We start from the raw sequence: 57,671 nt of genomic DNA on the forward strand, positions 1-57,671 counted from the left end.
TGCTGCCAGAGGGAAAGCGGACAGCGAAGGAAACTTCTCTGTTTCTATTCCAAAACAAGCAGCGGGAACAAAAATATATGTCATTTTAAAAAATGATGTGAATTATAGTCCCTATGCTTCAACTGTAGTAAAAGCAATAGCTGCACCTAAAAATCCGGCCGTAAATGAATTAAAAGAAACAGATACAGCCGTAAAAGGAACAACAGAAGCAAATGCACTTGTGTATGTGAAGTTTGGCTCTACTTCCGGACAGATTGAAGCCAGAGCAAAAGCGGATGCAAAAGGAAACTTTACTGTTGCAATCCCAGCTCAGGCAGCGGGAACAAAAGTATATGTTATTGCCAAAAATGCTGTGAAATACAGCAAGTATACGGGTGTTACTGTTAAAACCTATTCTGCACCAGCCGCACCTGTGATTGATCCAGTTACAGAGTATGATACCGTGTTAACCGGAAAAGCAGAAGCAAATACAGCGGTATATGTAAAATTAGATTCTAGTAAAAATAGCATTGCTTTTAGAGGAAAAACAAATGCAAAAGGAAGCTTTTCGATTTCTATTGCAAAGCAAAATGCAGGAAAGAAAATCTATGTTATTGTAAAAAATGCAGTGAAATACAGTCCGTATACTTCAACTATTGTTAAAGCTCAATCAGCGCCTAAAGCACCTAGTATCTCTGCTGTTACTACAACTTCTACAGCTATTTCCGGAACAGCCGTACCAGGGTCATTAGTTTATGTGAAAGCAGGATCTAGCTCAGCAGCTATTCTAGCTAGAGGCAACACAAATGCTTCAGGCGTATACAATGTGACTATTCCAACTCAGTCAGCAGGTACAAAAATATACGTGGTGATAAAAGCTGATGGATTCTATAGCCCATATGCATGGACTTTGGTGAAATAAGGGAAATTAAGTTTTTTGTTGTGAAAGAAGAAGCATATCTATATTAAAAGAAATAATTCAAAAAACCGTTCACGGGTAAATTGGTGAACGGTTTTTAAACGTTTTTTATTTTCTGGTTTTTAGAAGTTTTATCTAGTGTTCTTATATTTTTAAGAATAAATTCCCGCTACGTTCATTCTATAAAAGAGAGTTTAAACGTTTTTTACAAAAAGATAATCACTTTGTCTGCTACAGTAAGTAGAAATTAGTAAGCTACATACTCCAGTATAAACTTAACTTAAATAGGGGAATTTCGAATGTGTAGGTAAACTTATCATATTGTAAAAAAAGGAAGAGAAGGATAGTATAAGAAAAACGAATATTTTTATCTTTAAAAGAGGCGTAAAGGTAGGTAATAAGCTAAATTAGTTATTAATTATTCTAAGCATCTATTGAAGAGAAGTAATTCTATATAGCTATAATAAAAAGGGGAATGAACTAGTCCTCTTTTTGCTACGTAAGTCGTTGTGTTTCTTTGAAAAGAAAACTTATTTTTCAGATGGGGGGATGATAGAGTGGAATGTCTTTTTATTAAAAATTCTAGGAGATGCCTTTAATGTCAAAGAATAATTGGACTAATGTTTTATTTTTAGCTTCTATTCTATTTATTATTAGGTTAACCATGTTCACGGAAAGTTCGTTAGGAATCGGTGAAGGAAAAGGTGGTATCAATCTTGTGCCATTTTACACAATGAGGGATTTATTATTTCATCATTCATTTGGCGATTTTATCCTAAATAATATAGGAAACATTATTTTGTTTTTACCGTTTGGTTTTTTCTTATCTATGAGATTTAGGAAAATAGATAATTTGCCAAAAAGTTTCCTCGTGGGAATGTTCTTCTCTGTACTCATTGAAATAGTTCAACTATTTATGCCAAATCGGTGGACAGATATTGATGATGTTCTCTTGAACACTTTAGGGACGGGTATAGGATACAGTCTATTTAAGACGCTAAACTACATAAAAGAAGGCTAATAACGGCCTTCTTGTGGTTTGTAAAAGAGATAAAAGATTTAATCCGAAAATTGTAGTCTATCCACATGATTGTTTTTAAAAAAATATATAGTTCTGCGGAGAAAAATATAGGGTTAAGAAAAGAAGCAATCATAAATATATATGTAAAAAAGATCTCTAAATTCTAGAGATCTTTTTGTATCTATAAAGCAAAAATAAAAATAGCGCCCCACCAAATGAATCAATAGCCACATCGATAATTCGCCCGTCACGTCCAATAATAAAAGCTTGATGCAGTTCGTCTAAAAAAGCAAAACAAGCGAGTAAAAACCACGCTTTTATATATCTCCAAGAATTTTTTTTAAAATTCCAGTAAATTAATAGGGCTAATAAGCCGAAGAAAGAGATATGAGCAATTTTACGTAAGATAAACTCTAAATTAAAGCCGTATGTATAAGACGTATAAAATTCACTGCCAGGATGTAACACGGACCAAAGAGTAGCTTTATGATTCCAGACTGAAGCATTGCTCCAAGAGCTTGGATCCGTCACTTGAAGATGCGGCGTGTGGGAAAAATGAGAAATAGCGAGTATCATTGCAACAACACAAATTCTTTTTAGTATCATACAAAAAATTCCTTTTATTTTTAGATTTATCTCCATATCGTAAGAGAAAAGCAGGGGAAATGCAAGAAATATCCTTGAGCACCTTTCTTTACACATAATACATTAAGATATTTTCATATAGAAATATTATGATTTTCTCTACATATGACAGAAGTTCTAACAACTTACTAAATATAGAAAAATATAAGACTATCAACATTTAACGACATAAAAAGGTCCTTTGAAGCGAAAATATTATCTTTTCATTCAAAAACCTTGTTATATCGCAAATTTCGACAAAAAATGTTATCCCTCTTTTCCTGTTTTTGTGATAACATTAATTTTACGATTGTGTCATAAGTTATAGGTCTAATGACTGTTTGAAAAAAACTATAGAAATAATTGAGAATAGATAAGATAAATGAACTATAAAAATCCTCTTGAATCATTTGTGGAGCCCTTAGAAAAACTTGTTGAAATTAAAGACAAGTTTTTAATTTTTATCTAATAAAGGATGAATATTCAAAAATAGTAATATAAAGCACAATATGTATGGTGATGTCTCCTCAGCCACTATCAAAGGAGGCACTCGGCTGCACTGTGGGTAGAAAACTACCTTAGACACGTTTGTTGTCAGGAGTGTGGTGTGAGGCGGGGTTAAATGCCCCTATTAATTTATAAGCATTTACGAATGTGTTGCTGCTGCAGCTTGTTCGTAAGTGCTTACAAAAAGTATATATAAATAGGAAGAAACAAGGAGTGAATGACGATGAAAAAAATTAAAAAAGCTATTATTCCAGCTGCTGGACTCGGCACGCGGTTTTTACCCGCAACGAAAGCAATGCCAAAAGAAATGCTTCCAATCGTTGATAAACCGACTATTCAATATATCGTCGAAGAAGCAGTTCAATCGGGTATTGAAGATATCATCATTGTAACGGGAAAAGGAAAACGCGCGATTGAAGATCATTTTGATTATGCTTCAGAACTTGAAAATAATTTAGTCGAAAAAGAAAAATTCGATATTTTAGAAAAAGTGCGTCAATCTTCAAACGTAGATATTCACTATATTCGTCAAAAAGAACCAAAAGGGTTAGGGCACGCAGTATGGTGTGCTCGTAACTTTATCGGCGATGAACCATTTGCCGTATTGTTAGGCGATGATATTGTTCAAGCGGAAACACCTTGTCTTCGTCAGTTAATGAACGAATATGAACAAACGCTTTCGTCCGTAATAGGCGTGCAAACGGTCCCTGACAACCAAACGCATCGCTATGGCATCGTAGATCCGATTTCAAACGACGGCCGCCGTCACCAAGTGAATACATTTGTAGAAAAACCAGCCGCGGGTACAGCTCCTTCGAATCTAGCAATTATGGGGCGCTACGTCTTCACTCCTGAAATCTTTAAATTTTTAGAAGAACAAGAAGTCGGAGCAGGCGGTGAAATTCAATTAACCGATGCTATTCAAAAGCTAAATGAAATTCAGCGTGTGTTTGCGTATGACTTTGAAGGTAAGCGCTATGATGTAGGAGAGAAGCTAGGATTTATTCAGACAACCATTGAATTTGCTCTTCAGCATACGGATTTAAAAGATGATTTGTTAGAAATTATGAATTGTTTAGTAAAGCAAGAATTGAAAACTAAAATAGCTGTTGAATAATTGAAAAGGGGTGGATTAAGTTGCCAGTAATCGCTGAACCAAAAACTAAAACTGTGGTCCAAGCACCCCCAATTGAGAAAAAAGTTAATCCAAATAATAAACGAGGTTATCTTTTTACTAAAAGGTGTATTGATATTGTTGGATCTGTTGCAGGACTAGTTATATTATTAGTCGTTTTTCTAATCATTGGACTTTTAATAAAAATGGAAGATCCAAAGGGTTCAATTTTTTTCTCGCAAAAAAGGGTAGGTAAAAATGGTAAAGAGTTTAGTATGTATAAGTTTCGTTCCATGGTATCAGATGCAGAAGCAAGACTAGATCAGTTGCTACAAAAAAATGAAACAACAGGTGCAATGTTTAAAATGAGAGATGATCCAAGAGTTACAAAAATCGGGAAATTTATTCGTAAAACAAGCATCGATGAACTTCCACAATTAATTAATGTCCTAAAAGGTGATATGAGTCTAGTTGGACCAAGACCCCCTCTTCCGAGAGAAGTAAAAGAATATACAAATTACCAAATGCAACGCTTACTTGTTACTCCAGGTTGCACAGGTCTTTGGCAGATAAGTGGCAGAAGCGAAATTGGGTTTGAAGAAATGGTAGAGCTAGATATACTGTATATTAAAACACGAAATTGTAAAATGGATATTAAGATAATGTTAAAAACTATTAAAATAATTTTTATAACAGATCAAGGGGCATATTGATTTACATCTTGCATAGGAACAACCTCTTCTAAGGAGAGCGTAAATTATTTATTAGAATAGTCGTTAATGTTAAGAATTTGCTGGTTATTAAAATATTATTAAAATTACTAGAAAAGATGAAAATTATGACACATAAAAAGAGACTACTTGAAAATTTTTCGGCTTTAGCAATTATGCAACTTTTGAATTATGCCCTACCATTTATAACCTTTCCATACTTAGCTCGTGTGTTAGGGCCAACAGAATATGGAGTTTATATCTTTTCACAGGCGTTTATACAATACTTTATATTAATAGTGGATTTTGGATTTGATTTATCTGCCACTAGAGAAGTATCAATTTATCGTGATAGTAAAGAAAAACTTAGTAAAATAGTCAGTTCAATATTAGTAATTAAATTAATACTATTAATTATTTCATTGAGTATTTTAATTTTAGCAATCACTTTTATTCCTCAATTAAGAGAATATTGGTACATCCATATATTAACTTTTGGAATGATAATTGGGAATATGCTATTTTCCATCTTTTTTTACCAGGGTATTGAAAGAATGAAATTCATAACTATATTCAATTCAAGTGTTAAAATTATATTTACTGTATCCATATTTTTCCTAGTTAAAGATTCTGAGGATTTATTTATGGTGCCACTACTTAATTCTGTAGGATATATACTTGTAGGGGCTATATCTTTAGTTACTATGTTGAAGTTATTTCGTATTCAATTACAGAAACCATCTTATGAAGAGATAAAGAATCAATTTGTAAACAGTATCCAGTTCTTTTGGTCCAGAGTTGCTGTCTCTCTTTATACAACTAGTAATACTTTTATAATAGGTATTGTTTTAGGGCCAACAGCGGCAGGTATATTTGGCTCAGCTGATAAAATTTTCAGAGGATTTGTTAGTTTATATAACCCTTTAAATAACGTACTTTATCCGTATGTTGCGTATAGCAAAGATATTAAATTGTATAGAAAGATATTTAGGTTTGCTGTTGCTAGTAATATTATTATTTGCATAATTGGCTTTGTGGCATCGGATTTTATTATTTCTTTAATTTTTGGAATTGGATTTAATGAAAGTGCATATCTGCTGAAAATAATGTTTTTTGCAGCATTATTTATGATGCCTAGTGTTTTAATGGGCTATCCGCTATTAGGTGCCTTAGGTAAGGTTAACTATGTCAATAAAAGCGTTATATATCCATCAATAATCCATATTTTGTTGTTAATAGCCTCGCTTCCTATACTATCAGTAGAAAAAGTTGCTTATTATATTGTCGTTACAGAAATCTTAGTATTTCTTTACAGATGGTTCGGAGTGAAAAAATATAAATTTTTTGATGGAATATAGTCATTATAAAAAAAGGCGGTGGATTTATTTATGAAAAAAGTAATTACATATGGGACGTTCGATTTGTTACATTGGGGACACATCAATCTGTTGAAAAGAGCAAAAGAAATGGGCGATCATTTAACAGTAGCATTATCAACAGACGAATTTAACCAGTTAAAAAATAAAAAATCTTATTATCATTATCAACATAGAAAGACTATTTTAGAAGCGATTCGTTATGTGGATCTCGTAGTTCCTGAAACTCATTGGGAACAAAAAAAGCAGGATATTGAAAAGTACGATATTGATATTTTTGTAATGGGGGACGATTGGCAAGGGAAGTTTGACTTCTTATCGCCTTATTGTGAGGTCACCTACTTACACCGCACTAAAAATATATCAACTTCAATAATAAAAAAAGATTTGAAAAAAGTATAAAAACTTAATCCCATGATTAATTTTTTATACTATAAGCTATATGCTATATATTTGGTTTAATTTTTTATATAAGAGATTTTTAAGAAAATAAACATGAATATAATTTGTGACTTTTTTAGAAAGGGAATAATTACTATGAGTTATTTATATAAAGGTATAAAAAAAATCATTAAACTGTTTATTTATAATATTTCGAAAATAGTACCCAAAAATCAAGATCTATATTTATTTGGATCATGGTTTGGGAATAAATTTGCTGACAATACTAAATATCTATATTTAGAAGCAATGGAATTTAAAAATATAAATGCTATCTGGATTACTAAAAACCCTACTGTATATAAAGAAATGAAACAGGAAGGGTTAAATGTATTATTAAATAACTCATTCAAAGGAATTTGGGCTCAACTAAGATGCAAAGTTTTTTTTACTAGTACAGGTGAATATGATTTGGATGAATTCTTATTAGGTGGAGCTTTACATTTTAATTTATGGCACGGTATACCGATAAAGAAAATAATGTTTGATGATTTAATTAATTTTAATTCTGGGGAGAAACATAATAGAATAGTTGTTTTTCTTGTTAAATTTTTTTCAAGAAGAAAAAATAAACTAAATAGTGTTCTTGCCACTAGTAAAACGATTCAAGGTATTTATGAATCGGCATTTCGTATCCCGAAAGAAAATATACCAATTATGGCACAGCCGAGAAATAACATTTTCTATACAGATAAATATAATAAATATGTAGATATCCCGAATGAATTATTGGAAAGAAAGACTATTTTATATATGCCCACTCATCGGAAAGAAGGAAAAGAAAAACAAGATATAGATAAAATTCTAGATTTAAATGGAGTTAACGAATTTTGTGAAAAATATAATTTTAACTTCATTATCAAGCAACATTATTACCATCACAAAGAGAATGTCGATGTTTCAGAATATAGTAATATAAAAAACTATAACAACATCAATATTGATACTCAAGTATTGTTAAAATACGCCGATATCCTAATTACAGATTATTCTAGTTGTTTCATTGACTACTTATTGTTGAATAGACCTATTATTTTTTATGCTTATGATAAAAAAGATTATGAATTAAGCGATAGAGAATTTTATTTTAATTATAAAGATATTACTCCTGGATTTCATATAGAGAAGAGGAGTGATTTATTAAAGGCTTTATTTGAAATAAAAAAAGCAGATGCATTTGAAGAGGATCGACAAGCAGTAAGAAAGGTATTTTATGATGAGGAAAGTTTGAAGTTGGATAGTGGCCATTTATTTGAGCTTATAAAAAAAAACAAAGTTGTCTCATGATACATTAGGATGGCAATAAATCTATCTATTAGTAGATTAGAAGCTATGTATATACAGTTTAGTGAGGATTATTAATATTCTATAGAATTTAAATTATTAAATTCATTAACTGTCATTTGTTATATAAAAGTCTTAGAGGTAGAGTGATTTTCTTGGAAAATAATATTAATGAAAAAGTTGCAATAATAATCTTGAATTGGAATTCTTATACCGACACCTATGAATGCCTGAAATCTTTAGAAGATATTAAAAAGAAGAATTTTACCGTTTTTTTGGCTGATAATAACTCTCAGGACAATTCCTTTTCAATGCTGCAAAAAGATTACCAGAGGAAGGTATTTAGTATAGACATTGTATTTATTCAGACAGGTGCAAATTTAGGATTTGCAGGAGGAAATAATGTTGCAATCAAAAAAGCATATGAGCAAGGATATGAATATTTCTGGCTTTTAAATAACGATACTATCGTGGAGGCCAATGCACTTGATCCATTAATAAATTATTTGATTAATAACCCAGAAGTTGGAATCACGGGTTCGAAAATTTATTATTATGATACTTCAAAAATATGGTTTGCAGGTGGAAAAGTAGATTTAAGTATGGGAAGAGTTAAACACATTGGGTTAAGAGAAGAAGATAATGGACTGTACGATACTACAAAACAAGTAGATTTTATCAATGGGTGTAGTCTAGCTTTTAAACGCGAAGTTTTGGACAAAGTTGGATATATGAATGAGGATTACTTTTTATACTACGAAGAAACTGATTGGAACACTAGAGTTAGGAAAGCGGGTTTTAAAATTGTGTTTTGCCCCCAATCCGTTATATATCATAAAGTTTCGCTGTCTTCAGGCGGAGAAGATAATCTTTCATCGAAAGTATACTATTATAATTTTAGGAATGCATTTATTTTCGTATTTAGGAATAATCCACAATCTATATTTAAGGCTAGAATGTATTTGATTTATAGGATATTTAAAAAATTAGTAACTTTGACCTTTAAAAAAAACTATGGATGGAAGGATCTTATTATTGTATCCCAGTCTTATCCTGACGCCATAAATTACATGAAAAGGAATAAAATAAATCAAATAAATAAAAATTAGTGTAAGAAGTATGGTGTTAATCTATGAATTATAATAAAGCTTTCAATAGGTATCAAATAAATTGTTTGCTGATTCTTTATATTTCTTCCCTTTTAAGTGGAATGTTTATTTTAAAAAGTTCAGTAACTGTTCGTCCAGAGAATTTGATCAGTCCGATATTCATAATAGGAATGCTTTTTTATGTTATGGCTATTACAGATAGAATAAATGTAAGCAAATTAAGTCTTTTTTATGTTTGTTTTATATGTTTGAATTGGATGGTCTCTGTCTTTTTAAGTCCTGTTTTAATGGATTCTATTAAAGGGCTTCTAACATTAACCCTTTTGATTTTTACTTTTATAACAACTATTTCAACTATATCTTTAGATAATCAATCGTTAGTTAAACTTTCTACTATAGCTTTTCTAGTATTAGGTACAATAGAAGCAGTTTATGGAATAGTTTCCTATGTTGTGTACTTAACAAATGGTACTGATATAGGAGGTTTAATGCATGGACAGCAAGGATTAAGTATATCAGTAAAAGGTACTTTTGAAGAAGCTAACATTTTTGGAGCATTTAATAGTATTGTAATATTGTTGATATTATCCTTGTTAATAAATGGTTATTATAAAAAGAAAAATTGGATATTAATAATCCTTTTAATCATTAATTTTGGAGCAATAATATTAAGTTGGACAAGATCAGCATGGTTAGGAACGTTATTAGGCGTGTTATTTATACTATTAATTAATAAATCACAAATAATTAAGCTTAAGAATTTTCTGCTACTTATCTTTATAGCAGGTTCTATTGTGCTCATTATTAATTATATCAGCCCCATATTTGACAAGCTTAGTGGTAATAATGGTCTGTTCTACACCAAGATTAGCGAAATTTTTGACCCTCAAAGTGATACAGCAGTTTATCGTATGAATGAATTTCAGGTGGCAATCAATCAGTGGTCTCATAGCCCCTTTTTCGGTAACGGTTATTTAAGTATAAAAGCATTTGGGGAAACAAAATGGATATCTAATATCTTTTTGCTACTTTTGGACGATAGTGGAATAATAGGGGCTCTACTATTTTTCTGCCCTTTAGCATGGGTTTTATTCAAAAGTATTAAAGTATCACATTTGGCTAGTAAATTATCTAGTCCACAATATAGTGCATATATCACTGGTTTAACAGCAGGTTTAATTTCCTTGTTGTTTGTGTTTAATTTTACTCCTACACATACATTGCTATTCTTTTGGTGGTATTTAAGTTTGCTTATCTTATTTATTACTAACTATAAAAAAATGATGTTTATACAGGTGGATAACGATGCAAAAAGTTCTAAATAAATTTGTGAAAAAAATAAAAAAGCAAGATTATGAATTAGATAAGGAAATCAAGTTAAAAGATATATTTATTTTGTCTATTAATAAAACAATTTTACTAATTAGAGGAACTATAAGGAAACAAGGATTTAAAATAAGGGGTAAAAATACATTTATAGGAAAAAAAGTCAAGTTGAAATATAAGCACTATATTTCAACTGGGAATGCTGTAACAATCGAAGATTATGTTGAGTTGAATGCATTATCTAAAAATGGAATAAAGTTAGGTGATAATGTGAAAATTGGTTCTCACACCATCATCTCTTGTACTGGAAGTTTGGAAAATATAGGTGTGGGTGTGGATATTGGCGCCAATAGTGGCGTCGGAGATTACTGTTTTTTTGGAGCTGCTGGTGGTATTAAGATAGGCAACCATGTAATTATGGGGCAAAATGTAAGGTTTCACTCTGAAAATCATAAATTTGATCGTATCGACATTCCGATAAAGCAACAAGGAGTTACTAATAAAGGGATAAAGATTGATAATGATTGTTGGATTGGCTCAGGAGTAGTTTTTCTAGATGGTGTCACTATTGGAAGAGGTTGTGTTATAGGGGCAAATACTTTAGTAAATAAGAATATTCCTCCTTATAGCGTAGCGGTAGGAAATCCGGTGAAAATTGTGAAGGATCGGAGAATTTAAAAAAAGGATGAGAATATTACATTATAGCTTAGGGTTACCACCGTATCGAAGTGGAGGGTTAACTAAGTATTCAATAGATTTAATGTCTATGCAAACTCTACAAGGTCATCAAGTATATCTATTATATCCTGGTCAAATTAACCCTTTTCAAAAACAAAGAGTTAAAAAAAATAAACCTTATTTGAAAATTGAAGTATATGAATTGTTAAACCCTCTCCCAGTACCATTGTTAGGAGGGGTTTTTGAACCTGCGCATTTTATGGAAAAGCTAAAAGTAAGTTCTTTGTATTATGATTTTCTGCTATCTTTAAAGCCTGACATTATACATTTGCATACCTTGATGGGGATACATAGAGAGTTTATAGAAAGTGCGAAAGCAATTGGTATTAAATTAGTATTTAGTACTCACGACTACTATGGGATATGTCCAAAAGTAAACTTATTAGACGTCAAAGGCGAAATTTGTGAAGACTTTGAAAGTGGACAAAAATGTATTTCATGTAATGTCAATAGCTACAGCAAGTCACTAATTACCGTTATGCAATCACATCTTTATAAAAATTTTAAAAATAGTTCTTCCATTAAGAAATTAAGAGCTTTGAAAAAAAGTAATATCAAAGACGTGGAAGAGCAACAGTCTATTAATAATGAGCGCATTGAAGTGGAAAAAGATTTGGCGCTTGCAGAAGAATTTCAACAGCTTAGAAATTATTATATGAACATGCTAGGTATGATGGATATGGTTCATTTTAATAGTGAGGTAACAAAAATCGAGTATGGAAAGTATTTGGATGTTGAAAATGAAATTATTTCAGTTACTCATAAAGATATTAAAGACCAAAGAAAAATTAAAAAATATAACAGCGATCAGCCATTACAGATTGGGTTTTTAGGACCTATAGAAAAATATAAAGGTTTTCCTTTATTAAGAAAGGCTTTAAAAAACCTCTTAAAAGAAAAAGAAATGAATTGGCATCTGCATGTATACGGTAATGATAGAGTTGTACAATTAGATGAAGATCGAGATTACATCTCTTTTCATGGACGTTATGAACATAAAGAGCTTCCAAATATCTTTGAGAAAATAGATATTTTAATTTTGCCAAGCCTATGGAAAGAAACATTTGGTTTCATTGGTTTGGAAGCTTTATCTAATGGTGTTCCTACAATTGTGACAACATACGTAGGTTTTAAAGATCTTGTGGAAAATTATAATACTGGATTAGTAGTGGAACCAAACGAAGAAGAAATCGGTAAAGGAATTAAATATGCTATCCATAACCGAGATAAGCTGGCTGTTTGGAATAAAAATATTTGCACAGGAACATTTAATTCTATTATGAAAGACCACAGTCGATCATTAGAAGTACTATATGAAAAAATTGTAGGAGAAAAATAAGATGAAAAATGTATTTATTATTGGCTCTAAAGGGATTCCAGCTAAATATGGAGGCTTTGAAACATTTGTTGAATATTTAACAAAAATGAAAGTTAGTGAAGAAATAGCTTATCATGTTTCCTGTATGGCTGAAGATAACAAAGAATTTTATCATAACAATGTTCGCTGCTTTAATGTGAAAGTTCCCAATATTGGAAGTGCTAAAGCTGTTTTGTATGATATTTTGAGCTTGAAAGAATGTTTGAACTATATAAAAGAAAAAAAACTTGCTAATTCAATAGTATATGTACTGGCTTGCCGAATCGGTCCTTTCTTCGCTCAATACAAAAGAGCTCTTGAAAAAATAGGCGTCCGAGTATTTGTGAATCCTGACGGACATGAGTGGAAGCGAAGTAAATGGAATTATTATATTAGACAGTATTGGAAACTTTCTGAACGTCTCATGGTTAAACATGCAGATTTATTAGTATGCGACTCTAGAGGAATAGAAGATTACATACAAAAAGATTATCAACGCTATTCTCCAAAAACCACTTTTATTGCGTATGGCGCGACAGTAGAGGAGGCACCATTAAGCAGTACTTCTAGCAAATTAACTGAATGGTATCAAAAACACGGCGTTGGAGCATTTGAGTACTATTTAATTGTTGGTCGCTTCGTACCTGAAAACAATTATGAACTAATGATTAGAGAGTTTATGGCATCTAACTCGAAAAAAGACTTAGTTATTATTTCAAATGTAGAGCAAAATAGCTTTTATGAAGAACTTTTAAAACGTACAAAATTTAACCAAGATTCACGTATCAAGTTTGTTGGAACAGTATATGATCAAGAATTGCTTCAAAAAATTCGTGAACAAGCATATGGCTATTTTCATGGCCATGAAGTAGGAGGAACAAATCCTTCTCTACTTGAAGCACTTGCATCTACTAGACTCAATTTACTACTAGATGTTGTCTTTAACAAAGAAGTAGGCGCTGAAGGTGCAGTCTACTTTAATAAAGATAAAGGTAATTTAGCAAACTTAGTAGATTCAGCAGATTTATACAACATCGATACAATTAACTTAATGTCAAAGAAAGCTAAACAGCGTATTCTTAGTGAATATTCATGGGAGAAAATTATTCATGAATATGAGACGTTATTCTTAAAGAATTAATAAAGGGGCTGGAAATATGAAAGGCATAATATTAGCAGGTGGCAGTGGTACTAGATTGTATCCTATTACACGATCGATTTCGAAACAATTAATTCCGATTTATGACAAACCGATGATTTATTATCCACTATCTGTATTGATGTTAGCTGGTATAAAAGATATATTAATTATCTCCACCCCTACAGATACTCCTCGTTTTGAACAGTTGCTTGGAGATGGGAAGGATTTAGGTATTAATTTAAGCTACGAAGTACAAGAATCGCCTGATGGGCTAGCACAGGCATTTATCATTGGTGAAGGATTTATTGGAAATGAATCAGTGGCACTTATTTTAGGAGATAATATTTTCTATGGTCACGGATTTACGAAAACATTAGAGCGGGCAGCAAACCGTTCTGAAGGCGCTACAGTGTTTGGGTATAATGTTAAAGACCCTGAACGTTTTGGTGTAGTAGAATTTGATGAAAAGGGTAAAGCCATTTCTATTGAAGAAAAGCCTGTTCAGCCCAAGTCGACATATGCCGTAACAGGTCTTTATTTCTATGACAATGATGTAGTAGAAATTGCAAAATCTATTAAACCATCAGAGCGTGGGGAATTAGAAATTACTTCAGTTAATGAAGAATATTTACGTCGTGGCAAGCTCCAAGTAGAGTTGTTAGGGCGTGGTTTTGCATGGCTTGATACAGGTACTCATGAATCATTATTAGAAGCGTCTACGTTTATTGAAACGGTAGAGAAGCGTCAAAGCTTAAAAGTAGCATGCTTAGAGGAAATAGCATTTAGAAAAGGATATATTACAAAAGAGCAACTTGTTCAATTAGCTGAGCCATTGAAGAAAAATGAATATGGCCGATACATGCTACGTTTAGCGAATCAAAGTGCATTAGAAAAAATATTGGTGGGTGGAAAAGCATGAATATTATAAAAACAAAATTTGAAGATGCGATCTTGATTGAACCAAAGGTTTTTGGTGATCATAGAGGTTTCTTTACAGAAAGCTATAACAAAGAAATGTTTCAACAAAATGGAATTGATATGGATTTTATTCAAGATAACCATTCATTATCTCAGCAACCAGGCACGTTGCGAGGTATGCATTATCAGCTGAATGACAGAGCACAAACAAAACTTGTACGTGTAACAAGAGGTGCAATTTATGATGTTATTGTAGATATCCGAAAGGGTTCACCTACATATGGAGAATGGCAAGGTTTTATCTTATCAGCAGATAACAAACGTCAGCTTTTAGTACCAAAAGGTTTTGCACACGGTTTTTGTACGATTGTAGAAAATACTGAGGTGCAATATAAAGTAGACGAGCTGTATTCCCTAGAGCATGATAGAGGTATTGCTTGGAACGATCCGGCTTTAAATATTGATTGGCCGTTTAATAATCCAGTTCTCTCTGACAAAGATACAAAACATCCAACTTTAGCAAAAGCAGATAATAATTTTACTTGGGAGTGATTCAAGCATGAATATTTTAGTAACGGGTGGAGCAGGTTTTATTGGAAGTAACTTTGTACGTCATATGGTAGAAACCTATCCTAGTTATGGCATTGTAAACTATGATTTGCTTACATACGCAGGAAATCTTGAAAACTTAAAAGATATTGAAAGTCATGAAAACTATACGTTTGTAAAAGGTGATATTAACAATAGAGAACTTGTAGATCACTTAGTTAAATATCATAATATTGATGTAATTGTGAATTTTGCAGCAGAATCACATGTTGATCGTAGTATTACAGAGCCAAATATTTTTATTAAGAGTAATGTGTTAGGCACACAGGCACTTTTAGATGTAACAAGAGCTAATAACCTAAAGAAATATGTACAAGTATCAACCGATGAAGTATATGGTTCACTAGGCGAAACTGGCTATTTTACAGAAGAAACCCCTCTTGCTCCAAACAGTCCTTACTCTGCAAGTAAAGCAGGGGCCGATATGCTTGTTAGTGCGTATTACGAGACATTCGGTATGAATGTTAACATTACAAGATGTTCAAATAACTATGGTCCTTACCATTTTCCAGAGAAATTGATTCCATTAATGGTGACGAATGCTCTAGAAGGAAAAGAACTTCCTATCTATGGAGATGGTAAAAACGTTCGTGATTGGTTACATGTAAAAGATCATTGCGCTGCTATTGATTTGGTTATTCATAAAGGAGAGCCGGGAGAAATTTATAATGTAGGCGGCCACAACGAACGCACAAATAATGAGATTGTACATTTAATTGTAGAAAAACTTAATGCTCCACAAGAATTAATTAAATTTGTAGAAGACCGACTTGGACACGATCGTCGTTATGCAATCGATCCTACTAAATTAACAACGGAGCTTGGATGGAAGCCAAAATACACGTTTGATACAGGAATTGTTGAAACGATTCAATGGTATTTGGATAATCAAGACTGGTGGAAAAACATTAAATCAGGCGACTATGTAAACTACTACAACAAACAATATGGTGATAAATAATGAGTCAAAAAGTTTTAATTACAGGAGCCAATGGACAGCTTGGTAAGGAGTTAGTTGAGCTTTTTACTGCCAAAGGTTTTGAAGTATATGGATTCGGTCGAGATAAGATGGATATTACAAACCAAGCACAGGTTCAAGAAGTAATTAGTACCTTGAAACCAAATATCGTACTTCATTCAGCTGCTCATACACAAGTAGATTTAGCAGAGTCAGAGCCTGAACAAGCATTCTCTATTAATGCATACGGTACACGGAATGTTGCTGTAGCGGCAGAAGCAGTAGGAGCAAAGCTTGTATATGTAAGTACAGATTATGTATTTGATGGTACAACTGATGAACCTTATAATGAATTTTCTCCCACTTCTCCTTTAGGTGTATATGGAAAATCTAAGTTAGCAGGTGAACAATTTGTCCGTGATTTACACTCTAACTTTTTTATTGTTCGAACTTCTTGGGTATACGGCAAGTATGGAGCTAACTTTGTTAAAACTATGTTGAAATTAGGACAAGAAAGAAAAGAACTTTCCGTAGTGGCTGATCAAATAGGATGTCCAACTTACACATTAGATTTAGCTCATGCTATTTTAGAGTTAGTAGATACTCAGAAATACGGTGTGTATCACATCTCTAATAGTGGAAGTTGTTCTTGGTACGAATTCGCAAAAGAAATTTTTAAGGTATCTGATATGGAAGTACAAGTAAACCCATGTACAACGGCTGATTTTCCACGCCCAGCCGCTAGACCAGCTAATTCTGTCTTTGAACACATGTCTATAAAGTTAAACAACTTTACTTCAATTAGACATTGGAGAGAAGCATTAAGCAGCTTTTTGAAAAATAATTAACTTTTTTATTAAAACTTCTGCATTAATTCCGATATAAGACTAGGAAATGTAAAGCTTTCATTTAATTTACAAAAGAATATAGTAAAAGAATCTTTTGTCAACTATAATGAACAGTATATTGAATTTTTAGAAGTTACTAAGTTCGGAGGTCAACTATGGAAGAGACAATTAGTTTGCGAGAGTTGTTTGCAGTGCTTCGTAAGCGTCTTTGGCTTATTGTACTGATTACAATTATCGCTGCAACCGTAAGTGGAGTGATTAGCTTTTTTATGCTAACGCCTGTGTATGAATCAAAAACACAAATTTTAGTCAATCAAGCGAAAAATGATCAGCAGTTATATAGTAATCAAGCTGTCCAAACAAACGTGCAGCTTATTAATACGTATAATGACATTATTACAAGTCCGGCTATCTTAGATAAAGTGGTCAAAGAGTTAAAAATGGATGAGTCCGCTCAATCTTTAAGCGGTCAAATTCAAGTGACAAGCGCACAGAACTCTCAGGTAGCACAGATTGTCGTACAAGATACAAGTGCAAAACGTGCGGCTCAAATTGCAAATACAACGGCTTCTGTTTTCCAAAAGCAAGTGCCTAAACTTATGAATGTAGACAATGTTAAAGTGCTGTCAAAAGCAACGGTGGGTGAAAGTGCTAGTCCGATTAAACCTCAGCCGCTTTTAAACATTGCGATTGCAATCGTAGTTGGTTTAATGGTAGGTATCGGGTTGTCATTCTTACTTGAATACTTAGACAATACGTTAAAAACAGAGCAAGATATTGAAAATATTCTAGGACTTCCTGTGATTGGAGTCGTGACGAATATTAAAGATGTGCCTAAGCCATCAAACGTATCGCGACCAGATGTAGCTGCTCGCGTACCGCAAAGAGGTGAAACGTATGGCTCGTAAAAACAAAGCTCAAAAAAATGATAAAATGCTAACGTTAAAAAGACGTTTGCTTGCTCATAACAGTCCAAAAGATCCGGTAGCGGAACAGTACCGTACGATTCGTACGAATATTCAATTTTCAAACGTTGATCAAGATATAAAAACAATTGTCTTAACATCAAGCGGAGCAGAAGAAGGAAAGTCTACTACTTCTTCTAATCTAGCAACGGTTTACGCACAGCAAGGTTTAAAGGTATTACTCATTGACGCTGATTTACGTAAACCAACGGGTCATTACACGTTTCGGTTAGAAAATCACATTGGCCTGACGAATGTATTAACTCGTCAGTCTACGCTAGCGCAAGCGGTCCAAGAGTCAGAAATTCCTCACCTTTCTGTTCTAACAAGCGGTCCGATTCCGCCGAATCCATCTGAACTGTTAGCATCTGCTCAGATGGCCGAGTTGTTAAAAGAAATGAAGAAGCAGTTTGATATGATCATTTTTGATACGCCTCCGATTTTAGCTGTAGCTGATGCGCAGATTTTAGCGAATCAAGTAGACGGTACGATTTTAGTAGTCAGCAGCGGTAAAACAGAGAAAGACGCTGCGTTAAAATCGAAAGAGTTGCTAAGTAATGCAAAAGGCAAGCTGCTTGGGGTTGTGTTAAATAACCGCAAAGTAGAAGATGGTAATTATTATTACTACTACGGTCAAAACTAGTTAGTAACCAGCGCCTCTCTAGTTCGAACTAGAGAGGCGCTTTTTTTGCGTTTATTTTTATGTGTTATAGGTGTTTTGAACCACGAACAAAAGGTTTATTAGTAAAATATATTTATAGCCTTCACGTTTCATGATAGAATTTACGTAGTATATTTGTAGATAATTAGAAGAAAAACTATTATTTTCTATGATGTTTACTGGCTAATAGAGGAGGAGTTATTCAACATGTCCACCAAGACAATGAATAAAGCAAAAGAAGCTGACCATTCAGCAGCTTATTTACATAGGGATGAAGAAAAAGATCTTATTATTCAAAAATTAATTAACGAAAAAGAAGCATTAGAGCAAGAATTCACAGAAATCCTTGAATTTATTTTGAACGATATGAAAAATCAAGAAGACTTATTCTCTGAAAAAAACAAAGGATTATTGATGCACTTGAATCATGATTCTCTGTACAAACAGAAATATGAAAAAGCAGCAGCTGACTTAAAGCATGTGCATGCGATGAAAAAAGAAACGGATAAACTGATCGCGGTGTTAAAAGAAAATGAGAAAAAAGAACAGCAGCGAGCAGTTCAATTACAAAAAGAAAAGCAGCAAATGAACCATAAGTTAGTAGCAGTTAGTGAAGAAAAACAGCAACTAAATCATACGCTTGCTTCAGTTAATGAAGAGAAACAGAACGTGATGAAGGAAGTAACGTCGTTAAAGCAAGCGAAGCAAGAAGCTTTGAAGCAAAATGAATCACTAGTAAAAGAGATTCAGCAGCAAAATGAAGAAATGAAAGTGATGATAAAAGAAAAAGATCGTTTGAAGACAGAAGTTCTTACGTTAGAAGCTGCTAATAAGAATATGGAAAGTGAGTTAGAGGAGTTAAGAAAGCAGTTAACGAATGCTAACGCACAAATCAACGAAATGATGCAAGAAAAGCAGCAAATAAATAATCAAGTAGCCGAGCTTCAAGATCAAAAAGAAAAATTAGAGCAGCGCGTATATAGTTTAGAAAACTCGACGTTGGGAAAAATTACGGTTTCATATTGGAAAATGAAAAATAAGTAAAAACGAATGAATAGCAAAGTCTATTTAATCAGTATGAGTGGAGGAACACATGAGTAATCGTTTTTTGCCTTTATATAACCAGTATAGAGTAGAAATGAAAAGTTTGGACTTCTTGTTAAAAGCCAAACAAAGCTATCCAAAAGATATCCTTAGTTTGAATAAAGAAAATTGGAGCATACATACGGAAAACGTAACAGTGGCGAATGAAGCAAACTCACTGTATGTAGATCATACGATGAGTAAGAGAGATTCTTTTTATATTGCGTATTTAGAAGAGAATACAAACTTTAGTACGGGTCCAATGTATGACTGTCAATTAGAGCCTGATCAAAAATACCTTGTTAATTTTAACGGGCTCACAGATGAGCATGTGAAAATCGATTTATTTGTGATTTCGTACAAAAATCAAAAGAAAGTGAATATCCAGTCGGTTCATTTGAATCGCAGCCAAACGATTGAAACCGAAAAAGATGCCGATTCATTTCGGATAGCCATTCGTTTTATCGGAAAAGGAAGTTCTGTGATTCAACAAGTTCAATTTGTTGAATTAAATACAATTTTAGAGACGGTTTCACCTTCTGTACAGCCGAAAAAAGAATCGATTAACTTAGAAGAATACAAGTGGCAGCATGTTATTAATTCTAATGAAATGTTTAATGAAAAGTGGTTTGTTCCTAAAGCAAAAAATACAGCAAAAGTTACGTTTTCTTCTAACGGTATTCATGCGGATTTCGATTTTGAAGAAGATGAGTATCAGTATATTTCGTACAGGGAACAAAATATTAACTTCAGCCAAAAGTCAATGAAGTTTCCAATAGAAGTTAATTCTGAATATCGATATGAAGCAACGGTAAAAGGAAATAAACAAGATACAGCAGGTGTTCACTTCTTCCTTATTTTCTATTCAGAAAAAGGAACAAAAGAGCAGGTCGAAGTATTAAACTTAAATGAAACAAAGTCGATTCAGCTTGATTCTTCGGTTGTGTCTTGTCGTCTTGCGGTTAAATTTTTTGGCAAAGGTTTTGCACAGGTTGAAGAAATTGAGATTAAGAGAAAGCGAGAAAATAACTTCTTGTCTCATACACATCTTCGTCAGCTAGGATTTGATACCCCTAAAAAATTAAAAGATGTGAAATTAGCTGTGATTTGTGATGATTTCACGATGCAGTGCTTGAAGCCGGAATGTGACTTGATTACGTTTGGACCAGATGATTGGAAAGCACAGTTTACGATTAATCGACCTCACGCTCTTTTTGTGGAATCTGCATGGCACGGCAACGGAGGAAGATGGACGAGGAAAGTAGCCAAAGGGAACGGTAAAAGTAATTTAGATCTTTTTGAACTCATTAATTGGTGTAAAGAAAACGAAATTCCAACAATTTTCTGGAATAAAGAAGACCCTGTTCATTTTAATGCATTTGTCGATATCGCAAAGCATTTTGATTATATTTTTACAACGGATCAAAATTCAGTGGAGAATTATCAAAAGAGAGCTAACCATAAGAACGTAGCTGCTCTTCCATTCGCGGCTCAGCCTTCTATCCATAATCCGGTGGAGTTATATAAACGTGAAAATGGAATTAGCTTTGCAGGTTCTTATTACGCTGTTAAATATCTCGAGCGTCAACGAGATATGAATATGCTGTTAGAATCGGCTGCACATTATAATTTAACAATCTATGACCGAAATTACGGAAAGAATTTAATTGAATTTTATTTTCCGGAGCACTTGCGACAGTATACAACAAACAGCTTAAAGCCGTCTGAAATTGACAAAGCGTATAAAGGCTATAAAGTTGCTTTGAACGTAAATAGTGTTGTAGATTCACCAACAATGTTTTCACGACGTGTATTTGAATGCTTAGCCTCAAATACACCAGTTGTAAGTACCTATTCAACGGGAATTGAAAATATTTTTAAAGATATTGTGTTTATGGGAACGACGGAGCAAGAGTTTGAAAAAGAATTTGACAAGCTGTTACATGATGAGGCTTATTACAGACGCCGAGCGCATCAAGGTTTACGAAACGTACTGCAGCACCATACCTATGAGAATCGCTTAGAGTATGTGTTCAATCAAGCCGGCTTTGACTTAGAAGCGACGTCTGTCATGATTCATGTATATAGCTTAGTAGAAAATAGCAGTGAGATGAGACGCGTTTTAGATATGTTTACTCAGCAGTCATATGATTACAAAAAGCTAACGTTTATTCAAACAAAGTCTTTCCCTTACGAACAGCTGAAAGCAGATTTGGAGAAAATGAATGCTGTATGTGTAACAGAAGATGAATTTAAGCAGTTATCGCTTCAAGACAAGACAGGCTATGTTGCTTATTTTGATTCCTCTAACTTTTATGGAGAACATTATCTAGTGGATTTAGCATTAGCTACAAAATACACAACGAGTGAAGCTATCGGGAAAGGAAGCTATTACACGTTTGAAAATCAGCAGTTTACATTATCATACGCAGATAAGAGACATGTCTACACAAGTGAGTTAAATATTGATTCTTGTATGCTAAAATCAGAGGTTTTACGTGAAGTAAGTATGAATGAATTAGTAGAGCTTTTCCGTTTGAAAGGTTCAGTTGATTTTCTATTTGCAAAAGGATACCGACTTTTTTCTATAGATAGCTATAACTTTGTTCGAAATCTCAAAAAAGTTCCTAAACAGGCTAAAAAGCAATTACATGACTTGGTGAATATTTAAGACGGGAGTTATATAATGAAGACATTTTCTTTAACACCTATCGAGGTTTTGAAATTTGAAGATCAGTGGGTGTACGGCAAACAAACTAGCTATACGTTTGATTCAAAACGTATAGAGCAAGAGCTGATTATTAATGTGCAAAAAATAAAAGAAGAGGCTAGTTATACGTTTATTTCTTATGGTGAAGATGTAGAAGTGGACGTTCGTGCTGACAATACGTATATCGCTACTATTCAAGGAGATACGTCAGATAGCTTGGATGTTCAGCTTATTGTATCAGGTCTAGTCAATGGAAAAAGTGTACTAACTGAGCAAATTGGGTTGGATATTAGTAAAACGATTACGTTCCCTGAAGGTACGGAAAAAGCAAAAGTAAAATTACGCGTAAGCGGGAGCGGACAAGCAAAAATTAGAGAAATCAGCCTGTCTGCTTTCTCTGAAGAGCTAGTGGAAGTGGAGCAAGCTATTTATCGTAGTAATCAAGAAGCAGAATATCTCGTTTTAACGAACGTTTATCCTGAAAAAAACAACCTCTATCGAAATATGTTTGTTCATAGAAGAGCGGAATTATATGAACAGCACAATTTGAACGTGGATGTATTCAGATTAAACATAAAAGAAAAAGCATTAGGCTATTATCATTTCGAAAATATTTCTGTCTTAACAGGTGGTCAAAAAGAGTTAACTAAGGTATTAAATAAAAAAAAGTATAAGAAAATTTTAATTCATTTTGTGAATGAGGATATGATGGAAGCAATTGAAGCCAGCCATGTAAAACAGACGCCGATTCTTGTTTGGATTCATGGAGTGGAAACAGAGAAATGGTATAGAAGATGGTTTAACTTTACCAATGATTCAAGCAGTCTGGAAAAAGCACTTGCTTCTATTAAAGAGAATAAAAAACGAACAGATTTTATGAAATCTATCTATGAGAGTACGGAATTAAATATTAAATTCATCTTTGTTTCAAAATGGTTTAAAGAAGCAGTTGCGGAAAGTGATACAAACGCATTTGTTAAAAACTATTCTATTATTCATAACGTAGTGGATGATCAGCTATTTAACTATGTGAAAAAAGATCCCGAGCAGCGTAAAAAAATACTAAGCATTCGACCATTTGCATCTCATAAATATGCAAACGACCTTTCAGTGAAGGCTATTTTAAGCTTATCTACAAAACCTTATTTTAATGAGCTAGAGTTTAATATTTACGGTCAAGGAGCATTGTTTGACGAAATCTTAGCACCTGTTCGTTCTTTTAGCAATGTCCATATCCATAACCACTTTCTTCCTCAAGGAGAAATAGCAACTATTCATAAAGAACATGGTTTATTTCTATGTCCAACTCGGTTGGATGCGCAAGGTGTTTCTATGTGTGAATCGATGTCAAGTGGATTAATTCCGATAACGAACGGTGTCACTGCCATTCCTGAGTTTGTGAATGACGATTGTGGATTTCTAGCAGCACGAGAAGATGGTGAAGGACTTGCTGAGAGCATTGATTATCTTTATCATCACCCAAAAGAGTTTACGAGAAAGTCAGCAAACGCAGCTCAGCGCATGAGAGAACAGTGCAGTATTGATAAAATCATTGATCAAGAATTAGCTGAAATCATGTATTGATAAAGAGGGGATTATTACGAAGAAAATTGTTATTTTAGGGAGCTGTGTGACTAGAGATGCTCTAGAGTTCACAGAAAACAGTCAGTATTCGTTAGAAATGTATTTTGCCCGTTCTTCTCTCATTAGTCTCTATTCAACTAAAGTAAAGATTAAAAGAGCAGACATTCAGTTAGCTTCAAACTTTCAAAAAAAAATGGTCTATTATGATCTTATCAAATATTTTCCGCGTTATATAAAAGAAAATGAAGCTGATTATCTTCTCATTGATTTTATTGATGAGCGAATGGAAGTGCTTGAGAGAAACGGCAGTTATGTAACGCGCTCTAATGAATTTGTTCATTCGAATGTAAACGAACAGATCCAATATGAGGAAAGTGAATTAACTAAAGAAGAAATCAACGAACTGTGGAAAAAAAGTGCTTTGCAGCTGATTGAAGATTTAAAAAGCAGGTTTAATCCGGAACAAATCATCCTGCACAAAGCTCTCTGGCGATATTCTTACATTGACAAAGATGGAGAAGAGCAAACGTTTAAAGAACATTACTGGATCAAGCGGAACAACGACAAAATAGATGGTTACTATAAATTTTTCCAAGAGAATTTTCCAGGCATTCAAGTAATCGATTTAAATGATCAGTATCATGCTGATGAATCTAACAAGTGGGGGCTTTCTCCGTTTCATTACGAGGAAAAATATTATCAAGCATTCATTGAGCAGTTGAATAAGATATGTCAATAAGTACTATCAGATTTATTCATAATAAGGAGAAAAGATATAGTTTCTCAGGTGAAAATATGTAAAAAGACATAAGTATTTTATGGTAAATTAAAACGTTGAATAAAAGAGTCACTTTTAACCTTGTTGTTAAAATGTAGTCTAACGAGGCTTAAAAAGTGCTTTTTAAGCCTTGAAAAGTGGGTAGATTGAAATAGATAGATTTGTTTATAATATTCTAAAAAAATGACAATAGACTCTGGAGAGGGAAATTCGACAAAAAAAGACATAGAAATACATGTCATAATATGCTAACATAAGTATTGCTTTTATTAGGTCTTAAGAAGGATAGGGTGAAAGTTAATGATTGACTTACATTGTCATATTTTAGCTAATATTGATGATGGTTCTCGAAGTGATGAAATGAGCGTAGCTATGGCTAGAAAAGCTGTTTCGGAAGGAATCACCCAAATTGTGGCCACACCCCATCATCAAAACGGCCGATATGTAAATGAGAAAGACCTTATTGTGAAAAAAGTGAAGGACCTAAATGAATTACTCGTTAGAGAAGATGTCCCTTTAACCGTATTACCAGGTCAGGAAAATAGAATTTATGGCGAAATTTTGGAAGATTATCAAGATTCCAAAATATTAACTTTAAATGATACTGGCAAATATATATTTATAGAATTTCCTTCTAGCCAAGTCCCTTATTACACCGAGCGACTTTTATTTGATATTCAGTCCAAAGGAATTGTTCCCATCATTGTTCATCCTGAGCGAAACAGCCGATTGATAGAAGAGCCAGAGCTTCTTTATAATTTAATCAGTAAAGGTGCATTGGCTCAAGTAACGGCTTCTAGTGTAACGGGACGATTTGGAAAAAAAATAAAGAAATTTTCTCATCAGTTAATAGACGCTCATCTTGTTCATTTTGTTTCATCAGATGCACATAATCTTGATGGACGTTCTTTTCATATGCAGGAAGCTTTAGAGAGCATTGAAAAAGAAAATGGAAGAGAAATAATTTACGCTTTTTTAGAAAATGCTGAGTACGTCATAAAAGGGCAAATTTGTTTTAAAGAGCCTCCAGAAAGAGTAAAGAGGAAAAAAATTTTAGGGATTTTTTAGAAGTCAGATAGGTGAGAGAAATGAAAACTTTTGATACATTACCTAAAACAGTAAAAAAGACCGTCCGGTACATTAGACAAGACGCTTCTTATGATCAGCTTCTTGTTTTAAAAAGGTATTTGATGGAAGCGATTGACAAAAAAGAGCAGGAATTTTATAAACGAAATAACTAAGCTTCTAGTAAACTAGAAGCTAGTATTTCTTATACATACATACTTACATGAAATCAGGTGACTCTATGAAAAACCGTATTAAAGTAATGACGATTTTTGGAACACGTCCAGAGGCTATTAAAATGGCTCCTCTTGTATTAGAATTAAACAAACGTTCAGAAGAATTTGAATCTATCGTAACAGTAACAGCTCAGCATCGTGAAATGCTAGACCAAGTGCTGCGTGTGTTTGATATTACACCGGATCACGACTTGAACATTATGAAAGACCGTCAAACGCTTATGGATGTCACAACACGCGGACTTCAAGGACTAGATCAAGTCATGAAAGAAGTTCAGCCTGACATCGTACTTGTTCACGGCGATACAACAACAACCTTCATCGCAGGTCTTGCGGCTTTTTATAATCAAATCAAAGTAGGCCATGTAGAAGCGGGTCTTCGTACATGGAATAAATATTCTCCGTACCCGGAAGAAATGAACCGCCAGTTAACAGGTGTATTAGCGGACCTTCATTTTGCTCCTACTACCAAATCTGCGCATAACTTATTGCAGGAAAACAAAAAAGAAGAAACGTTATTTATTACAGGAAACACGGCAATCGATGCACTAAAAACAACTGTATTAGAAGAATATTCTCATCCGGTATTAGATCGTGTAGGAAATGACCGTTTAATTCTGTTAACTGCTCACCGCCGTGAAAATCTTGGTGAACCAATGCGCAATATGTTCCGTGCGATTAAGCGAATTGTAGAGGAACATGATGACGTACAAGTAGTCTACCCTGTACATTTAAATCCTGTTGTTCGTGAATTGGCAGATGAAGTGTTAGGAAATGATCCTCGCATTCAATTAATTGAACCTCTAGAAGTAGTAGATTTCCATAATTTCGCTTCGCGTGCTCATATCATTTTAACGGATTCAGGCGGCGTGCAAGAAGAAGCTCCTTCATTAGGTGTGCCGGTATTAGTACTTCGTGATACAACCGAACGTCCTGAAGGCATTGAAGCTGGAACGTTAAAGCTTGCAGGTGTAGAAGAAGAAACGATTTATTCACTTGCTAAAGAGCTTCTAACAAATGAAGAAGAATATGCACGTATGTCTAAAGCGTCGAATCCGTACGGTGACGGATTTGCTTCAAAACGTATTGCTGATGCAATTAGCGAATATTTCAGCGCTCAAAATAAGTAATTAGTAGATGGGGGAAGTTTAATCATGTCAAAAGTGAAAAAAGCAATTATTCCAGCTGCTGGATTAGGTACACGTTTCTTACCGGCAACAAAAGCAATGCCAAAAGAAATGCTGCCAATTGTAGATAAACCGACCATTCAATACATTATCGAAGAAGCAATTGAGTCTGGTATTGAAGACATTATTATTGTAACGGGTAAAGGAAAGCGTGCGATTGAAGATCATTTCGATAACGCACCCGAATTAGAACAAAACCTTGTAGAAAAGGAAAAGTTCGAACTTCTAGAAAAAGTGCGTCAATCAGCAAATGTAGAAATTCACTATATCCGTCAAAAAGAGCCAAAAGGATTAGGGCATGCGGTTTGGTGTGCGCGCAAATTTATTGGAGATGAGCCGTTTGCTGTACTGTTAGGAGACGACATTGTTCAAGCAGAAACGCCTTGCTTGCGTCAGTTAATGAATCAGTATGACGAAACGTTATCTTCTGTGATTGGTGTGCAGACGGTTCCAGAAAACGAAACGAATCGTTACGGAATTGTAGATCCTATTTCAAGCAATGGCCGCCGTTATCAAGTGGATACATTTGTTGAAAAGCCAGCATTAGGAACAGCGCCTTCTAATCTAGCTATTATGGGACGCTATATCTTCACACCTGAAATCTTCAAGTTTTTAGAACAGCAGGAAGTTGGCGCAGGTGGAGAAATCCAATTAACGGATGCGATTCAAAAGCTTAACGAGATTCAGCGTGTATTTGCTTACGACTTTGAAGGCAAGCGCTACGACGTGGGTGAAAAGCTAGGATTTATTCAAACGTCGCTAGAATTTGCTCTTCAGCATGAAGATTTACGTGAAGATTTACTTACATTTATGGATGAGCTGTTACAGAGAGAAAACGTAAAAGCTTAATTGATATTTCACTAGTTCACTTGGTGAGCTAGTGAAATTGTATTGGAGTGAAGTTGTTTTGACAAAAAGGGTACTTGTGATTTCTCAACATTTTTATCCTGAAATCGGTAGTGCAGGAAATCGTATAAAAAATATATACAAACTCTTAAAAGATGAAAATTATGACGTAAATGTACTGACGACTGAGCCTACATATCCAAATAAAAAGATATATGATGATGAACAGTTTTGGGATGATCATTCAATTGATGAAGAAAATGATGTAACGCGCATCGGTGTGAAAAATCGCAAGTATTCTAGAAGTATTATCAATCGCTTAATGTATTATTTAGAGATTGCTTTTAAAATGATGTTCTTCATTTTAACTGACAGAAAAAAGTACGATGTGATTTTTGTTACATCGCCACCTATTTTTATTGCAGTAGTTGGATTGCTTGCAAAGTATCGTTACCGGAGACCTCTTATATTGGACATTCGGGATCTATGGCCGGAGTCATTAAAAGGCGTAGGCGTATTCAATTATCCAATTGTCATTTCTGTTTTCAGCTGGCTTGAGAAAGTACTTTATGTCAAAGCCAATCACATTATTGTCAATAGCCAAGGATTTATCCACTTTATGACAAAGAAATATTCAATTCCATCAAGCAAAATTCATTTTATGCCCAATGCTGCTAATGAGACTGAAATTTCTATGGTTGAGTCTGGAAGCGATACGTTTAAAGTCATGTATGCAGGTAATATTGGGTTAGCGCAAGATGTAACGGTTCTAATGGATCTTGCAAAAGAATTGCATGAGTATAATATTGAATTGACGGTTATGGGGTATGGGTTTAAAAAGAAAGAATTTGTTCGGTTTGCGAAAGAGAATAAGTTAACGAATGTTCAATTTATTAAGCCTACAACTCGTCAAAAATGTTTACATATTATTTCAGAGCACCATATTGGTCTTGTTACATTAAACGGAAAGCAAGTGTTTGAAACGGTATTGCCTGGTAAGATTATTGATTATATGACATGTGGAATTCCAATTGTTGCATCTGTTTCTGGTTATGCAAAAGAGATTATTTTGTCACACGAAGCTGGAATTGTGTCGGATACGAATACAGCAGATGAAATGCTAAGACATATTTTACATTTGTATCAGCATCCTTCTAAGCGCAGTGAAATGTCTCGCAACAGCTTGAATTATGTAAAAAAGCATTTCTATTGGGAGAAAAATATACAAGTGTTATTACAGTTGATTGAGAATAAAGGTTCTGAACCTCTGCAAGTAGAACAGTCAGAATCAGTTGATAAGGTTGAAGTATTATGAGAAAAAATGTCTGTATGTTTGTATGGAATCATTTTACAAATGATGCGCGTGTACTACGTGAGTGCACTGCGCTATCTAAAAATGGCTACTCTGTTGATTTGATCTGTATTCATGATACGAAGAATTCAGATTTAAAACAATATGAAGAAGTAAATGAACATTTTCATGTTCATCGCGTGAAGCGCTATCCGTCTTCTCTACTATTTATGAAAAAAGCGTATCGTGCACTTCTAAAATATAAAGTGCTCGCTCTGATCGCTTTTTTGCTGTGGTTAGGAGCAGCGTACGTAGCTCCTTACGTAGTCCTTCCTGTTACAATTGTAGCTGCTCTATTATTAAAAACGAAGCTGCAAGTGGTCTGGGTAAGAGGAAGTATTATCTTAAGGATGATTTTAAAAGGCAGGAAGAAGAATTATGATATTTATCATTCGAATGATTTAAATACGCTTCCTCAAGGATTCATCTGTTCAAAGCTTCGGCTGAAGCGCAAGTATCTTGTGTATGATTCTCATGAGGTACAAACGAGTCGAACGGGTTATGACAGCGGCGTATATGCAAAAATGGAATCTTTCTTTATCAATAAGATTGACTCCATGATTGTAGAAAATCATACACGTGCCAAATACAATGAAGATTTATATGGTTTTTATCCAAACGTCGTCTACAACTATCCATTTCAACCCAAAAAGCGTCATCAAGGAACAATTGACTTACATGAACGTTTAGGGCTTCCTGAAAATGAAAAGATTCTGTTGTATCAAGGTGGTATTCAAACGGGAAGAGGCCTTGAAAAGCTAGTTCAAGCAGCGCCGTTATTTAAAGAGGGGACACTAGTCTTTATTGGAGATGGACGTATTAAGCCAGAGCTAGAGCGTATGGTAGCGGAAATGAAGTTAGAAGATAAAGTGAAATTCATTCCGAAGGTACCGCTACAAGATTTACCTAAGTATACAAAAAATGCGTACTTAGGTTTTCAAGTATTAAATAATGTTTGTTTCAATCATTACTCAGCTTCTTCAAATAAATTATTTGAATATATCATGAGCGATGTGCCTGTGGTAGCATGTGATTTCCCGGAGATTAAAAAAGTAGTAGAAGGCGAGCACATAGGATTGTGTGTAGACTCGCATGATTACGAAGAGATTGCTAGTGCTGTCAATCAATTGTTAAGAGATCCTGTGCTGCGTGCAACCATGAGTAACAACTGTAAAACAGCTAAATTTAAATATAATTGGGAAAATGAACAGCTTCAATTTCTGAAAGTCTATCAAGCAATATAAAGTAGAAAGGAGTTATTTAAAGGCATGGCCGTAGAATTAAAAAATCATGTACCTGCAGATGTGTTAGAAAAAGAACTGGCTTTGGTCAAAAAAGAGCTAATCGTGCAATTAAATATGAGAGAAAAAGAGCTCAAAGAATATAACGATCTGCAAAAGCGTTACGTAATGTTAGAGAAACGTTATGCTGCAATTACTCGATCTTTTTTGGGAAAAGTAACGTTAAAGTATTGGAAACTGAGAAGAAAACTGAGCAATAAAAACGTATCAAAGGGGAATGCTAAATGATAATCGATGTTCAAGAACGGATGAAATTGATTAATCAAAAGAGAAAATGGGTAACCGCTCCGCGTGTTCAAAACATAGAATTTGTAGAAGTTGAATTTAATAGCGGTTGGTTTAGAAAAAGTGAAGCGTCTGTTTCATTTGATACGGAGTCAAGAACTTTTACGTCTGCTTTAAATTCTACTGAATATACCTATCTAACTTATCGAGAACAAAATTTAGATTTTCAAAAAGGGCCTGAAGAAGAAATAATTAAGCCAGCCTCTCCTACAGAAACGATTGTCTTTAAGGGGAGTAGTAACGGTGCTGTAATTGAGTTATTTATTATTGAGTATGGCGAGGACGGTAAGCTCAGTACGCACAGAGTTGAAATGAATGGTGAACAAACGCTGACTTTTTCTGAAGAAGTTCAACAAATACGATTAGCGATTCGAGTAAAAGGAAGCGGAAGCTTTAAAATTGAACAGCTTTCAATTGGAGAAGAAAATTATTGGAATCAAAATGAACTTTCAACAGCAGGAAATTATATTGTACTAGAGCAAAACCAATGGTATATTCCTAAATCAAATAAGCTCTATTACAATCCTTGGGAAAAAACATTCCATATAAATTTTCCAGAAAAGCAGTTTGCTTATCTTACTCACCGAGAAGGGAATGCCTCATTTTCAACAGAATCTAAACTGGCTATTCCTTTGAATGTAGACAAGCTTTCAGTAGTATTTAATGGAGAAAAAGATTCAGCAGTTGACCTTAGATTGGCATTTATTTTCTATAGAAATGGACAAAAAGTTGAAACCACTGAACTTAAATTAGCTACTCAAAAACTAATAGTTGTTCCCGAAAAGGCTGATTCGATGCGCCTGGCTATTAGAGCCGCTGGACAAGGTGAATTTTCTATCCATAATCTTATTATAAATAATGTGTCATATTGGTGGAATAAGGATATTAAATGGAATGCACAATATCCGTTAAGTGATACTTCTTATAAGTTGTTATTAAATCAAAAAACATTGGTTGGATGGGAAGAGTCAAATAATCAAGTTGTTTATTCTCCTTGGAACCGAGTATTTGAATCAAAGCTCCAAGGAAATGAATTTATTCATTTACATTGCCTTGGCGCAAATGAAAATAGCACATACCGCTTAACGCCTAAAAAAGATTATAACTATACGATAATTCCTGTCGGACAAACCGATGGAGATGTAGAAGTTTCAGTATTAGCTGTTGGCTATAAGAATGGAAAGAAAGTAGAGTTCCATCAACTAGCACTTAATAACCAATCTCCACTTCGTTTTCAAAAAGACACGGAGTATGTGGAATTCTTAGTTCGAGTGACAGGCCAAGGGTTCTTTAAAGGACTAAAGCTTTGTTACAATGAAGAGCCCATTGAAATTACAAACCAGCTTGAATTAGATTTAAAAGATTCTAATTGGTTTATAGGTTCAAAAAAAGCTTTACAATTGTCAGCACAAGAAAAGTCGCTAGAAGGACATGCAGATATTGAAGATGGAAAAAACGTGTACATGTCTTACAAAGAAACAAATAATAGTTTCAAAATGTTGCCTACCCATCATTTAATGACTATGCAGAATGGCTTTGAGTACGAATTTTTTGTAAAAGGAAAAGTAGAAGAAGGCGTTACGGTTATTCCAATGTTTATCGGCTACTCTGATAATGAGAAAGTTCAAGTTTTACAGTTGAAATTTAACTCACTGACAAGAATTCAACCCCATCCTGATGTAAAACAATTTAGAGTTGCTTTACGTATCTCAGGAAAAGGTGATTTTTTAGTAGATACGTTTGATGTGAATGAGATGAAAACAATTGAGGCGCAATTTCCAATTAATTATATGGATAAAGCAGAAGTAGATGCTTTCAAAACATTGCCTTCTAAATCAATTAGAGAAATGAAAATGGCCGTTATTTTCGATGAATTTACTACTGCATCTTATGAGCACGAATGTACATTGATTAAGATGACGCCGGATAATTGGCTTGAGGTCATGACAAAGGAACAGCCAGATTTATTAATGGTAGAATCCGCATGGCGAGGTAACGGTGGTGTTTGGGATAAGCAAGTTGGCTATTACGGCGAAGAAAACATGAAGCCCCTTTTCTCTATGTTGCAATGGTGTAAAGAACATAATGTTCCTACAGTATTTTGGAATAAAGAAGATCCTGTTCACTTTAATCGTTTTATTGAAACGGCTAAACGCTTTGATTATATCTTCACGACAGATGAGAATATGGTTCCGTTCTATCAAGAGCATGCAGGACATCAAAATGCATTTTCATTGCCTTTTGCTGCACAGCCTGCTATTCACAACCCGACAAAAATAGTCGATAAGCGAGAGAACAAAGCTTGTTTTGCAGGTTCTTATTATCGTCGTCATGAAGAAAGATGTATTGATATGGACCGTTTATTGGATGCGGCTGCAAAAGTAGGTTTAGATATTTACGACCGAAATTATGTACAAAACCTAAAAGGATTAATGCCTAATCATCAATTCCCTGATCGTTTTCAACCGTTTATCAAAGGAAATTTAAAATATTATGAAATCGATAAAGCTTATAAAGGCTATCAAGTAATGATTAACGTAAACACGGTAAAAGAATCTCCTACAATGTTTTCACGTCGAGTATACGAAGGCTTAGCTTGTGGTACACCGGTTATTAGTACCTATGCTCAAGGTATTGAAGAAATTTTTGGTGATTTGGTATACATGTCCGAGAATCCTGAAAGTTTGTATGAAGAATTCAAAAAGCTGCTAGAAGATGAAAGGTATTATGAACAAAAGGCTCTAACGGGTATTCGAGATGTATTGACAAAGCACACGTATACACACCGGTTGAAGTACATTATTGAAAAGGTTGGCTTGAATTTCGTTGCTACTTCACCAGCTGTTACGGTTGTGGCATGTGCTAACAGTTTGAAAGAGTATGAAGAAATTGTTGAGCAATTTGATCGTCAAACCTACGAAAATAAGCAATTATATATATTAGTTGACACGTTTGATGGATATTTAAATCTTTATAACAAATACAATACGGCTACTATTCATACGTTTGTGCGCAGTTATATGCATAATTACTTAAATATTCGTGATTGGATTTCTAGTCCTTATGTGACATACTTTGATAAGGAAAGCTACTATGGATCCAATTACTTATTGGATTTAATGTTAAGTACAACGTTTACTGATAGCGATTTTATTGGAAAAGCTACTTACTACACGTTAGATCAAGAGCAAGTGAAAGAGCAAAATGAAGGTAGAGAGTACGAATACGTAACAGATTTGTCTCCAGAGCGTACCGTTGCCAAAACAACTGTATACAGTAATGTTTCACTTGAAAAAGTAATTGAAATGTTCGAACAGAATCAACGCTTAGCATCTTATGCGAGATATGGAAAGCAATTTTTTAGTAATGATAAATTTAACTACTTAAAAATTAAAAACCATACTGATAAAAAACTAGATTCTATTCTAAAACAAGTAGAGTTATGAGGTTTTAATAATGAGAAAAACAAAAGTGTTATTTGCAGGGCATGATTTAAAATTTGCGGGTATTATTATGAATGATCTCTCAAATAGAGCAGAATATGAAATTAAAACGGATGAGTGGACCGGACACAATGCTCACGATGAAGCACAAAGCAAATTATGTTTGGAATGGGCAGACGTTATTGTTTGCGAATGGGGTTTAGGAAATGCTGTATGGTACTCAAACCACAAGAAGCCTCATCAACGTCTAATCGTTCGGATGCACCTTCAAGAAAGAGATACAGTCTATCCATTGCAGTTTAATATGGAAAAAATCGATAGGATTATTGCCATTTCTCCTTATGTATATGAAGAATTTTATCGCATCTTCAAGTTTCCGCGCGAGAAAATGACAATGATTTATAATATTGTTGATGCCAACAGATTAGATAAGCCTAAAGTGAATGATGCTAGATTCCACCTTGGTATTATTGGAATATGTCCGCAGCGAAAAAGACTAGATCTAGCTGTAGATATGTTTGAGAAACTATGGCTTGAAGATAATAGATATAAACTATATGTGAAGGGGAAAATGCCTCAGGAGTATTCTTGGTTATGGAACAAAGAAGAAGAAAGAGAATACTACGAAGGCATATTTGCTCGTATCGAAAATGCTCCTTGGAAGAATTCTGTTGTCTTTGAAGGGTTTGGAGATATTTCTGAATGGTTATCGAAAGTAGGTTTTGTACTATCTACGAGTGATTTTGAGAGTTTTCATCTTTCTCCAAGTGAGGGTATGGCTTCCGGTTCATATCCAATCATCTTGAAATGGGATGGCAGCGACACTATTTACCCTAAGGAATATTTATTTGCAGATGTAGAAGAAGCTGTAGAACGTATTACGTTGCTAAATTCTTCTGCATTACCAAACGACTTTTCTAACGCCAAAGATTATGTAAGAGCAAATTTTGGGGTAGAACAAATCACCAACCAGTGGAGTCAACTGATAGATGAATTAAGTGCAACCGTTGTTAAGTAGTTATATACATATAGATACTGCTGTTTAATGCATGACGTGGTATGTATGTTTGTATTTATAAATTTATATTTTAGTAGTACTCAGGAGGAAATAAAATGAAACTTTGTACAGTAGGATTAGGATATATTGGATTACCAACGTCTATTATGTTTGCAAAACATGATGTGGATGTTGTAGGTGTCGACGTAAGTCAACGCGTAATTGAATCATTAAACAATGGAAAAATCCATTTAGAAGAGCCTGGTTTGCAGGAAGCATTAAATGAAGTAATTGAAAAAGGTACATTCCGCGCAGCATTACAGCCGGAAAAAGCAGATGCATTCATCGTAGCTGTACCAACACCAAACCATGATGACCAACACAAATCTTGTGATCTATCATATGTATTAAGCGCTGTAAGCAACGTCATTCCTTACTTAGAAAAAGGAAACGTATTAATCGTAGAATCTACAATCGCACCGCGTAGCATGGATGACCATGTAAAACCGCTAGTAGAAGCAGCTGGCTTTGAAGTTGGAAAAGACGTGTTCTTAGTACATTGTCCAGAACGTGTACTTCCAGGACAAATTCTTCACGAACTAATCCACAACAACCGTATTGTTGGAGGACTTACGCCAAATTGTACAGAAGCTGGTGCAATGGTATACAGCACATTTGTACAAGGTGAAATCATTAAGACAGATGCAAAAACAGCAGAAATGTCAAAACTAATGGAAAACACATTCCGTGACGTAAACATCGCGCTAGCAAACGAATTAACAAAAGTATGTAACGAATTAGAAATCGATGCGCTAGAAGTTGTTCAAATGGCTAACAAGCATCCGCGTGTAAATCTTCATACACCAGGACCAGGTGTAGGCGGACACTGCTTGGCTGTAGATCCATATTTCATCGTTGCGAAAGCGCCTAAAACAGCTCAGCTTATTAATCTAGCAAGAACAATTAACACGTCTATGCCTCAATACGTAGTAGACAACACAAATGCTCTAATGGAAAAAGTAGACGGCCGCGTTGTGACAGTATTCGGTTTAACGTATAAAGGAAACGTAGACGATATCCGTGAAAGTCCGGCAATGGAAATCTATGATTTATTAAAAGCAGAGGGCAAATACGAAATTCGCGCATTTGATCCTCACGTGGAACAAGATTGGGTTGAGCAAGATATCAAGGAAGCTGTACGCAACTCTGACCTAGTTCTTGTGTTAACAGACCATAATGAATTCAAAGAATTAAACTGGAGTGAATTAGAAGGTATGGCAACAAAACGTATTTTCGATACGAAAAACGTGGTAGCTAACCGTTCTGACGATTTCAGTTACATTAACTATGGCAACCTACATGCATTCCTTAAGAAGGAAGAAGTAATGGCATGAATCTTGTAGGGAGGATTTTGAAAGAACAATCCTCGAATTTTCATTTGATTTTAAGGCTAGCTCGTTACGATATGAAAGGCAAATACCAATTGCATTATTTAGGAGCTGTATGGCAGTTTTTAACTCCTGTTATACAGGTTCTTCTATATTGGCTGGTGTTTGGAATTGGCATTCGAGGAGGAGCACCTGTTCACGGTGTACCATTTTTTGCATGGTTAATGGTAGGGCTAATTCCTTGGTTTTTTATTAGTCCATCAATTCTTCAAGGTTCTAACAGTGTATATGCAAGAGTAAGTCTCGTATCCAAAATGAAGTTCCCGGTAAGTATTTTACCTACAGTCACTATCATTAGTAACTCTTTTCAATTAATTGTCATGTTAGTTGTATTAGCGTTTATTTTTATAGTATATGGAATTAATCCTGGACTACATATCTTGCAATTGCCTTATTATTTGGTGTCATTATTTGTTTTCTTGTTTGCCGTTACGTTGTTAGGTTCTACAATCTCAACAATTGTAAGAGATTTTCAACAAGCCTTACAAGCCATTATGAGAATGATGGTGTATTTATTACCTATCCTGTGGGATCAATCTAGACTTCCACACGTATTCCAAACTGTTTTGAAGCTAAATCCTATCTATTATTTAATAGAAGGGTTTCGTAATAGTTTTCTAGGGTACGCTTGGTTCTATGATGATTGGATATATACACTGTATTTTTGGGTTGTTACGTTATTAATACTGTTAGTAGGATCCGTTCTACATATAAAATTCAGGAAAAAGTTTATCGATTACTTGTAATCTAGGAGCTTAAATTTATGAAGCTAAAGGTTCAATTTGAAAATGTAAGTAAAAAGTACGTACTTTACCAAAAGCGATCTGATAAAATACGAGAAGTGTTTTTTCCGAAGAAGCAGAATGAAAGCTTTTATGCATTAAGAGATGTTTCCTTTTCTGTGTACGAGGGAGAAGTGATTGGAATTGTTGGGGTAAACGGTTCAGGAAAATCAACCCTTTCTAATATCCTATCTCAAGTGGTTCCTCCTACTTCTGGAGAATTAACGATTAATGGTGAAACGTCATTAATTGCCATATCTGCAGGTCTCAACAATAATTTAAGCGGCTATGAAAATATAGAATTAAAATGCTTGATGCATGGATTAACAAAAGAAGAAATCAAGCAAATTACCCCGAAAATTATTGAGTTTGCAGATATAGGTAAATTTATTAATCAGCCTGTTAAAAATTATTCTAGTGGAATGAAATCCAGACTGGGCTTTGCGATATCCGTTCATACAAATCCTGACATTTTAGTAGTTGATGAAGCCTTGTCCGTTGGAGATCAAACATTTTATGATAAGTGTTTAACAAAAATTAATGAATTTAAAGAAGATGGAAAAACAATTTTTTTCATTAGTCACTCCGTATCTCAAATTAGAAATATTTGTGATAAGGTAATTTGGATGCATTTTGGTCAGTTACGAAAATTTGGACGTACAAGAGCTGTGCTGGCCAGCTATAAGAAATTTATAGAATGGTTTAACAAGCTAAGTGATGAAGATAAAAAGTTATACAAAACGAAAATGCTAAATCAGCAGCAAGCTGCAATTTCTCAGGTGAAAGAACATAGAGAACCTATTCTCACAACTGCTGATCAGCGTTTTCAAAGATATCAGAGTCAAAAAATGAATAAGAAGCGAAGAATTCAATTAAGGGTTCAGCTAAGCTTATTATGTACACTTTCTGTTTTACTAGCTGTTTTTATGTTTTTATAAAAGCTTTATGAACTAGAGAAGTGTGTAAGTTTCACTAAAACATACGAGGTGACTAAAAATGAAAGCAAAGTTATTTATTCCGGTTGTAGCGGGTATGTTATTATTTGCAGGTTGCAGCAACAAAGAAGAAGCTGCATCTCCTAAGAAAGCATCTGAACAATCAGAAGTTAAAACAGAACTTACAGCGGTTTCACTTAAAAACTTCGGCAATAAACGTTTAGAGGTAACAACAAAAGCTAAGGGAACGGATGTAAAATATGCTTATTATATTCACAAAGATAATAAGGCATTTAAAAAGATTTCCTATTCTAAGGATAGTTCATTGAAGTTTCCTTTAAAAGAGTCTGGTCGTTACAAAGTACGTGTATTTGCAAAAGGATCTGACGATAAAAAAGTAGTTAAAAGTACGAACGCTGTTAATGTAGTAATAGATGATAAAGATAAAAAAGATAAGTAAATAAAAAAAGTGTAGCTTCTGCTACACTTTTTTTATTTATTTTAAATTTAAACTTTCTTTTAATTCAGTAGACAGCTGATTGCGAGTGTCATCAGATACCGCATAATAGTAGATACCGTTGATTTTTTCGCCTTTTCCATCTATTTGAAGCTGCTCTGAATTTTTGCGTGCGTCTTTATAGTTTGATTGAATCTGTTTCATATCATCAAATGTAAGGTTTGTTTTTACATTTTGACCAATTGCATCTAAAATCGTACCGTAGTTTGTTAAAGACTGAACGCTAGCTCCTTCGTCAATAACGCCTTCAATTACTTGACGCTGACGCTGCTGACGTCCAAAGTCACCGCGAGGGTCTTGTTTACGCATACGAGTGAAAGCCAATGCTTCTTTACCATCTAATTTCAAAGGTCCTTTTTGGAAGCTGTAGCCGTCATAATTAAACGCAAGGTTATTGTTTACAGTTACGCCGCCAACAGCGTCTACAATGTCTTTAAAGCTTTCCATATTCACTTGAACATAATAGTCTACAGGAATGTCTAAGAATTTTTCTACCGTATTTACAGCCATATCTACGCCACCAAATGCGTAAGCGTGGTTAATTTTATCTTGTGTTCCTTTTCCGACAATTTCAGTTCGCGTATCACGTGGAATACTTACCATCTTCATAGACTGTGTCTTTGGGTTTACCGTCATTAAAATAGTAGAATCTGAACGTCCTCGGTCACCGGCACGCTGATCTACTCCCAATAGTAAAATAGAAATAGGATCGCCATTTGCTAAGCTCACTTTAGTTGAGCGCTTTTCAGATACATCACGTTTTAACGGTTCGTGAGTTTGTGTGAATGTCTTTTCAACAGAATGCCATATGCTATATGCATAGCCTGCTACACCTAGAATTAATACTAAAATAATACCAAGAATAATTTTGAACGCGCGTTTCTTTTTCGGTTTTTTTCGTTTGCGTCTGCGCGCATTTGAAGGTTGTACTTGTTCTTCCATGTGGAACCTCTCTTCCTTTTCCTTATGTATTGATAAAATAAATGTCTTCTATGTAAGCCATTATTCTTATCTTTTTCATCAGAAAACACGTCAAAATGATTAAAAAAATGACAAATTTAATCAAATTTCTTCATGTACTTTAAAATTATATTATAATAAAAGAAAAAAAGAAAGATATAGTAAGGGAGACATTTTATGAAAATTTTAATTAACGTATTTGCTATTCTCATCTTTATCTCATCTTTAGTAGCAGGAAAGATGTATTGGAATCATCAATTAGACAAGCAGTTTGAATCAAAGCCTACGAGAGTAAGCGCAGCAGAAACAGAAAAAGATATGCAAACTGAGACTAAGAACTTGCCGGAATCAATTATGAAGAAATTAGAAAAGGCAAAGGAAACAGGAAATCCTGTAAAACTTGTAATTGTGGGGTCTGCTCCTGAGAAAGACGTAAAGACGTGGGGAGCTTTATTAAAAGAAAAAGTGGAAGATACATATGGAACGGATTTGATAAATGTAGAGTTGTATGAATATAAACAAATGAATACATTACAATTTGTGAAAACAAAAACGTATGAAGAAATTACAAAAGCAAAGCCTGATATCTTGCTCTTTGAACCATTTTTATTAAATGATAATGGAGTAGTAGGAATTGACAACACGCTTGAGAATTTAGATGTTGTCATGAAGCACATTGAAGCTGAAAACAAAAACTTAGTAACGATTTTTCAGCCTTCAGCACCAGTTTATCAGGCAAAAAATTACCCCAATGATGTAAAAGCTCTAGAGGATTTTTCAAAAGAAAACGGGTACGAATTTATTAACCATTGGAAATCTTGGCCTGATTACAATTCAAAGGAAATTACAGAATACTTAACCGATGTACCAGGTCAGCCTAATGAAAAAGGTGAACAAGTATGGGCAGACTTTTTAATCCATTACTTTACTAATAATTAAATACAGGTAATGAAAAAACAAGATCTTTTATGAAAAGATCTTGTTTTTTTGGGTAAGATTATTTAGTTCATGAAGAAACTTTTGGTAGTAGGAAGATTCATAATGTCTAGGAGATAAACCCCACTTGTGATTTTCATCCGCCAACACTTCACCTTCAATTTCTAAATAACAAGCATTATGAATGTTATCAGCTAAATAAGAATACATGTATTCAAGCTTCTCATTATTGAAATGAATTTCTTCAATATTATCAAAAGATTGAATGATGCCGTCTTTATCCACATATTTTTCTTGCCATAGAGCTTTATGTATAATAACTTGTTCGATGCTACTGTTGTTAATTTCTTCTATAAACTTGTCAGCAGAGCTTTTCCAAAGCTCATCTGTCTTGTCTACAAATTGTTTTCCTTTTAAATCTGTCACTAAATTTGATCGAGTGAATTCATCAGAATAAGTAAAATAACTTTCTCCACGTTTCATAATTCTTAAACGTTCAGATAACAAGTCAATGATTAAGACTTGCGCTTCGGTTTCTCTTACGTTTTTAAAAAACAATTTATTTAAATCGTTATACACACATCTTTTTTGAAAGTTTGACTCTAAAGAAATTCGATGTATGGACATATTCATGGAATTCGATGCTAGCGATATAATATTAGTTCTAGCAAAATAACTATTTATTTCATAATCATGATCAAACATAGCAAACGGATCTCTAGAAACGCAGCTTCCTAGAATATCTATCTTTTTATTCAAATCAATTAACAACTCCTATTCAGTGTAAACCTGTCCTATTTTTAAACACATATAAAAAATATATACGAATAAGGATAATGATGTCAATGTAAAATAGGTATATTTTCATTCATCTATTTCCTTTTTACTAGAATGAAAGCTTAGAAAATCATTGTTATTTATTCCTTTAATCAAGAAGAAAAAACTGTCTGAGACATTTCATTACAAAACAAAGGTCTATCACTACGTAAATAGAGCATAAAGGAAGATTTATACTTATATTGGAAGAAAGAAAAAAAGTAGTGTGCTATAATATAACTCATGGAATACTATCCATGATCTGAGGCATAGAAAGAGGAGAAAAAAATGATAGATATATATACCAATATCTTGCCAAATGTGAACAGTGGTCCCAAAAGTGTAGAAGAATTTTTAGAAATGGCAAATGTATTAGTGAAACAAGGAGTAACAGAAGTCGTAGCAGCACCTCTTTATGATGGAAAAGATTCCAGCTGTAGAGAAAGTGTTGATCTTGCGAATGAATGGTTAAGAAAATCTTCTATTTCGTTAAGCGTTTTACCAGGTCAAAAAGTAATTGCCTCTACCAATATGATTGTATCAAATGAAGAGTATTACACGATGACAATAAATGAAAATGAAAAATATATGTTTTTACACATTCCACAAGACGTGGAAATTGAAGTGTTAGAAAATATTGCTTACGAGCTTCAGCTAAAAGGTATTGTACCGGTTTTAAATGAGCCTGAGTGCCATTCATTATTTGTGGAAAACCCTCCGCACTTGTACAAGCTCGTAAAAAATGGAGCAGTCGTTCAGCTGTCTGCACAAAGTGTGCTGGGCGGCAACGGCAGTAAAGCTAAAAAAGCAGCTTATCAGTTCATTGATCACGGATTAGCACACGTTATTGCATCTGGCGTGAATCGTGAAAATTACCAGCAGTACGGCCTGCAAAAAGCTTATTCAGCCGTTTCTAAAAAATACGGCAACAGCAAGCTCTATCATTTTATGGAAAATGCTGAGGCTATTGCGAGCGGGAAGGCTGTTTATAAACAAGAGCCTGAGCGCATCAAAAAAACAAAATTTCTAGGAATTTTTTAACTTTTCCCTTTGTACCCTGATTAACTTCTGTTTAATCAGGGTATTTGCATACAAAGACCTATTTAAATCCCTTCTTTTATCATCAATATTTGGAGTTATTTTACAAATTATGTTTGCGTTTTCACATAGAGTGATAGTAAAATATTGTTAGTTAAGTAGATGACAGGAAAGTACGCGGTTTTCCGGGGTTCGTGGTGGTAAATGTCGAGAAGAATACATAGTTTCACATTTGAAATCGTCGTAGAATAGAGCTATACAAAACGCAGGGAGGGAAATAAAGTGATTGATATTCATACGTACATATTGCCTAATATCGATAGCGGACCTGAGGAAGTAGACGGTTTTTTGAAGATGGCACGCTCCTTAGCGGATCAAGGCGTTCAGTCCGTTGTGGCGACGCCGCTTTATGATAGCGATCAAGAGTTTATGAAACACCATTTATTTCTCTATGTAAATGCAGCTAATGAATGGCTTACAAATTCATGTGTTCCTCTACAAGTATTACCAGGTCAGCTTGTCCCTTTATCGCCTCAACTTCTGCGAAACTATGAGCGAAATCAGCTTCTTACGCTTAATCACACCGATAAATATTTGTTTCTTTCACTGCCTGACTATGATATCTCACCTTATTTTGAAAAAACGCTGTATGATCTTCTCACAAAAGGCGTTGTGCCTATTCTACGTTCACCAGAATGTCATCCGATTTTCCGAGATCACCCTGAGCGTTTGTATGGGCTTGTTAAAAAAGGCGTGCTCGTTCAGCTAAGCGCTGCTAGTATTCTCGGTTTAAACGGAAAAAAAGAAAGAAAAGCGGCCTGTATGTTTATTAAATACCGCTTAGCCCACGTGATTGCCTCTGGCGTTCATGCTCGCAATTACCACGACTATTCACTTTCAAAAGCGTATGATTATATTTCCGATATGTACGGTGCGTCAGAACTTTATTTTTTTATCGAAAATGCAGAAGCAATTATCGACGGTCGTCCGGTGCATCAATTAGAGCCTGAGCCGATGAAAAAATTTAGTTTATTTAAATTATTTAGCTGAAAACAAGGGACTTTTCCATAAAAACGGGAAAGTCCCTTGTTTTGTCTTTCTTTCATTGTGGTATGGAATAGAAACAAAGTTAAAGAAAGGAAGGCTGAATATGATAAAAACTACAGCTGGAAAAGCAGCTATGTCGGTATTAAAAGAATGGAAGATCGATCACATTTTCGGTATGCCGGGAGATTCAATCAATCATTTTATGGACAATCTGCGGAGTGAAAAAGATGAAATTGAGTTTATTCAAGTCCGTCACGAGGAAGTAGGCGCACTTGCCGCATCTTCTTACGCTAAAATCACGGGTAAAATCGGCGTATGTCTGTCGATCGGAGGACCGGGTGCGATTCATTTGTTAAACGGTTTGTATGATGCGAAAGCAGACGGTGCACCAGTGCTAGTGCTAGCGGGACAGGTGCCACGCGCGAAGCTTGGCAATGAATCGTTTCAAGAAGTGAATTTAGAACGTGTTTTTGACGATGTGTCGGTGTTTAATCACCGAGTAGATTCACCTGAATCATTTCCGAATCTTCTGCAGCAAGCGATTCGAACGGCTTACGCTAAAAAAGGTGTAGCGGTTCTAGTTATTCCAGATGATATTCCGTCTTCAACAATTAAAATTGATGAAAAAACGCCAATTGCTAATGTATCAAAAAGCATTTCTCACAGTGACCCGGAAGATGTAGCTAAAGCGCTTCTAGCGATTAAATACGCAAAAAAACCGGTTATTTTAGCAGGAACAGGCGCCAAGCACGCCAAGCTTGAATTAGCGCAGTTTGCGGAAAAAATTGCGGCACCAATTATCTTTACGCTTCCGGGTAAAGGAATACTGCCTGATCATCATCCTTATAACCTAGGGCAGCTCGGTCAAATTGGGACAAAGCCGGCGTATGAAGCGATGGAAGAAACCGACTTATTGATTATGGTGGGAACATCGTTTCCGTACCGTGAGTTTTTACCGGACGGGGTTGAAGCGATTCAACTGGACTCTGACGCCACACAAATTGGCAGACGCTATCCTGTATCGATTGGCTTAGTCGGAGACTCGAAAACGACGCTGTCCCAGCTTGTGCATAATTTAGATTATCAAGAAAACCGTCGTTTCTTAGAAGAGTGTCAAGTTAATATGGAAAACTGGTGGAAGCATGTAGAAAAAGAAGAAAACGAAGTGAGTACGCCAATCAAGCCGCAGCAAGTCATCCCTAAGCTGCAAAAAATCGTTGATGATGATGCGATTGTATCTGTTGATGTCGGGAACGTAACGGTATGGATGGCAAGACATTTCCGCATGACAAATCAAAAATTTGTGATTTCAAGCTGGCTGGCAACGATGGGCTGCGGACTTCCGGCTGCGATTGCAGGAAAGCTTGCTCATCCTGAAAAACAATCGGTAGCCGTATGCGGTGACGGAGGCTTTACGATGGTCATGCAAGACTTTGTGACGGCCGTGAAGTACAAGCTGCCGATTGTTGTTGTCGTCCTTAATAACAGCGAAATCGGGATGATTAAATATGAACAAGCCATTCAAGGTCACTTGGATTATCAAACGCAGCTTGGTGAAATGAACTTTGCGAAGTTCGCTGAATCGTGCGGAGGCATTGGCTATCGTGTTGAAAAATACGAGGAGCTCGAAACAGCATTTGAAAAAGCAGCGCTTGCGAATGTTCCTGTGGTAATTGATGTCGTTGTCGCGGATGAACCGCCGCTTCCAGGCAAAATTTCATTTGGACAAGCGGCAAATTACTCGAAGCATATCATGAAAAAGTTCTTTAAAGAACATGAGCTCGAAATGCCGCCGCTTCGCAAAGGACTAAGCAGAATGCTTTAATCAGTGACTCTCCTTACAGGAGAGTCTTTTTAGGAGGGATATCATGGGAGTGTTTGAAGTCATTTTACTTATTTTTGGTGCGGTCATGATGCTTGTCATTATCGTGCCGGTTATTGTTGCGGTTATCCTTTGGATGAAAGATGAAAAACAAGAAGAGCATTCGGTGCTTAGAAACTATCCGCTGCTAGGAAAAATGCGCTATATTTTTGAGAAAATGGGGCCTGAACTGCGTCAGTATTTATTTTTAAATAATAACGAAGGCAAGCCGTTTTCTCGAAATCAATACGAGCAAACCGTTAAGTCAGGTAAATACTTGAACCGGATGATGGGGTTTGGCTCAGAGCGTGATTTTAACGAACCGGGCTACTATATTCGAAACGCGGTGTTTCCAAAGCAGCGCGATGAAATGAAAGCGGATAATACGACAAAAATTAAAACAAAAGTATATAAAATGGACGCGGATAACTTATTTAGCCGAAGAGAGCACCGAGAAGAAAAAGAAGCGGATCCGTTTTATTTACGAGATGAAGAGGCGGTCGTTATAGGGCCTTCATGCAAAAATCCCTTTGTTGTAAAAGGATTAATCGGTCAATCCGGCATGAGCTTTGGAGCGCTTGGTGACCATGCGATTACCGCTTTATCCCTAGGGTTAGGTCGAGCAGGCGGCACGTGGATGAACACGGGAGAAGGCGGACTGTCACCGTATCATTTAAAAGGAAACGTCGATATCATTTTTCAAATTGGTCCAGGGCTTTTTGGCGTTCGGACAAAAGAAGGCGAGTTTTCATGGGAAGAGTTTAAAAAGAAAAGTGAAATGAAGCAAATCAAAGCGTTTGAAATCAAGCTGGCGCAAGGAGCCAAAACGCGAGGCGGTCACGTAGACGGTTCAAAAGTAACGGAAGAAATTGCTGAAATCCGCAACTTAAAGCCGGGAGAATCGGTAGACAGTCCAAATCGTTTTAAAGAGTTCGCGTCGTATCCTGAAATGTTTCAGTTTATTGAAAAGCTTCGAGATGTGGGCGGCAAGCCAGTAGGCATTAAAATGGTGGTCGGAAACACAAATGATCTTGAAGAAATGGCGGCGTATATGAAAGAAACGGGAAGCGGACCTGATTTTATTACGATAGACGGAGCAGAAGGCGGAACGGGCGCATCGTTTCAAGAATTAGCGGATGGAGCGGGTGTGCCGCTGTTTTCAGGACTTCCTTTTGTGGATGAACTGCTTAAAAAGTATGGCGTTCGTGATGAAGTAAAGCTTTTTGCATCGGGCAAGCTGCTAACGGCTGATAAAATTGCGACTGCTTTATCACTGGGTGCCGACTGCGTAAATATTGCCAGAGGCTTTATGTTTTCCGTTGGCTGTATTCAAGCGCAAGTTTGTCACAATAACCGTTGTCCCGTGGGCGTAGCGACAACAGATCCAAAGCTGCAAAAAGCGCTTATTATTGAAGAAAAATCATATCGGGTGTGCAACTACGTGCTGTCATTACGTGAAGGGTTGTTTAATTTAGCAGCAGCAGCCGGTATTGATTCGCCAACGAAGTTTTCAAAAAAACACGTGGTGTTCAAAAACAGCAGTGGACAGTTAGCTGATATTTCTGTAAAAGAAAAGATGTACGTATAAAAAAGCTGCCGGTTGGCAGCTTTTTTATTGTCTTCTTTGAAGCAAATGCAGGCAAAACTCTAAGTCTTTTTGAAGATGCTCTTGCATTAACGCTTCTGCTTTTTCAGCATTGCGTTCTTTAATCGCTTTATAAATGTCTTCATGTTCGTCAATTAAAAACGGGCGGTTGTAAAATACGACCGTATGACGGAATAAGTAAATGATCGACTGCATGCGGTCGATAATATTAATCATGACGTCATTGTTGCTTGCGTTCACAATGATGGCGTGAAAACGTTCATTTGCGCTCATGATTTCTTCAAACGAGCCGTTTCTTCCGATGTCTACGCATTCCTTTAACTCTTCTAATTCGTTATCAGATAAAAAAGTTGCCGCAGCTTTAGAAGCTGAGCCTTCTAGCAGCATTCGCACTTCAAACAAGTTGCGTAAATCTTTTTCTGTCGGCGACACCACTTTTTTTCGAACAATCAGTCCTTCATATTCTAAGCGTCTAATGGAGTCACGAATCGGCGTTCGGCTGAATCCAAGCTCGCTCGCTAATTTTTCTTCGACGATTTTTGTACCGCCTTCAAGCTCACCGTTTAAAATTTTATCTCGAATCATCTCATAAGAAGGGTGATGAGACGAACGAGATCCTTGATTTCTTAACATACTCTACTTCACCTCTAGCATTCGACACGAGAAAATCTCGTCTCTTTCTCTCTTTATTTTTTATCATTTTGTACGCGTATACCCAAATCATACTATAACTTGTGAAAAGGTGGGACGGAAAGTTTCGCTTTTAGAAATAAATTTCATTTAAAAAAAGGCTAGACAAATAAATAAAATGCGAATATGATGAGTGTATACAAAATTATCAGAAATGTACACAAAAAATATTTTAACGTATACATTATTTTTTTAAAACGTATTTGAAAACGTATACAACAAGGGGAGGAAACGAAAATGACAAAACGCGTTGGATTTATTGGACTTGGAATTATGGGAAAACCGATGACACTCAATTTATTAAAAGCAGGCTTTGAGGTAACGGTTTACGATATTAATAAAGCAGCAGTAGAAGAAGTGAAAGCAGCAGGAGGATTTGGAGCAGAAAGTCTTGCTGAAGTTGCAGTGAACAGCGACGTGATGATCACGATGCTTCCAGCTTCACATCATGTAAAAAGCGTAGTTCTTGGAGAAGAAGGGTTAATTCATAGCGCAAAAGAAGGAAGCGTTATCATCGATATGAGTTCCATTTCACCGGTAGCATCAAAAGAAATTGCGGCTGAACTTGCACAAAAAGGAATTCATATGCTAGACGCTCCGGTCAGCGGAGGAGAGCCAAAAGCAATTGACGGCACGCTTGCGATTATGGTCGGAGGAAACGAACACATCTTTGAAAGCGTTTCATCCATTCTTCATGCGATGGGAGCAGAAGTAACGCTTGTTGGAGACAATGGAAGCGGCGTAACGGCGAAGCTTGCAAACCAAGTGATTGTAAACTTAAACATTGCAGCAATGTCTGAAGCACTTGTATTAGCAGCCAAAGCAGGCATTGACGTTGAAAAAATGTATCAAGCGATTCGCGGCGGATTAGCAGGAAGCGCTGTATTAGATGCAAAAGTACCGCTTATTTTAGACCGCAACTTTGTAGCAGGCGGACGCATTGATATTAACTTAAAAGATATGACAAACGTGATGGAAACGGCTCATGACATTGGCGTACCGCTTCCGCTTTCAAGTCAGCTTGTAGAAATATTCCACGCGTTAAAAGTAGACGGAAAAGCAAGCGATGATCACGGCGGAATTGTGCAGTACTATGAAAAGTTAGCAAACGTTAAAGTGAAAAAGAAGGTGGAAGCATGATTAAACAACAAGAAAAACGTCTTGTAAGCGATGTGTTTAAAAACATTCCAGCGGTCGATGAAGCACTTGTCCAAAAAATGCTCGACGATGAGCTTCTGACGTTCAACCAAAAAATCATTGTGCTTGATGATGATCCAACGGGTGTTCAAACCGTTAATGGCATTTCCGTGTACACAGACTGGAGCAAAGACAGCATCAAGCAAGGATTTTTAGAAGAAAACTCCATGTTTTTTATTCTAACAAATTCACGCGGATTTACCACTTCTGAAACGGAAAAAGCCCACGCGGACATTGCTGCTGTTATTACAGAGGTAGCGGCTGAAGTAGATAAAGAGTTTTTAATTATCAGCAGAGGTGATTCGACTCTTCGCGGTCACTACCCTTTAGAAACAGAAGTATTAAAGAAAACCGTTGAACAGCACTCAAATCAAGTGCTCGACGGCGAAGTGATTTTTCCTTTCTTTAAAGAAGGCGGACGATTCACAGTTGATAACATTCACTACGTGCAAGATGAAGACTACTTAGTGCCGGCAGGAGAAACAGAATTTGCAAAAGACCGTACGTTTGGCTACAGTAAGTCTCATTTAGGCGAATGGGTAGAAGAAAAGTCAGAAGGGAAATTCAAAGCAAGTCATACGACGTATATTTCGCTTAGGAGCATTCGTGCACTTGATTTAGTAACGATTACAAATCAGTTAATGGAAGTGAAAGACTTTAACAAAGTGATTGTGAACGCAGTGGATTATGTAGACGTGAAAGTTGTGACGATTGCGCTTCTTCGCGCGATGAAGCTCGGAAAGCATTTTATGTATCGCAGCGCTGCGGCTCTAACAAAAGTAATGGGCGGCGTGAGCGATAAAGACCTTTTAACAAAAGAAGAGCTCATTAAAGAAAAGTCGTCAAACGGCGGATTAATTATGGTTGGTTCGCATGTTAAAAAAACAACGGAGCAGTTAGAAGAATTAAAGAAATGCAGCTTCATTGAATTTGTTGAATTTGATTGTCATCTTGTCTTAGAACCTGAAAAATTTGAAGAAGAAGTGAATCGTATTATCAATGAAGCAGAGAAGCTTATTTCACAAGGTCAAACGGTAGCTGTGTATACAAGACGCGAGCGCTTAGATCTTGGCGAAGGGAAAAAAGAAGAAGAGCTTAAATTATCGGTGAAAATTTCAGATGCCGTTACAAGTATTGTTCGCCGCTTGAACGTTCGTCCAAACTTTATCGTTGCAAAAGGCGGCATTACGTCAAGCGATATCGGCGTAAACGGCTTATCCGTAAAGCGCGCGACGGTTGCTGGACAAATCAAACCCGGCATTCCGGTATGGGTAACGGGAGAGGAAAGCAAGTTTCCAGGCATTGCGTACATCATTTTCCCTGGAAACGTCGGAGCCAAAACAACGCTTCGTGAAACAGTTGAATTACTAAGTAAATAGAAAGAAGTGAACGTACGATGTGCGTTCACTTTAGAAAATATTTGAAAGCGTATACATTATTTGGATGTACGTACATGAAAAATGGTCACACTAAGGGGATGAACATATGAATTCAGTATTCGGATTAAGTCATGAAGCAAGTCTTTTGCTGTATGCGATTGTATCGATTGTTGGACTTATCTTTTTAATTGCTAAGTTTAAAACAAATCCGTTCGTAGCACTGATTGTTGCGGCTTTGTTTATGGGTCTTATTTCAGGAATGAAGCTGCCTGATATCGTAACGGCTTTCCAAGAAGGAGTAGCGAGCGTCTTAGGATTTATCGCGATTGTTCTTGGTCTTGGAACGATGTTAGGTAAAATGATGGCAGAGTCAGGCGGAGCTGAGCGTATTGCCCGCACGTTAATTAAAGTATTCGGTGAAAAGAACGTACACTGGGCAATGATGGTTGTAGCCGTTATTTGTGGTATTCCAGTCTTTTTCCAAGTAGGGGTTGTGTTATTAATTCCGCTTGTATTTGTAATTGCCAAGCATACGGGTACGTCACTTATTAAAATTGGTTTATCATTAATTGCCGGTTTAGCCGTTGTTCACAGTTTAGTACCTCCACATCCAGCAGCGATGCTAGCGGTGGATATCTTCAAAGCAGATTTAGGTAAAACGATTTTGTATTCATTAGTTGTGGCATTCCCAGCTGCCGCAGTGGCAGGTCCTATTTACGGATCGTTCATTTCACGCCGTGTTCACGTAGAGCCAACGGGTGAAATTATGGAGCAGTTCACAGAGTCAAAGCATAAAGATCTTCCTGGTTTCGGCATTACGTTATTCACGATTTTACTACCGGTACTATTAATGCTTTTAGCAACAATTACTGGGTTTGTTTATCCAGAAACAAGTACGATTCGCTATGTAACAAACTTTATCGGAAGTCCAATCGTTGCGCTTTTAATTTCATTGGTATTTGCTTTTTATTCGTTCGGTTTTGCAAGAGGGTACAACAAAGATGATTTATTAAAATTCACAAATGAATGTCTTGGACCCGTTGCTTCGATCATTTTAATCATCGGTGCAGGCGGCGGTTTTAACAAAATTTTAACAGCAAGCGGTGTAGGTGACGCGATTGCAGGATTTGCTCAAGATGCCCATCTTTCTCCTATCGTACTAGCGTTTGTGATTGCAGGGTTAATTCGTGCAGCAGTTGGTTCAGCAACAGTAGCAATGACAACAGCAGCAGGTATTGTCGCCCCAATTGCAGCAACCATGCCAAACGTAAGCCCAGAGCTGCTAGTACTGGCAACAGGCGCAGGTTCTGTAATGCTATCGCACGTAAACGATTCTGGCTTCTGGTTAATCAAAGAATTCTTCAACATGTCAGTGGCTCAAACGTTAAAAACGTGGACAGTGATGGAAACGATTCTATCATTTGCGGCGTTTGCAATGGTTCTTATTTTAGACATTTTTATTTAAAAGAAAGGCGCTGGCTTCAGCGCTTTTTTCTTTGGATATTAAATATATTCAAAACATTTCAAATAATGAGAAAAAAAGACTAGATTTTTCCCGTTTCGATAGTATAGAATAGTTATAAAGTAGCAAAGGGGGTAGATGTATGACAAATAATGAAAACTATCAAATTGGTTTGACGACAAAAGCATTGATTCCAGTGAACGACCCTATACACTGCACAAAGGTGCTGGATGAAGCAGGAGAATACATGCTAAGAAAGACGTGTAAGCAATTATTAGAAGAAGCGTGCATTCGGGAATTAAGTACGTTTAAGGGATCGATTGCCGCCGTTCGAAAAATGTTTCCGTACAAACAGCTTACGCCGCTTGTTATTAATCGTTCACAAGCCATCATTGCGTTTCCGACATCTTCGCCAAATGACTATGGCTGCGCCTGGATTTTTGCCTCTCATGTTCATACTTCACACACGCTTGCTACAGTTGATCCAACCTCCATGCTAATTCACTTCAAAGATGGAACGTTCATTCCAGTGAAACTTTCTTATTATAGTTTAGAAAAAAAGCTGGCCAGAGCGGCTGTTATTCGTAATTACTGTTTAGAAAGTCCGGTTGTCTTGGCATGATCGTTCGATTTATCGAATAAACTTGTCCTACATATGAACAATCGTTTGGACTACACATATGAATGAAAGGAGGAAGCTTATGATAAGCTTCCTCCTTTTCTTACTCCTGAAGAAGCGAGGCCTTTAGCTTTTTGCGGGCTGCTTTTCCCCAGTTTTTAACGGCTCCCGTGGAGACTCCGTATTTGTAGGCAATATCTTTATACGAGTAGCCTTCTAACAGATGTTCGAGTACATAGATTTTTTCTCTTCCCGTTAAATGTTCGATATGCTGCTTGATGATTTCACTTTCTAGCGGAACGGGAAGAGCGTGATCTTCGTTTAGTGAAAGTAGGTTCTGCTCAGCTGGTGTTTCCCGTTCTTCGTATAAAATGGTGCCTTTTAAATGAGATAGGATCGTACCGCGCACGGTTGTGTAGGCATAAGCGGAAAAAGAGCCTTTGCTTTCGTCAAATTTTTGATACGCTCTCCATAAACCAATTAACGCAATTTGATAATATTCGTCGTAGTCTTTGTAAATATGAAATTTTTTAATCATCGACACAATTAATGGATGAAAAGATGAAGCGATTTGATCAAACGAGCTTTTTTGCATGTAGCATTCCTTTTTCAAAAACGCGCTTTTGCTGTATTCCGCCGGTATCTCTACTGTACAAGGGGAAGATCACATGTGCGAATGAGCGTACATTATGTTTTCTTTTTAAGAAACGTGACGTAATTTCCCCGGAAACTTCACGTTTCGCTAGGAAATATGCGAAGTATACGTGTATTTGTAGAGATTTTACGTACGAAAGGTCCCCCATTCCAAATTCTACTAATCTATACTATTTATATATCGATGTAGCAACTCTACCATCACGGAAGAGCGGTGATGGTAGAGTTGCTAGACCTAAGCGGCAGTCACCCTCCCTTGCGGGTTTGCGCCTGCCGCATATGTGAACCTTTTTGGGCAAATTCAGTGAAGTATTTTTGTGGTTGTCCTTTTGTGTTTTCTATTGAATGTAAGTTGGGTGGGCAGAATATAGTTGGTTTTTAAAAAGTGGGTAAAGGGGAGATTGAATGAAGGCGATGGTTGGGGTAAATGTGGCGGCGGCTGTTTTGTGCGGGGCGGTGATGTATGCGGGGACGCAGCACTGGCAGGAGCAAACGGAAGCGCAGGCAAGTGAAGTAAAAACTGCTGTTGTACATAAAGAAAAACAGTTTTCCGACGTATCTGCTTATACAAAAAATCTTCCAGACTTTATCACAAAGCAAATCCAATCATCTATCGCAAATAAAAAACCTTTGACTCTTGTAATTGCCACATCTGCAAAGAAAGCAGGGTGGCCTCAGCAGTTAAAAAAAGAGCTAGCAGCTACATATGGACGTGATGTATTTACGGTTAAAACCCTTTCATATGGTAACGGGACAACGGATGAGCTTTTATCCTCACATATTGCCGATCAAATTGATCAACTTCAGCCAAACATTATTCTGTTTGAAGCACCTCTTAAAAATGACTATCAGCACCTTACGCTAGATGAGACGCTTGAAAATACAGACAAGCTCATTCATCAGCTCAAAGACTTGAAAAAGACCCTTATGGTTCAGCCTTCACAGCCATATATTTCACAAACCGAGTCCTATGAAGAAGGGGTAGAAGCGATCAGGGGAGTATCTGAAGCAAACTGGGTATATTATATGAATCACTCGCTCATTTGGCCGTTTCATTTAGGAGAGTATATCAATAAAGACAGCGGGAATTTAACGAAAAAAGGAAATGAAGTGTGGGGAGAGTATGTTGTGAATTGGTTTACAGGAAAATAAAAGACAAGCCCTGTTTCAAAAGAAATAGGGCTTGTTTTTTTACAATTTTGCTAGATTGTGGCTTTTTCTCGTTTTATAGTAGTAGCTTTTTGTATCTTTACACTTATAAAGCTTAAATCCAATAAACTCTAAAGGAGTCCAAACCTTCTTGATGTTTACGAGTGGCATGCTCATTCTCCGTTCTGTTCTTAATAAAGGTTTTTCTTATTCATTATAAAGAATATAAGGGAGATAGTAAATACTATAAAGAACAGTTTATTTTTTTAAAATTCTTTATAAAGAACTTTTGAGATTTTTATTTTTTACTTATCAACATTTAGGAGTGATTTTTATCATAGCTCAGGTTATTTCTTTTTGTTACATTAACGTTGTGAAAAACATCACAAAATAAAATGCAAAGGATGATCCAAATTAAAACGTAATTAGAGCACTTATTTTTTTTTGCTTGCTGTTAAAGCAATGGAATCGTATACATATCATAACAGTGTTAGATAACCTGACACATAAGTTGAACGATTCAGAAAATTCATATATCTTAAATATATCTTTAAAGATGCATATAAAATATATCTTTGAAACAAGCAGGTATAGACGCCAGGGGAGGAATGGAAGATGCAAAAAAAGAAACTCGTATTGATTGGAAATGGAATGGCTGGAGTTCGAGCGATTGAAGAAGTATTGAAGGTTTCAAGCGAAGCGTTTGAAATTACGATTTTTGGAAGCGAGCCGCATACGAACTATAATCGTATTTTACTGTCAAAAGTGCTGCAAGGGGATACAAATGTTGAAGACATTACGTTAAACGATTGGAACTGGTATCAAGAAAACAATATTACATTATATACGAACGAAACGGTTACGAGTATCGATTCAGTAAAAAAAGAAGTAGCGACAAACAGCGGCAGAGTAGAATCGTATGATGAGTTGATTTTAGCAACGGGCTCTCTTCCTTTTATTCTTCCGATTCCAGGGTCTGATAAAAAAGGAGTTACGGCTTTTCGAGATATAAAAGACACGGATGAAATGCTGCAGGCATCTCAGCAGTATAAAAAAGCAGCGGTTATTGGAGGCGGACTGCTTGGATTAGAAGCGGCGCGCGGGCTGTTAAATCTAGGGATGGATGTATCTGTGATTCATTTAGCTCCGTATTTAATGGAACGTCAGCTCGATCCAACAGCGGGCAAATTGCTTCAAAACGAATTAGAAAAACAAGGCATGAAGTTTTTGCTTGAAAAGCAAACGGCGGAAATTGTCGGAGATGAGCGAGTTGAAGGATTATCTTTTAAAGACGGGACGTTTTTAGAAGCTGATTTGGTCGTGATGGCAGTCGGAATTAAACCAAATGTCCAGCTTGCAAAAGCAGCGGGACTTAATGTAAACCGAGGAATTATCGTGGATGATTATATGCAAACGGATATTCCAAACATCTACGCGGTTGGAGAATGTGCAGAGCATAGAGGAATGGTATACGGATTAGTGGCACCTTTGTATGAACAAGGAAAAGCATTAGCAAAAGCGGTTTGCGGGGCAGAAAAAGTGCCTTATGAAGGATCGGTTTTATCCACGCAGCTAAAAGTATCAGGTGTTGAAGTGTTTTCGGCAGGAGACTTCACGGAAGATGAAGAGAAAAAAGCAATCAAAGTGTTCGATGAACAAGACGGCATTTATAAAAAGCTTGTTTTGCGAGGCAATCAAATTGTAGGAGCCGTTCTTTTTGGAGACAGCAGCGACGGAAATCGACTGTTTTCAATGATTCAAAAGCAAGAAGATGTATCCGATGTCGCAAAAGTGTCGATTTTACAGCCATCTGGCGGTAACGCGGGTGAAAGCTTAGTAGCAAGCATGAGTGCGGATGATATTATTTGCGGCTGTAACGGCGTAACAAAAGGTACGATTGTGGAAGCTATCCAAAAACAAGGATGCTCATCGGTTGATGAAATCAAAGCTTGTACAAGTGCCTCTCGCTCCTGCGGAGGATGTAAACCGCTTGTAGCGGAAGTGCTTCAGCATACGCTTGGCGCTGACTTTGACGCTACGGCTCAAAAAGAAGCGATTTGCGGCTGTACGACTCTATCACGAGATGAAGTGGTCGAAGAAATCAAAGCAAAAGGTCTTTCGCATACGCGTGAAGTGATGAATGTGCTCGGATGGAATAATGAAGAAGGCTGTTCGAAATGCCGTCCGGCGCTGAATTATTATTTAGGTATGGTAAATCCGACCGGATACGTTGATGAACGCGAATCACGATTTGTGAATGAACGCATGCACGCAAATATTCAAAAAGACGGCACGTATTCTGTTGTTCCTCGCATATACGGAGGCGTCACAAATGCAGAAGATTTACGAAAAATTGCAGATGTTGTTGATAAATATGAAATTCCGCTCGTAAAAGTGACGGGTGGTCAGCGTCTTGATTTGTTTGGTGTTAAAAAAGAAGATTTGCCTAGCGTATGGGAAGAGTTAGATATGCCTTCTGGCTACGCGTACGGTAAGTCGCTGCGGACCGTGAAAACATGCGTCGGCGAACAGTTTTGCCGTTTTGGCACGCAGGATTCAATGGGCGTTGGAATTGCGCTTGAGAAAAAATTTGAAGGACTATGGACGCCTCATAAAGTGAAAATGGCTGTATCTGCTTGTCCGAGAAGCTGCGCTGAGTCAGGTATTAAAGATATTGGCTTTATTGGAATTGACGGCGGCTGGGAAATTTACGTGGGCGGAAATGGAGGTACGCATCTTCGCGGCGGAGATTTGTTATATAAAGTAAAAACAGACGAAGAATTGATGGACATTACAGGAGCTTATTTGCAGTATTACCGAGAAACGGCTAATTACTTAGAGCGTACGTCTGCATGGATTGAGCGCATGGGACTTTCGCACATTCAGTCCGTGCTTGATGACGCTGAGACAAGAAGAGAGCTGAATATGCGTATGGACGAAGCGTTATCTACGTACCGTGATCCTTGGAAAGAAATCGTCGAAAGCAAAAAGACGAAAAAAGAGCTGTTCGAAACAGTTGTCACATCATAATGCTGGGGGGAAATAAAGATGGTGAATAAAAACATTACAAAAGTATGCGTAGGGTCAATTCATGATTTTCCAGT

51 protein-coding genes and 1 pseudogene (2 of these 52 only partly in view) are annotated in these 57,671 nt (G+C 35.9%); 47 read left to right on the plus strand and 5 right to left on the minus strand.

Annotated elements, in window-relative coordinates; translation table 11 throughout:
• Positions 1 to 901 carry the 3' end of a SpoIID/LytB domain-containing protein gene (locus ACNHOZ_RS14505; RefSeq protein ID WP_447697208.1) on the plus strand. The gene continues 1,439 nt to the left of window position 1, outside the view, so 901 of the gene's 2,340 nt are visible here — the last part of the coding sequence; its start codon lies beyond the left edge, outside the window; the stop codon is at positions 899 to 901.
• A gap of 595 nt (positions 902 to 1,496) precedes the next feature.
• A complete protein-coding gene (locus ACNHOZ_RS14510; RefSeq protein ID WP_165635588.1) occupies positions 1,497 to 1,919 on the plus strand; it encodes a VanZ family protein in 423 nt (140 codons plus the stop codon).
• A 156-nt stretch (positions 1,920 to 2,075) separates the two neighbouring features.
• Here the strand turns inward: ACNHOZ_RS14510 and ACNHOZ_RS14515 are convergent, their stop codons facing one another.
• Positions 2,076 to 2,525, minus strand: a complete 450-nt coding sequence (locus ACNHOZ_RS14515; protein WP_447697209.1) for a VanZ family protein — start codon at positions 2,523 to 2,525, stop codon at positions 2,076 to 2,078.
• A 748-nt stretch (positions 2,526 to 3,273) separates the two neighbouring features.
• Here ACNHOZ_RS14515 and galU (ACNHOZ_RS14520) point away from each other — a divergent pair.
• The 33 genes and pseudogenes from galU (ACNHOZ_RS14520) (at position 3,274) to ACNHOZ_RS14680 (ending at position 39,096) form a co-directional block, all read left to right on the plus strand.
• Entirely contained in the window at positions 3,274 to 4,167 is an 894-nt protein-coding gene (galU, locus tag ACNHOZ_RS14520; protein ID WP_447697210.1) for a UTP--glucose-1-phosphate uridylyltransferase GalU, read from the plus strand.
• A gap of 53 nt (positions 4,168 to 4,220) precedes the next feature.
• A complete protein-coding gene (locus ACNHOZ_RS14525) occupies positions 4,221 to 4,877 on the plus strand; it encodes a sugar transferase (RefSeq protein ID WP_412762850.1) in 657 nt (218 codons plus the stop codon).
• A 125-nt stretch (positions 4,878 to 5,002) separates the two neighbouring features.
• On the plus strand, positions 5,003 to 6,232 hold the full coding sequence (locus tag ACNHOZ_RS14530; protein ID WP_328170525.1) for an oligosaccharide flippase family protein: 1,230 nt from the start codon (positions 5,003 to 5,005) through the stop codon (positions 6,230 to 6,232).
• Between the two features lie 30 nt (positions 6,233 to 6,262).
• Complete coding sequence (gene tagD / locus ACNHOZ_RS14535; protein ID WP_328170524.1) at positions 6,263 to 6,652, plus strand: glycerol-3-phosphate cytidylyltransferase; 390 nt, start codon at positions 6,263 to 6,265, stop codon at positions 6,650 to 6,652.
• Positions 6,653 to 6,787: 135 nt separating this feature from the next.
• Complete coding sequence (locus tag ACNHOZ_RS14540; RefSeq protein WP_328170523.1) at positions 6,788 to 7,978, plus strand: CDP-glycerol glycerophosphotransferase family protein; 1,191 nt, start codon at positions 6,788 to 6,790, stop codon at positions 7,976 to 7,978.
• A gap of 152 nt (positions 7,979 to 8,130) precedes the next feature.
• Complete coding sequence (locus ACNHOZ_RS14545) at positions 8,131 to 9,084, plus strand: glycosyltransferase family 2 protein (RefSeq protein WP_447697211.1); 954 nt, start codon at positions 8,131 to 8,133, stop codon at positions 9,082 to 9,084.
• A 23-nt stretch (positions 9,085 to 9,107) separates the two neighbouring features.
• Positions 9,108 to 10,409 (plus strand): O-antigen ligase family protein, encoded by a 1,302-nt coding sequence (locus ACNHOZ_RS14550; protein WP_328170521.1) that lies wholly within the window; start codon positions 9,108 to 9,110, stop codon positions 10,407 to 10,409.
• The gene (locus ACNHOZ_RS14555) at positions 10,390 to 11,088 is read left to right on the plus strand and encodes an acyltransferase (protein WP_328170520.1); all 699 of its coding nucleotides are present in this window, start codon (positions 10,390 to 10,392) and stop codon (positions 11,086 to 11,088) included. The genes ACNHOZ_RS14550 and ACNHOZ_RS14555 overlap by 20 nt, the downstream gene beginning before the upstream one ends.
• A gap of 7 nt (positions 11,089 to 11,095) precedes the next feature.
• The gene (locus ACNHOZ_RS14560; RefSeq protein WP_447697212.1) at positions 11,096 to 12,487 is read left to right on the plus strand and encodes a glycosyltransferase; all 1,392 of its coding nucleotides are present in this window, start codon (positions 11,096 to 11,098) and stop codon (positions 12,485 to 12,487) included.
• A gap of 1 nt (position 12,488) precedes the next feature.
• Positions 12,489 to 13,646 (plus strand): beta 1-4 rhamnosyltransferase Cps2T, encoded by a 1,158-nt coding sequence (gene cps2T / locus ACNHOZ_RS14565; protein WP_328170518.1) that lies wholly within the window; start codon positions 12,489 to 12,491, stop codon positions 13,644 to 13,646.
• Between the two features lie 16 nt (positions 13,647 to 13,662).
• Positions 13,663 to 14,565 (plus strand): glucose-1-phosphate thymidylyltransferase RfbA, encoded by a 903-nt coding sequence (gene rfbA, locus ACNHOZ_RS14570; protein ID WP_328170517.1) that lies wholly within the window; start codon positions 13,663 to 13,665, stop codon positions 14,563 to 14,565.
• Positions 14,562 to 15,116, plus strand: coding sequence for a dTDP-4-dehydrorhamnose 3,5-epimerase (rfbC, locus tag ACNHOZ_RS14575; protein WP_447697213.1), 555 nt, complete (start codon positions 14,562 to 14,564; stop codon positions 15,114 to 15,116). Before rfbA ends, rfbC begins: the two co-directional genes overlap by 4 nt.
• A 7-nt stretch (positions 15,117 to 15,123) precedes the next feature.
• Positions 15,124 to 16,134 carry a dTDP-glucose 4,6-dehydratase gene (rfbB, locus tag ACNHOZ_RS14580; RefSeq protein ID WP_447697214.1) on the plus strand — a complete coding sequence of 337 codons (1,011 nt, stop codon included), beginning with the start codon at positions 15,124 to 15,126 and terminating at the stop codon, positions 16,132 to 16,134.
• Positions 16,134 to 16,979: a dTDP-4-dehydrorhamnose reductase gene (gene rfbD, locus ACNHOZ_RS14585; protein ID WP_447697215.1), complete on the plus strand. Its 846-nt coding sequence runs from the start codon at positions 16,134 to 16,136 to the stop codon at positions 16,977 to 16,979. Before rfbB ends, rfbD begins: the two co-directional genes overlap by 1 nt.
• A 155-nt stretch (positions 16,980 to 17,134) precedes the next feature.
• The gene (locus tag ACNHOZ_RS14590) at positions 17,135 to 17,887 is read left to right on the plus strand and encodes a YveK family protein (RefSeq protein ID WP_447697216.1); all 753 of its coding nucleotides are present in this window, start codon (positions 17,135 to 17,137) and stop codon (positions 17,885 to 17,887) included.
• Positions 17,877 to 18,587: a CpsD/CapB family tyrosine-protein kinase gene (locus ACNHOZ_RS14595; RefSeq protein ID WP_447697217.1), complete on the plus strand. Its 711-nt coding sequence runs from the start codon at positions 17,877 to 17,879 to the stop codon at positions 18,585 to 18,587. The genes ACNHOZ_RS14590 and ACNHOZ_RS14595 overlap by 11 nt, the downstream gene beginning before the upstream one ends.
• Before the next feature lie 225 nt (positions 18,588 to 18,812).
• On the plus strand, positions 18,813 to 19,649 hold the full coding sequence (locus ACNHOZ_RS14600) for a hypothetical protein (protein WP_447697218.1): 837 nt from the start codon (positions 18,813 to 18,815) through the stop codon (positions 19,647 to 19,649).
• A gap of 49 nt (positions 19,650 to 19,698) precedes the next feature.
• Entirely contained in the window at positions 19,699 to 22,359 is a 2,661-nt protein-coding gene (locus ACNHOZ_RS14605) for a CgeB family protein (RefSeq protein WP_447697219.1), read from the plus strand.
• A gap of 15 nt (positions 22,360 to 22,374) precedes the next feature.
• Positions 22,375 to 23,982 (plus strand): glycosyltransferase family 4 protein, encoded by a 1,608-nt coding sequence (locus ACNHOZ_RS14610; RefSeq protein ID WP_447697220.1) that lies wholly within the window; start codon positions 22,375 to 22,377, stop codon positions 23,980 to 23,982.
• A 31-nt stretch (positions 23,983 to 24,013) separates the two neighbouring features.
• On the plus strand, positions 24,014 to 24,721 hold the full coding sequence (locus ACNHOZ_RS14615) for a DUF6270 domain-containing protein (RefSeq protein WP_447697245.1): 708 nt from the start codon (positions 24,014 to 24,016) through the stop codon (positions 24,719 to 24,721).
• Positions 24,722 to 25,060: 339 nt separating this feature from the next.
• Positions 25,061 to 25,828, plus strand: a complete 768-nt coding sequence (locus ACNHOZ_RS14620; RefSeq protein WP_447697221.1) for a tyrosine-protein phosphatase — start codon at positions 25,061 to 25,063, stop codon at positions 25,826 to 25,828.
• 20 nt (positions 25,829 to 25,848) lie between these two features.
• Positions 25,849 to 26,001, plus strand: a complete 153-nt coding sequence (locus ACNHOZ_RS14625) for a hypothetical protein (RefSeq protein ID WP_176521256.1) — start codon at positions 25,849 to 25,851, stop codon at positions 25,999 to 26,001.
• Between the two features lie 65 nt (positions 26,002 to 26,066).
• Complete coding sequence (gene wecB, locus ACNHOZ_RS14630; RefSeq protein WP_115653272.1) at positions 26,067 to 27,191, plus strand: non-hydrolyzing UDP-N-acetylglucosamine 2-epimerase; 1,125 nt, start codon at positions 26,067 to 26,069, stop codon at positions 27,189 to 27,191.
• A gap of 24 nt (positions 27,192 to 27,215) precedes the next feature.
• Positions 27,216 to 28,097, plus strand: coding sequence for a UTP--glucose-1-phosphate uridylyltransferase GalU (galU, locus tag ACNHOZ_RS14635; protein ID WP_045293121.1), 882 nt, complete (start codon positions 27,216 to 27,218; stop codon positions 28,095 to 28,097).
• Positions 28,098 to 28,155: 58 nt separating this feature from the next.
• Entirely contained in the window at positions 28,156 to 29,409 is a 1,254-nt protein-coding gene (locus tag ACNHOZ_RS14640; RefSeq protein WP_447697222.1) for a glycosyltransferase family 4 protein, read from the plus strand.
• The gene (locus ACNHOZ_RS14645) at positions 29,403 to 30,689 is read left to right on the plus strand and encodes a glycosyltransferase (RefSeq protein WP_447697246.1); all 1,287 of its coding nucleotides are present in this window, start codon (positions 29,403 to 29,405) and stop codon (positions 30,687 to 30,689) included. The genes ACNHOZ_RS14640 and ACNHOZ_RS14645 overlap by 7 nt, the downstream gene beginning before the upstream one ends.
• Before the next feature lie 24 nt (positions 30,690 to 30,713).
• Positions 30,714 to 30,974 (plus strand): hypothetical protein, encoded by a 261-nt coding sequence (locus ACNHOZ_RS14650; protein WP_050691311.1) that lies wholly within the window; start codon positions 30,714 to 30,716, stop codon positions 30,972 to 30,974.
• Positions 30,971 to 34,477 (plus strand): CgeB family protein, encoded by a 3,507-nt coding sequence (locus ACNHOZ_RS14655; RefSeq protein WP_310876380.1) that lies wholly within the window; start codon positions 30,971 to 30,973, stop codon positions 34,475 to 34,477. The genes ACNHOZ_RS14650 and ACNHOZ_RS14655 overlap by 4 nt, the downstream gene beginning before the upstream one ends.
• Before the next feature lie 10 nt (positions 34,478 to 34,487).
• A complete protein-coding gene (locus ACNHOZ_RS14660; protein ID WP_430051265.1) occupies positions 34,488 to 35,492 on the plus strand; it encodes a glycosyltransferase family 4 protein in 1,005 nt (334 codons plus the stop codon).
• Positions 35,493 to 35,587: 95 nt separating this feature from the next.
• Positions 35,588 to 36,865 carry a nucleotide sugar dehydrogenase gene (locus tag ACNHOZ_RS14665; RefSeq protein ID WP_043979840.1) on the plus strand — a complete coding sequence of 426 codons (1,278 nt, stop codon included), beginning with the start codon at positions 35,588 to 35,590 and terminating at the stop codon, positions 36,863 to 36,865.
• The gene (locus ACNHOZ_RS14670; RefSeq protein WP_064471427.1) at positions 36,862 to 37,665 is read left to right on the plus strand and encodes an ABC transporter permease; all 804 of its coding nucleotides are present in this window, start codon (positions 36,862 to 36,864) and stop codon (positions 37,663 to 37,665) included. The genes ACNHOZ_RS14665 and ACNHOZ_RS14670 overlap by 4 nt, the downstream gene beginning before the upstream one ends.
• A 17-nt stretch (positions 37,666 to 37,682) precedes the next feature.
• Positions 37,683 to 38,633, plus strand: a pseudogene (tagH, locus tag ACNHOZ_RS14675) (teichoic acids export ABC transporter ATP-binding subunit TagH); the annotation flags it as partial.
• Between the two features lie 64 nt (positions 38,634 to 38,697).
• On the plus strand, positions 38,698 to 39,096 hold the full coding sequence (locus tag ACNHOZ_RS14680) for a triple tyrosine motif-containing protein (protein ID WP_064471429.1): 399 nt from the start codon (positions 38,698 to 38,700) through the stop codon (positions 39,094 to 39,096).
• A gap of 36 nt (positions 39,097 to 39,132) precedes the next feature.
• Here ACNHOZ_RS14680 and tagU read toward each other — a convergent pair whose 3' ends face one another.
• Positions 39,133 to 40,095 (minus strand): polyisoprenyl-teichoic acid--peptidoglycan teichoic acid transferase TagU, encoded by a 963-nt coding sequence (gene tagU / locus ACNHOZ_RS14685; RefSeq protein WP_447697223.1) that lies wholly within the window; start codon positions 40,093 to 40,095, stop codon positions 39,133 to 39,135.
• 195 nt (positions 40,096 to 40,290) lie between these two features.
• Between tagU and ACNHOZ_RS14690 the strand changes: the two genes are divergently transcribed.
• Positions 40,291 to 41,052: an SGNH/GDSL hydrolase family protein gene (locus tag ACNHOZ_RS14690; protein WP_447697224.1), complete on the plus strand. Its 762-nt coding sequence runs from the start codon at positions 40,291 to 40,293 to the stop codon at positions 41,050 to 41,052.
• Between the two features lie 27 nt (positions 41,053 to 41,079).
• Here ACNHOZ_RS14690 and ACNHOZ_RS14695 read toward each other — a convergent pair whose 3' ends face one another.
• A complete protein-coding gene (locus ACNHOZ_RS14695; protein ID WP_447697225.1) occupies positions 41,080 to 41,808 on the minus strand; it encodes a DUF6270 domain-containing protein in 729 nt (242 codons plus the stop codon).
• 345 nt (positions 41,809 to 42,153) lie between these two features.
• Between ACNHOZ_RS14695 and ACNHOZ_RS14700 the strand changes: the two genes are divergently transcribed.
• The 4 genes from ACNHOZ_RS14700 (at position 42,154) to ACNHOZ_RS14715 (ending at position 47,399) form a co-directional block, all read left to right on the plus strand.
• Entirely contained in the window at positions 42,154 to 42,906 is a 753-nt protein-coding gene (locus ACNHOZ_RS14700) for a CpsB/CapC family capsule biosynthesis tyrosine phosphatase (protein ID WP_098332213.1), read from the plus strand.
• 279 nt (positions 42,907 to 43,185) lie between these two features.
• The gene (locus ACNHOZ_RS14705) at positions 43,186 to 43,953 is read left to right on the plus strand and encodes a tyrosine-protein phosphatase (RefSeq protein WP_447697226.1); all 768 of its coding nucleotides are present in this window, start codon (positions 43,186 to 43,188) and stop codon (positions 43,951 to 43,953) included.
• A gap of 100 nt (positions 43,954 to 44,053) precedes the next feature.
• Positions 44,054 to 45,775, plus strand: a complete 1,722-nt coding sequence (locus ACNHOZ_RS14710) for a pyruvate oxidase (protein ID WP_255899788.1) — start codon at positions 44,054 to 44,056, stop codon at positions 45,773 to 45,775.
• Positions 45,776 to 45,860: 85 nt separating this feature from the next.
• On the plus strand, positions 45,861 to 47,399 hold the full coding sequence (locus tag ACNHOZ_RS14715; RefSeq protein ID WP_372497471.1) for an FMN-binding glutamate synthase family protein: 1,539 nt from the start codon (positions 45,861 to 45,863) through the stop codon (positions 47,397 to 47,399).
• Between the two features lie 24 nt (positions 47,400 to 47,423).
• Here the strand turns inward: ACNHOZ_RS14715 and ACNHOZ_RS14720 are convergent, their stop codons facing one another.
• Positions 47,424 to 48,050 carry a GntR family transcriptional regulator gene (locus ACNHOZ_RS14720; protein WP_075422293.1) on the minus strand — a complete coding sequence of 209 codons (627 nt, stop codon included), beginning with the start codon at positions 48,048 to 48,050 and terminating at the stop codon, positions 47,424 to 47,426.
• Positions 48,051 to 48,344: 294 nt separating this feature from the next.
• Here ACNHOZ_RS14720 and garR point away from each other — a divergent pair, with 294 nt between their 5' ends.
• The 4 genes from garR to ACNHOZ_RS14740 all read left to right on the plus strand — a co-directional run bounded on the left by garR (position 48,345) and on the right by ACNHOZ_RS14740 (position 52,767).
• Complete coding sequence (gene garR, locus ACNHOZ_RS14725) at positions 48,345 to 49,247, plus strand: 2-hydroxy-3-oxopropionate reductase (RefSeq protein WP_168760437.1); 903 nt, start codon at positions 48,345 to 48,347, stop codon at positions 49,245 to 49,247.
• Positions 49,244 to 50,683 carry a four-carbon acid sugar kinase family protein gene (locus ACNHOZ_RS14730; protein WP_255899799.1) on the plus strand — a complete coding sequence of 480 codons (1,440 nt, stop codon included), beginning with the start codon at positions 49,244 to 49,246 and terminating at the stop codon, positions 50,681 to 50,683. The genes garR and ACNHOZ_RS14730 overlap by 4 nt, the downstream gene beginning before the upstream one ends.
• Before the next feature lie 106 nt (positions 50,684 to 50,789).
• Positions 50,790 to 52,148 (plus strand): GntT/GntP/DsdX family permease, encoded by a 1,359-nt coding sequence (locus ACNHOZ_RS14735; RefSeq protein WP_013055857.1) that lies wholly within the window; start codon positions 50,790 to 50,792, stop codon positions 52,146 to 52,148.
• Positions 52,149 to 52,287: 139 nt separating this feature from the next.
• Entirely contained in the window at positions 52,288 to 52,767 is a 480-nt protein-coding gene (locus ACNHOZ_RS14740; protein ID WP_048020218.1) for a competence protein ComK, read from the plus strand.
• Between the two features lie 100 nt (positions 52,768 to 52,867).
• On the opposite strand, the gene ACNHOZ_RS14745 is transcribed toward ACNHOZ_RS14740, so the two are convergent.
• Positions 52,868 to 53,359, minus strand: a complete 492-nt coding sequence (locus ACNHOZ_RS14745; protein ID WP_045293088.1) for a sigma-70 family RNA polymerase sigma factor — start codon at positions 53,357 to 53,359, stop codon at positions 52,868 to 52,870.
• Positions 53,360 to 53,823: 464 nt separating this feature from the next.
• On the opposite strand from ACNHOZ_RS14745, the gene ACNHOZ_RS14750 reads away from it, so the two are divergent.
• The 3 genes from ACNHOZ_RS14750 to nirD form a co-directional block, all read left to right on the plus strand.
• A complete protein-coding gene (locus ACNHOZ_RS14750) occupies positions 53,824 to 54,570 on the plus strand; it encodes an SGNH/GDSL hydrolase family protein (RefSeq protein ID WP_048020219.1) in 747 nt (248 codons plus the stop codon).
• 612 nt (positions 54,571 to 55,182) lie between these two features.
• The gene (nirB, locus tag ACNHOZ_RS14755; RefSeq protein ID WP_255899806.1) at positions 55,183 to 57,597 is read left to right on the plus strand and encodes a nitrite reductase large subunit NirB; all 2,415 of its coding nucleotides are present in this window, start codon (positions 55,183 to 55,185) and stop codon (positions 57,595 to 57,597) included.
• Between the two features lie 18 nt (positions 57,598 to 57,615).
• Positions 57,616 to 57,671, plus strand: partial view of a nitrite reductase small subunit NirD gene (nirD, locus tag ACNHOZ_RS14760; RefSeq protein ID WP_013055862.1) — the beginning only. 271 nt of this gene lie beyond the right edge of the window; only the first 56 of its 327 coding nucleotides appear in the window; the start codon lies at positions 57,616 to 57,618; its stop codon lies off the right edge, out of view.

It is taken from the genome of Priestia sp. D51, assembly GCF_053345675.1.

Excerpts from the sequence above, each read along its gene's own strand:
- ACNHOZ_RS14510 (WP_165635588.1), top strand. The coding sequence starts at position 1,497 with ATGTCAAAGAATAATTGGACTAATGTTTTATTTTTAGCTTCTATTCTA.
- ACNHOZ_RS14515 (WP_447697209.1), bottom strand. The coding sequence starts at position 2,525 with ATGATACTAAAAAGAATTTGTGTTGTTGCAATGATACTCGCTATTTCT.
- galU (WP_447697210.1), top strand. The coding sequence starts at position 3,274 with ATGAAAAAAATTAAAAAAGCTATTATTCCAGCTGCTGGACTCGGCACG.
- ACNHOZ_RS14530 (WP_328170525.1), top strand. The coding sequence starts at position 5,003 with ATGACACATAAAAAGAGACTACTTGAAAATTTTTCGGCTTTAGCAATT.
- tagD (WP_328170524.1), top strand. The coding sequence starts at position 6,263 with ATGAAAAAAGTAATTACATATGGGACGTTCGATTTGTTACATTGGGGA.
- ACNHOZ_RS14540 (WP_328170523.1), top strand. The coding sequence starts at position 6,788 with ATGAGTTATTTATATAAAGGTATAAAAAAAATCATTAAACTGTTTATT.
- ACNHOZ_RS14550 (WP_328170521.1), top strand. The coding sequence starts at position 9,108 with ATGAATTATAATAAAGCTTTCAATAGGTATCAAATAAATTGTTTGCTG.
- ACNHOZ_RS14555 (WP_328170520.1), top strand. The coding sequence starts at position 10,390 with ATGCAAAAAGTTCTAAATAAATTTGTGAAAAAAATAAAAAAGCAAGAT.
- ACNHOZ_RS14560 (WP_447697212.1), top strand. The coding sequence starts at position 11,096 with ATGAGAATATTACATTATAGCTTAGGGTTACCACCGTATCGAAGTGGA.
- cps2T (WP_328170518.1), top strand. The coding sequence starts at position 12,489 with ATGAAAAATGTATTTATTATTGGCTCTAAAGGGATTCCAGCTAAATAT.
- rfbA (WP_328170517.1), top strand. The coding sequence starts at position 13,663 with ATGAAAGGCATAATATTAGCAGGTGGCAGTGGTACTAGATTGTATCCT.
- rfbC (WP_447697213.1), top strand. The coding sequence starts at position 14,562 with ATGAATATTATAAAAACAAAATTTGAAGATGCGATCTTGATTGAACCA.
- rfbB (WP_447697214.1), top strand. The coding sequence starts at position 15,124 with ATGAATATTTTAGTAACGGGTGGAGCAGGTTTTATTGGAAGTAACTTT.
- rfbD (WP_447697215.1), top strand. The coding sequence starts at position 16,134 with ATGAGTCAAAAAGTTTTAATTACAGGAGCCAATGGACAGCTTGGTAAG.
- ACNHOZ_RS14590 (WP_447697216.1), top strand. The coding sequence starts at position 17,135 with ATGGAAGAGACAATTAGTTTGCGAGAGTTGTTTGCAGTGCTTCGTAAG.
- ACNHOZ_RS14595 (WP_447697217.1), top strand. The coding sequence starts at position 17,877 with ATGGCTCGTAAAAACAAAGCTCAAAAAAATGATAAAATGCTAACGTTA.
- ACNHOZ_RS14600 (WP_447697218.1), top strand. The coding sequence starts at position 18,813 with ATGTCCACCAAGACAATGAATAAAGCAAAAGAAGCTGACCATTCAGCA.
- ACNHOZ_RS14605 (WP_447697219.1), top strand. The coding sequence starts at position 19,699 with ATGAGTAATCGTTTTTTGCCTTTATATAACCAGTATAGAGTAGAAATG.
- ACNHOZ_RS14610 (WP_447697220.1), top strand. The coding sequence starts at position 22,375 with ATGAAGACATTTTCTTTAACACCTATCGAGGTTTTGAAATTTGAAGAT.
- ACNHOZ_RS14620 (WP_447697221.1), top strand. The coding sequence starts at position 25,061 with ATGATTGACTTACATTGTCATATTTTAGCTAATATTGATGATGGTTCT.
- ACNHOZ_RS14625 (WP_176521256.1), top strand. The coding sequence starts at position 25,849 with ATGAAAACTTTTGATACATTACCTAAAACAGTAAAAAAGACCGTCCGG.
- wecB (WP_115653272.1), top strand. The coding sequence starts at position 26,067 with ATGAAAAACCGTATTAAAGTAATGACGATTTTTGGAACACGTCCAGAG.
- galU (WP_045293121.1), top strand. The coding sequence starts at position 27,216 with ATGTCAAAAGTGAAAAAAGCAATTATTCCAGCTGCTGGATTAGGTACA.
- ACNHOZ_RS14650 (WP_050691311.1), top strand. The coding sequence starts at position 30,714 with ATGGCCGTAGAATTAAAAAATCATGTACCTGCAGATGTGTTAGAAAAA.
- ACNHOZ_RS14655 (WP_310876380.1), top strand. The coding sequence starts at position 30,971 with ATGATAATCGATGTTCAAGAACGGATGAAATTGATTAATCAAAAGAGA.
- ACNHOZ_RS14660 (WP_430051265.1), top strand. The coding sequence starts at position 34,488 with ATGAGAAAAACAAAAGTGTTATTTGCAGGGCATGATTTAAAATTTGCG.
- ACNHOZ_RS14665 (WP_043979840.1), top strand. The coding sequence starts at position 35,588 with ATGAAACTTTGTACAGTAGGATTAGGATATATTGGATTACCAACGTCT.
- ACNHOZ_RS14670 (WP_064471427.1), top strand. The coding sequence starts at position 36,862 with ATGAATCTTGTAGGGAGGATTTTGAAAGAACAATCCTCGAATTTTCAT.
- ACNHOZ_RS14680 (WP_064471429.1), top strand. The coding sequence starts at position 38,698 with ATGAAAGCAAAGTTATTTATTCCGGTTGTAGCGGGTATGTTATTATTT.
- tagU (WP_447697223.1), bottom strand. The coding sequence starts at position 40,095 with ATGGAAGAACAAGTACAACCTTCAAATGCGCGCAGACGCAAACGAAAA.
- ACNHOZ_RS14690 (WP_447697224.1), top strand. The coding sequence starts at position 40,291 with ATGAAAATTTTAATTAACGTATTTGCTATTCTCATCTTTATCTCATCT.
- ACNHOZ_RS14700 (WP_098332213.1), top strand. The coding sequence starts at position 42,154 with ATGATAGATATATATACCAATATCTTGCCAAATGTGAACAGTGGTCCC.
- ACNHOZ_RS14710 (WP_255899788.1), top strand. The coding sequence starts at position 44,054 with ATGATAAAAACTACAGCTGGAAAAGCAGCTATGTCGGTATTAAAAGAA.
- ACNHOZ_RS14715 (WP_372497471.1), top strand. The coding sequence starts at position 45,861 with ATGATGCTTGTCATTATCGTGCCGGTTATTGTTGCGGTTATCCTTTGG.
- ACNHOZ_RS14720 (WP_075422293.1), bottom strand. The coding sequence starts at position 48,050 with ATGTTAAGAAATCAAGGATCTCGTTCGTCTCATCACCCTTCTTATGAG.
- garR (WP_168760437.1), top strand. The coding sequence starts at position 48,345 with ATGACAAAACGCGTTGGATTTATTGGACTTGGAATTATGGGAAAACCG.
- ACNHOZ_RS14730 (WP_255899799.1), top strand. The coding sequence starts at position 49,244 with ATGATTAAACAACAAGAAAAACGTCTTGTAAGCGATGTGTTTAAAAAC.
- ACNHOZ_RS14735 (WP_013055857.1), top strand. The coding sequence starts at position 50,790 with ATGAATTCAGTATTCGGATTAAGTCATGAAGCAAGTCTTTTGCTGTAT.
- ACNHOZ_RS14740 (WP_048020218.1), top strand. The coding sequence starts at position 52,288 with ATGACAAATAATGAAAACTATCAAATTGGTTTGACGACAAAAGCATTG.
- ACNHOZ_RS14745 (WP_045293088.1), bottom strand. The coding sequence starts at position 53,359 with ATGCAAAAAAGCTCGTTTGATCAAATCGCTTCATCTTTTCATCCATTA.
- ACNHOZ_RS14750 (WP_048020219.1), top strand. The coding sequence starts at position 53,824 with ATGAAGGCGATGGTTGGGGTAAATGTGGCGGCGGCTGTTTTGTGCGGG.
- nirB (WP_255899806.1), top strand. The coding sequence starts at position 55,183 with ATGCAAAAAAAGAAACTCGTATTGATTGGAAATGGAATGGCTGGAGTT.